This window comes from Pantoea sp. App145 (genome assembly GCF_047947045.1).
In the GTDB taxonomy this organism is placed as follows: domain Bacteria; phylum Pseudomonadota; class Gammaproteobacteria; order Enterobacterales; family Enterobacteriaceae; genus Pantoea.
On record NZ_CP133293.1, the window covers coordinates 112,839 to 170,509 of the forward strand.

Annotated in this window: 48 protein-coding genes and 1 pseudogene (1 of these 49 only partly in view); 34 read left to right on the forward strand and 15 right to left on the reverse strand. The window is 52.6% G+C overall.

The window, feature by feature from the left end; translation table 11 throughout:
• From traB to RCF31_RS25570, 27 genes are all read left to right on the forward strand, one after another.
• Positions 1-804, forward strand: partial view of an F-type conjugal transfer pilus assembly protein TraB gene (traB, locus tag RCF31_RS25440; RefSeq protein WP_416414454.1) — the 3' portion only. Its footprint begins 549 nt before the window's first position; the window shows 804 of its 1,353 coding nt (coding positions 550-1,353); the start codon falls outside the window, past its left edge; the stop codon is at positions 802-804.
• A 12-nt stretch (positions 805-816) separates the two neighbouring features.
• The gene (gene rfaH / locus RCF31_RS25445) at positions 817-1,329 is read left to right on the forward strand and encodes a transcription/translation regulatory transformer protein RfaH (RefSeq protein WP_299455864.1); all 513 of its coding nucleotides are present in this window, start codon (positions 817-819) and stop codon (positions 1,327-1,329) included.
• Entirely contained in the window at positions 1,326-1,721 is a 396-nt protein-coding gene (locus RCF31_RS25450; protein ID WP_416414455.1) for a hypothetical protein, read from the forward strand. Before rfaH ends, RCF31_RS25450 begins: the two co-directional genes overlap by 4 nt.
• Positions 1,718-2,119: a hypothetical protein gene (locus RCF31_RS25455; RefSeq protein ID WP_416414456.1), complete on the forward strand. Its 402-nt coding sequence runs from the start codon at positions 1,718-1,720 to the stop codon at positions 2,117-2,119. Before RCF31_RS25450 ends, RCF31_RS25455 begins: the two co-directional genes overlap by 4 nt.
• Positions 2,120-2,215: 96 nt before the next feature.
• A complete protein-coding gene (locus tag RCF31_RS25460; protein ID WP_416414457.1) occupies positions 2,216-2,689 on the forward strand; it encodes a hypothetical protein in 474 nt (157 codons plus the stop codon).
• Positions 2,690-3,207: 518 nt separating this feature from the next.
• On the forward strand, positions 3,208-3,756 hold the full coding sequence (gene traV / locus RCF31_RS25465) for a type IV conjugative transfer system lipoprotein TraV (protein WP_416414458.1): 549 nt from the start codon (positions 3,208-3,210) through the stop codon (positions 3,754-3,756).
• A gap of 255 nt (positions 3,757-4,011) precedes the next feature.
• Positions 4,012-6,657 (forward strand): type IV secretion system protein TraC, encoded by a 2,646-nt coding sequence (traC, locus tag RCF31_RS25470; protein WP_416414459.1) that lies wholly within the window; start codon positions 4,012-4,014, stop codon positions 6,655-6,657.
• A gap of 15 nt (positions 6,658-6,672) precedes the next feature.
• Positions 6,673-7,119, forward strand: a complete 447-nt coding sequence (gene trbI / locus RCF31_RS25475; protein ID WP_416414460.1) for a type-F conjugative transfer system protein TrbI — start codon at positions 6,673-6,675, stop codon at positions 7,117-7,119.
• Positions 7,116-7,736 carry a type-F conjugative transfer system protein TraW gene (gene traW / locus RCF31_RS25480; RefSeq protein ID WP_416414461.1) on the forward strand — a complete coding sequence of 207 codons (621 nt, stop codon included), beginning with the start codon at positions 7,116-7,118 and terminating at the stop codon, positions 7,734-7,736. The genes trbI and traW overlap by 4 nt, the downstream gene beginning before the upstream one ends.
• Positions 7,733-8,023, forward strand: coding sequence for a hypothetical protein (locus RCF31_RS25485; protein WP_299455847.1), 291 nt, complete (start codon positions 7,733-7,735; stop codon positions 8,021-8,023). Before traW ends, RCF31_RS25485 begins: the two co-directional genes overlap by 4 nt.
• A complete protein-coding gene (locus tag RCF31_RS25490; RefSeq protein ID WP_416414462.1) occupies positions 8,013-8,675 on the forward strand; it encodes a hypothetical protein in 663 nt (220 codons plus the stop codon). The genes RCF31_RS25485 and RCF31_RS25490 overlap by 11 nt, the downstream gene beginning before the upstream one ends.
• Positions 8,676-8,812: 137 nt before the next feature.
• The gene (locus RCF31_RS25495; RefSeq protein ID WP_416414463.1) at positions 8,813-9,154 is read left to right on the forward strand and encodes a hypothetical protein; all 342 of its coding nucleotides are present in this window, start codon (positions 8,813-8,815) and stop codon (positions 9,152-9,154) included.
• Positions 9,151-10,143: a conjugal transfer pilus assembly protein TraU gene (gene traU / locus RCF31_RS25500; RefSeq protein WP_416414464.1), complete on the forward strand. Its 993-nt coding sequence runs from the start codon at positions 9,151-9,153 to the stop codon at positions 10,141-10,143. Before RCF31_RS25495 ends, traU begins: the two co-directional genes overlap by 4 nt.
• 13 nt (positions 10,144-10,156) lie before the next feature.
• On the forward strand, positions 10,157-10,786 hold the full coding sequence (gene trbC / locus RCF31_RS25505) for a type-F conjugative transfer system pilin assembly protein TrbC (RefSeq protein WP_416414465.1): 630 nt from the start codon (positions 10,157-10,159) through the stop codon (positions 10,784-10,786).
• Positions 10,783-12,636: a type-F conjugative transfer system mating-pair stabilization protein TraN gene (traN, locus tag RCF31_RS25510; RefSeq protein WP_416414466.1), complete on the forward strand. Its 1,854-nt coding sequence runs from the start codon at positions 10,783-10,785 to the stop codon at positions 12,634-12,636. Before trbC ends, traN begins: the two co-directional genes overlap by 4 nt.
• Positions 12,636-13,430, forward strand: coding sequence for a type-F conjugative transfer system pilin assembly protein TraF (traF, locus tag RCF31_RS25515; protein WP_416414541.1), 795 nt, complete (start codon positions 12,636-12,638; stop codon positions 13,428-13,430). The genes traN and traF overlap by 1 nt, the downstream gene beginning before the upstream one ends.
• A 10-nt stretch (positions 13,431-13,440) precedes the next feature.
• The gene (locus RCF31_RS25520) at positions 13,441-13,911 is read left to right on the forward strand and encodes a hypothetical protein (protein ID WP_416414467.1); all 471 of its coding nucleotides are present in this window, start codon (positions 13,441-13,443) and stop codon (positions 13,909-13,911) included.
• Positions 13,908-14,114, forward strand: coding sequence for a hypothetical protein (locus RCF31_RS25525; protein ID WP_299455836.1), 207 nt, complete (start codon positions 13,908-13,910; stop codon positions 14,112-14,114). Before RCF31_RS25520 ends, RCF31_RS25525 begins: the two co-directional genes overlap by 4 nt.
• Positions 14,111-14,737 (forward strand): F-type conjugal transfer protein TrbB, encoded by a 627-nt coding sequence (gene trbB, locus RCF31_RS25530; protein WP_416414468.1) that lies wholly within the window; start codon positions 14,111-14,113, stop codon positions 14,735-14,737. The genes RCF31_RS25525 and trbB overlap by 4 nt, the downstream gene beginning before the upstream one ends.
• 36 nt (positions 14,738-14,773) lie before the next feature.
• Positions 14,774-15,088, forward strand: a complete 315-nt coding sequence (locus tag RCF31_RS25535; RefSeq protein ID WP_299455834.1) for a hypothetical protein — start codon at positions 14,774-14,776, stop codon at positions 15,086-15,088.
• A complete protein-coding gene (gene traH, locus RCF31_RS25540; protein ID WP_416414469.1) occupies positions 15,085-16,452 on the forward strand; it encodes a conjugal transfer pilus assembly protein TraH in 1,368 nt (455 codons plus the stop codon). The genes RCF31_RS25535 and traH overlap by 4 nt, the downstream gene beginning before the upstream one ends.
• On the forward strand, positions 16,445-19,576 hold the full coding sequence (traG, locus tag RCF31_RS25545) for a conjugal transfer mating-pair stabilization protein TraG (RefSeq protein WP_416414470.1): 3,132 nt from the start codon (positions 16,445-16,447) through the stop codon (positions 19,574-19,576). The genes traH and traG overlap by 8 nt, the downstream gene beginning before the upstream one ends.
• An 18-nt stretch (positions 19,577-19,594) precedes the next feature.
• On the forward strand, positions 19,595-20,170 hold the full coding sequence (locus tag RCF31_RS25550; protein ID WP_416414471.1) for a hypothetical protein: 576 nt from the start codon (positions 19,595-19,597) through the stop codon (positions 20,168-20,170).
• Positions 20,171-20,455: 285 nt separating this feature from the next.
• Complete coding sequence (gene traT, locus RCF31_RS25555; RefSeq protein WP_416414472.1) at positions 20,456-21,187, forward strand: complement resistance protein TraT; 732 nt, start codon at positions 20,456-20,458, stop codon at positions 21,185-21,187.
• 295 nt (positions 21,188-21,482) lie between these two features.
• The gene (gene traD / locus RCF31_RS25560) at positions 21,483-24,098 is read left to right on the forward strand and encodes a type IV conjugative transfer system coupling protein TraD (RefSeq protein WP_416414473.1); all 2,616 of its coding nucleotides are present in this window, start codon (positions 21,483-21,485) and stop codon (positions 24,096-24,098) included.
• Positions 24,095-29,869 carry a MobF family relaxase gene (gene mobF / locus RCF31_RS25565; protein ID WP_416414474.1) on the forward strand — a complete coding sequence of 1,925 codons (5,775 nt, stop codon included), beginning with the start codon at positions 24,095-24,097 and terminating at the stop codon, positions 29,867-29,869. The genes traD and mobF overlap by 4 nt, the downstream gene beginning before the upstream one ends.
• A 72-nt stretch (positions 29,870-29,941) precedes the next feature.
• On the forward strand, positions 29,942-30,739 hold the full coding sequence (locus RCF31_RS25570) for a DsbA family protein (protein ID WP_416414475.1): 798 nt from the start codon (positions 29,942-29,944) through the stop codon (positions 30,737-30,739).
• Between the two features lie 145 nt (positions 30,740-30,884).
• Here the strand turns inward: RCF31_RS25570 and RCF31_RS25575 are convergent.
• The 3 genes and pseudogenes from RCF31_RS25575 to RCF31_RS25585 all read right to left on the reverse strand — a co-directional run.
• Positions 30,885-31,101 (reverse strand): annotated as a pseudogene (locus tag RCF31_RS25575) (S24 family peptidase); the annotation flags it as partial.
• Positions 31,102-31,510: 409 nt separating this feature from the next.
• Complete coding sequence (locus tag RCF31_RS25580; RefSeq protein ID WP_416414542.1) at positions 31,511-32,449, reverse strand: Rpn family recombination-promoting nuclease/putative transposase; 939 nt, start codon at positions 32,447-32,449, stop codon at positions 31,511-31,513.
• Positions 32,450-32,535: 86 nt separating this feature from the next.
• On the reverse strand, positions 32,536-33,564 hold the full coding sequence (locus RCF31_RS25585; protein WP_416414476.1) for a tyrosine-type recombinase/integrase: 1,029 nt from the start codon (positions 33,562-33,564) through the stop codon (positions 32,536-32,538).
• Positions 33,565-34,340: 776 nt separating this feature from the next.
• Between RCF31_RS25585 and RCF31_RS25590 the strand changes: the two genes are divergently transcribed.
• The 3 genes from RCF31_RS25590 to RCF31_RS25600 are packed head-to-tail and all read left to right on the forward strand — an operon-like array spanning position 34,341 to position 38,153.
• Complete coding sequence (locus RCF31_RS25590) at positions 34,341-35,543, forward strand: N-6 DNA methylase (RefSeq protein ID WP_416414477.1); 1,203 nt, start codon at positions 34,341-34,343, stop codon at positions 35,541-35,543.
• A 12-nt stretch (positions 35,544-35,555) separates the two neighbouring features.
• Positions 35,556-37,286, forward strand: a complete 1,731-nt coding sequence (locus RCF31_RS25595; protein WP_416414478.1) for a zinc ribbon domain-containing protein — start codon at positions 35,556-35,558, stop codon at positions 37,284-37,286.
• A gap of 15 nt (positions 37,287-37,301) precedes the next feature.
• Positions 37,302-38,153, forward strand: coding sequence for a hypothetical protein (locus tag RCF31_RS25600; RefSeq protein ID WP_416414479.1), 852 nt, complete (start codon positions 37,302-37,304; stop codon positions 38,151-38,153).
• Positions 38,154-38,599: 446 nt separating this feature from the next.
• On the opposite strand, the gene RCF31_RS25605 is transcribed toward RCF31_RS25600, so the two are convergent.
• From RCF31_RS25605 to RCF31_RS25615, 3 genes are read right to left on the reverse strand one after another with little or no spacing between them, the layout of a single operon-like run.
• Positions 38,600-40,186 carry an ABC transporter substrate-binding protein gene (locus tag RCF31_RS25605; RefSeq protein WP_416414480.1) on the reverse strand — a complete coding sequence of 529 codons (1,587 nt, stop codon included), beginning with the start codon at positions 40,184-40,186 and terminating at the stop codon, positions 38,600-38,602.
• A 3-nt stretch (positions 40,187-40,189) separates the two neighbouring features.
• Complete coding sequence (locus tag RCF31_RS25610; protein ID WP_416414481.1) at positions 40,190-41,875, reverse strand: hydantoinase B/oxoprolinase family protein; 1,686 nt, start codon at positions 41,873-41,875, stop codon at positions 40,190-40,192.
• Complete coding sequence (locus RCF31_RS25615) at positions 41,872-43,983, reverse strand: hydantoinase/oxoprolinase family protein (protein WP_416414482.1); 2,112 nt, start codon at positions 43,981-43,983, stop codon at positions 41,872-41,874. The genes RCF31_RS25610 and RCF31_RS25615 overlap by 4 nt, the downstream gene beginning before the upstream one ends.
• Positions 43,984-44,210: 227 nt before the next feature.
• Between RCF31_RS25615 and RCF31_RS25620 the strand changes: the two genes are divergently transcribed.
• The 3 genes from RCF31_RS25620 to RCF31_RS25630 are packed head-to-tail and all read left to right on the forward strand — an operon-like array spanning position 44,211 to position 47,785.
• The gene (locus tag RCF31_RS25620; RefSeq protein ID WP_416414483.1) at positions 44,211-45,200 is read left to right on the forward strand and encodes an ABC transporter permease; all 990 of its coding nucleotides are present in this window, start codon (positions 44,211-44,213) and stop codon (positions 45,198-45,200) included.
• Positions 45,201-46,073 (forward strand): ABC transporter permease, encoded by an 873-nt coding sequence (locus tag RCF31_RS25625; RefSeq protein ID WP_416414484.1) that lies wholly within the window; start codon positions 45,201-45,203, stop codon positions 46,071-46,073.
• Entirely contained in the window at positions 46,070-47,785 is a 1,716-nt protein-coding gene (locus RCF31_RS25630; RefSeq protein WP_416414485.1) for an ABC transporter ATP-binding protein, read from the forward strand. The genes RCF31_RS25625 and RCF31_RS25630 overlap by 4 nt, the downstream gene beginning before the upstream one ends.
• Here the strand turns inward: RCF31_RS25630 and ggt are convergent.
• Genes ggt through RCF31_RS25675 form a run of 9 tightly spaced genes read right to left on the reverse strand, consistent with a single transcriptional unit; the run spans position 47,782 to position 56,373 of the window.
• Complete coding sequence (gene ggt, locus RCF31_RS25635) at positions 47,782-49,404, reverse strand: gamma-glutamyltransferase (protein WP_416414486.1); 1,623 nt, start codon at positions 49,402-49,404, stop codon at positions 47,782-47,784. The genes RCF31_RS25630 and ggt overlap by 4 nt on opposite strands.
• Positions 49,401-50,906, reverse strand: coding sequence for a class I adenylate-forming enzyme family protein (locus RCF31_RS25640; protein WP_416414487.1), 1,506 nt, complete (start codon positions 50,904-50,906; stop codon positions 49,401-49,403). The genes ggt and RCF31_RS25640 overlap by 4 nt, the downstream gene beginning before the upstream one ends.
• Positions 50,903-51,691 carry a VOC family protein gene (locus RCF31_RS25645; protein WP_416414488.1) on the reverse strand — a complete coding sequence of 263 codons (789 nt, stop codon included), beginning with the start codon at positions 51,689-51,691 and terminating at the stop codon, positions 50,903-50,905. Before RCF31_RS25645 ends, RCF31_RS25640 begins: the two co-directional genes overlap by 4 nt.
• A gap of 10 nt (positions 51,692-51,701) precedes the next feature.
• Positions 51,702-52,118, reverse strand: coding sequence for a PaaI family thioesterase (locus RCF31_RS25650; protein ID WP_416414489.1), 417 nt, complete (start codon positions 52,116-52,118; stop codon positions 51,702-51,704).
• A gap of 10 nt (positions 52,119-52,128) precedes the next feature.
• Complete coding sequence (locus tag RCF31_RS25655) at positions 52,129-53,145, reverse strand: zinc-binding dehydrogenase (protein WP_416414490.1); 1,017 nt, start codon at positions 53,143-53,145, stop codon at positions 52,129-52,131.
• 12 nt (positions 53,146-53,157) lie between these two features.
• The gene (locus RCF31_RS25660) at positions 53,158-54,138 is read right to left on the reverse strand and encodes an ABC transporter substrate-binding protein (protein WP_416414491.1); all 981 of its coding nucleotides are present in this window, start codon (positions 54,136-54,138) and stop codon (positions 53,158-53,160) included.
• 2 nt (positions 54,139-54,140) lie between these two features.
• Positions 54,141-54,917 carry an ABC transporter permease gene (locus tag RCF31_RS25665; RefSeq protein WP_416414492.1) on the reverse strand — a complete coding sequence of 259 codons (777 nt, stop codon included), beginning with the start codon at positions 54,915-54,917 and terminating at the stop codon, positions 54,141-54,143.
• The gene (locus tag RCF31_RS25670) at positions 54,914-55,681 is read right to left on the reverse strand and encodes an ABC transporter ATP-binding protein (RefSeq protein WP_416414493.1); all 768 of its coding nucleotides are present in this window, start codon (positions 55,679-55,681) and stop codon (positions 54,914-54,916) included. Before RCF31_RS25670 ends, RCF31_RS25665 begins: the two co-directional genes overlap by 4 nt.
• Positions 55,678-56,373, reverse strand: coding sequence for a GntR family transcriptional regulator (locus RCF31_RS25675; RefSeq protein WP_416414494.1), 696 nt, complete (start codon positions 56,371-56,373; stop codon positions 55,678-55,680). Before RCF31_RS25675 ends, RCF31_RS25670 begins: the two co-directional genes overlap by 4 nt.
• 512 nt (positions 56,374-56,885) lie before the next feature.
• Here RCF31_RS25675 and RCF31_RS25680 point away from each other — a divergent pair.
• Positions 56,886-57,641, forward strand: coding sequence for a hypothetical protein (locus RCF31_RS25680; RefSeq protein ID WP_416414495.1), 756 nt, complete (start codon positions 56,886-56,888; stop codon positions 57,639-57,641).
• Positions 57,642-57,671: the final 30 nt, after the last annotated feature.

The following is a 57,671-nucleotide window of genomic DNA, read 5'->3' on the forward strand; positions in this document are numbered from 1 at the left end:
GCCTCGCTGGCCGCGAAAAAAACGACGCTGCCCTGGATACCGTCAGGCTCATTCTCTGAAGCCGTCATGATTGAGGGCGCGGATGCCAACGCCAGCGTGACCGGTCAGCAGAATACCTCCCCGGTGGTCATCACCCTGATGGGTGACGTCTCGATGCCCAACGGCAGAACCTACAATCTCGACCAGTGCCGCGTGACCGGGGAAATCTACGGGGATATTTCCAGCGAGCGCGGTGATGTCCGCACGAAGAATATCAGCTGCATCCTGAAGAACGGCAAGCATATCGACATGCCATTTGAGGGCCATGTGTCCTATCAGGGTAAGCAGGGTATTCGCGGCAAGCCGGTGATGCGCAACGGCGACATCATTTTCAACGCCGGTGCAGCGGGTCTGCTGTCCGGATTTGGTGAGGGCATAAAGTCGGCCGCAACGCCGTCCGTGGGCCTGGGTGCCACGGCCTCTGTCAGTGGTGCAGACATCTTCAAGCAGGGCATTGGTGGCGGGGCCAGTAAAGCCGCTGACACGCTGAGTCAGTACTGGATTAAGCGCGCTGAACAGTATCACCCGGTGATTGATATCGGGGCCGGTAACGCCGTGACGGTGGTGTTCCAGCAGGGCTTCCAGCTGAAAACCATCGAAGACGATGCCGCAGAGAAAGCCCTGAAAGAAGCCCCGCAGGTTGCCGTGCAGAAAGTAGCTGCCGTCACCCGTTCAGACAGCAGCGGTTCAGGCGCTCCCGTCCTGAATCCGGACGAAGTTCTGCGTCAGGCAAGCCAGCTTCGCCTCGGCGATACCATCAACTGACAGGAGACCTGAATGGAAAACTGGTATGTGGCACAGACGAAGTACGCGCAGGAAAAACGGGCGCAGCAGCAGCTGCAGAGTCAGGGAGTGGCCTGTCTGCTCCCTGTCTTCTCTGAGGTCAGGTTGCAGAATGGTCGCGTCCGCCGCATCGCTGAGCAGCCACTGTTCCCGAACTACATTTTTGTCCGTTTCGACCCGGAGGTGGTACACACCACGGCCATCAAAGCCACGCGCGGTATCTCATCGCTCATTAGTTTCGGTGGTCTGCCCTCCGTGGTACCGGACAGTGTGATAACCCGTTTGAATAAGGGCTGGGAGAGTGCGCCGCTGGAAACGGCTGCGCCGCAGCACGGTGACCGGGTGGTTATCCGGGATGGTGTTTTCGAAGGACTCGAAGCCATCTGGTATGAGCCGGACGGGATGAAGCGGGCGATGCTGCTACTGACCCTGATGAACCGACAGGTTCGCGTCCCGGTGAACAGTCACATGCGCTTTCATATCACCGCGCGGGAGGCTGCCGCATGAACCGGGTGTGGCTCAGCAACTTCATCGGGAAAGACAATTTTTTTGTTCTGGTCACGGCACTGCTGATGGTGACTAACGAAGCCATACTGGGACTGCTGGTACACACCGGAAATATGCCGTGGGGGTTGGGTGATTGGCCACTCTGGCGGATGTCTCTGCTGGCAGCAGTGGGAGTCGTAGTAGCCAGCTGGGCGACGACTGAATGGTGCTCCTGGGTGGTTCCGGCCTTGCTGATTTTCGCCTGGCTGGTACTTCTGGTCTGGTACGGGTGTTTTGCATTCTGGTACTGGCAGATCCCCGTCCTGGACATGAGAGACCTGAGCCTGCCGCCTTTATTAGGGATGGCCATGACGGGATTTGCCGTTGTTATGTACGGGGTGAATAAGGTATGAGAGGGAGAACAGAAGAAAGTCTCGCGGTGAAATTGTTACCGGTGATAGTGATGGCGTTACTTTCAGCCCTGAATGCAGCGACTGTAGCCTGCCTTAAGCTCAGAGGATTTAATCCTGAGGGCATCAGCTGGCCGGTATGGCGTTTTTCGCTGCCTGTTTCGGCGGTACTGATTTTTTATGCCTGGGCACAGTCGAGTGACCGAAAAAATGCGCTTTATACCGATCAGCACTGGATTATGCCCGCGTTGCTTGTGCTGGGATGGCTGCTGACTCCACTGGTTTATATCGGCCAGGCGTTGTGGTTCTGGGAGTTGCCGGAACTGGCGTCCGGGTATCTGTTCACAGGTCCGCTGGCTGGCTTCGGGATGGCGCTCCTCTGGGCAGCCTTTAACCGGTAATGAAACACACAGAGCTGTACACCGGCCCGATGGGGATATAACCGGGCCGGTACTGAATATTTCCGGCTTAATACGATGAATGAAGGGGCTGAAGCCATGAACAGAAATCAGAATCCGGCTGCCCGTCAGCGGTGGGCGCAGAACAGCCGGCTGCAACGCATGGCGGCTGAATGGTCAGCAGGCTATCCGCCGTATTGGGGGAGTCTGACGGTATGGTTCGTAACGGCATGTTTAGCGGCGGGCGCGGCGACCGGGCTCTTTACCGGCAGACCGGTGCTTTACGTTGCGACAACCGGTTTTGTCCTGCTGTCACTCATCCTGCTGATACGGCGGGTGGGCAGACCGCATTCCTGGCCGGATATTACCGCTCAGGAACTGACAACGTACTGCCCCGCTGACGCAGTGGCATTCCGGGAATTGCAGTGCTGTGTGGCGGAAACCGGGCATATCACAGCCCGTGTGCTGTCATTCTGGCTGGAAAAAGAGTGGAGTGCGCTCACCCGGCGTGAATACGCGTTTACATCACGTCAGGTCAGAAATGATGAGAGGGAGGATATCCCGAATGAATAACCACACCCGTCGTGAGCAGCTTATCCGGTTATGTGCCCTGCGCGTCCGTTACCGGCAAGCCTGGCAGTCGAAAGCAGGTGCCTGTTAGCTGGCGGCACTGCTGACGGAGACGGAGCATCAGCAGAAGAGGCTCGCGGAAGCAGGCAAAGCACAGGAGAAACCCGGTGAATGTAAATCCGTCTGATCTCCGGGGCGTTATTCACGTTATTCCGTGGGTAATGATCTGTATTGCCGCGTGATTTTTCCTGTGAAGATAAAGCGGCCACGCCTAAAAGGATGCAGGCCGATGCCATTCAGGATCCTGAGCAACTGCTTTATGTCTTGATGCTCTGGAACGTCATGACCGATCTTAGCTTTCTTTATTAACTGCCCCGAACTCACCTTCAGTTGCTGACGTTGTAGCGCACAGATGCGCTCCCCCGGCTCTGTGTTGCCCTTCAGCCGGAGCCCGCAATTCTCACTGTTTTTCAACCATCAATACACCCATGTGCGGTACGACCGCCAATGAGGACACCACTATGCAGAAACTTTTTGCGTGTGCACTGTTGTGCGCAGCGCTTACCGGCTGCGCCGGTATGAACTCCGACTTCGACTGTAATAAAACCGCCACCGACCAGTGCCTGTCGATGTCTGATGCCAGCCACCTTGCGTCAAAACATCAGAGTCTGGATGACCTGAACGCAAAAAAGGAATCAGGCCCAAAGCCTGCGGCTGAGGCACTGGCAACGCCCGGCAACGTGAAGCCTGCCGTTAACCCGTACCGGCCCGTCAGTGTGGCCACGCTGGCACCCCGTCCGGTGTCCGGTCAGCCGGTCAGCCCCGGTAGTGTGAACTCTGCCATCGTTTCTGTACGCACCGCGGCAGTATCCGCTGGCAGTATTACCCCGGCGAATTACAGCGGACCCGGGCAGGTTGATGCACGACGTATTCCTGACGCCACACAGCGTTTATGGATTGCGCCCTGGGTGGACGAACAGGACAGCTTCCATCAGCCTGCGGTCGTGGAGTTCGTGAAACAAAAATCCCGCTGGGACGAAGACTTTCGGGTCATAAGCGAGGGCGAATAATGGTGCCGATCATCCTTAACGGATACCAGGCGACACGATTACGCCTGTCACAGCCGGGTACCGGACGACTGGCACTGATGATGCAGCGTATGCCGCCGTCATGTGCTTCAGCCGCAGCGCTGCATTTTCACAGGAGCAGGTCTCCTTCTGGCGTTACCGGACATGCATACATTTATGGCGATAATCCCGGAGCCGGGAAATCGCGGTTGATGATCGATGTGATGGGGACGTTCATGGACAAACGGGGAGAGAAATATGATTGGTAACGTCATCGATCATCTGGCCGGTATCCTCAGCAGCAGCCGTGATGAAGGGGGCGCAAAAACGGCCTCAAAGATGCTGCGGGAAAGTTTCAGTCAGCCCTCAATTACCAGCCTGCTCCCCTACCGCGAGTACGATGAAAAGTCGGATCTGTTTATCAACGGCCGGTCGGTCGGTTTCATTATGGAGGTGGCACCGCTCGCTGGGGCGAATCAGCAGGTGGTGCAGGCGCTGGACGACCTGCTGCGCAAGAAGCTTCCGCGCAAAACACCGGTCACCGTACTGATGGTAGCCAGCAAGTGCGTGGGCGATATGCTGGAGAACGGGCTGAGCCGCGACATGTGGAAAGGCGAAATGGCACCGCGCCTGAACGCCATCACCAAAGCCTACTGGGAGCGTTCGGCGCTGAAGGGGCTCGTCAATAACCGCGAGTATCCGCTCTATCTGCGTAATTACCGGGTGTTTCTGGTGTATGCCCATCCGGGAACCGGTGGCCTGCGCGTCATGGATGAAGTGGTGCAGGTGCGTGAAACCCTGCGCGTCTCCATGATGGCTGCGCACATGGATACCCGCCGCGTGGGGGCTGCTGAGTTCCTGACGGTGATCCGCGAGCAGCTCAACTACCGTCCCGGCCAGGTCAGTGCCGGTTCTGAGCACTGGAATCCTGAGCAGGAGCTGCATCGACAGTGCGTGGATCACAGTACGGAGATGGAGGTGCACCCGGGGTTCCTTCGTCTGACCACGGCACGCCAGACAGGTGACCGGCTGACGGGTGATGAAAGCGATAACGCCGTTGCGAGCACGCGCGTGGTGAATATGCAGCTGACAAAGGTGCCGAAACAGTTTGCCCTCTGGCAGGCGGCGGATAACCTCCAGAACATGCGCTTTCCGGACCTCGGCATTCCCTGTCCGTTCCTGCTGAGCTGGACCATCTGCGTGGAGGATCAGGTCAGCAGCCAGAACGAGGCGTTCCGTAAGGAACAGGATATGGGCAAAAAGGCCAATTCCTCCTACGGCAAACTCTTCCCCAACACGCAGCGCACCTACGAGGAGTGGCGTGACCTGCGCATGGGGTTGTCCAGTAACGAAATCGCCATGTGCAGCTTCAGCATGAACCTGACCCTGTTCTGCCCGGATGATGACAGCCAACAGCAGGCCTGCGAACTCGCCGCCATCAACGTGTTCCGCAAAAATGACCTGGAGATGTCCGCGCCGCGTTATCAGCAGCTGCGTAACTGGCTCACCACGTTCCCGTTCCTGATGCAGGAGGGGCTGTGGGACGACATGAAGCACATGAATGCGACCCTGCGCTGTAAGAGCTTCAATGCCGTGAACCTGATGCCGGTGGTTGCCGAACGCCAGATGGCACCTTCAGGCAGTCCGCTGCCGACTTACCGCAACGCGCTGGCCTTTTTTGACATGTTCAGCGAGAGCAACGGGGCAACCAACTTCAACATTGCGGTGACCGGCACGACGGGGGCCGGAAAGAGCTTCTTTATCCAGGAAATCCTGCGTCAGGTGCTGAATTCCGGCGGCTTCGGCTGGGTTATCGACATGGGGGGCAGTTACCGCAACTTCTGTAAGCAGGCGGGCGGGGCCTACCTTGACGGTGCCACACTGCGCTTTAACCCCTTTGCGAACGTGCGTGACATAAAGGAATCCGCCGAGGGCATTCAGGGGCTGCTGACCGTGCTGGCGAGTCCCAACGAACCGCTGGATAAGGTCAGTGAAACCATACTGCTCAAGGGCGTTGTCGCCGCGTGGGAGGCGAAACAGAACCGGGCGCGTATCGACGATGTCGTTCTGTACATGAAGTCGGGTGAGGTCCGACAGGAATATGGCAACCAGCCGACCATCATGAACCGTATCAACGAGCTGGTGCTGCTGCTGGACCGCTGGTGCACCTGGGGGGCGAACGGCGATTACTTCAACTCGGACAAACCCACACTGGACGGCGACACCCGCTTTGCCGTGCTGGAGTTGCTGAGTCTGGAAAACCAGCCGCATCTGCTGTCCGCCATCCTTTATTCGCTCATTCTGGCAATACAGGAAAAGATGTACCACTCGCCGCGCAGCCTGAAGAAGGTGGCCATCATTGACGAAGCCTGGCGGCTTTTCAGCGGCTCAAACCCGCATGCGGCGCGCTTTATCGAAACCGGCTACCGCACGGTGCGCCGCCATCGCGGGGCGTTCATCACCATCACTCAGGGCATCAAGGACTTCACCGGTACCAAAGACCAGGCAGCACCGCCTGCGGCTGCGGCTGCATGGGACTGTTCCGGGACCAAAGTCACGCTGCTGCAGGATGCGAAGGCCTTTAAAACGTATCTCAATGCCAACCCGGATCAGTTCAGCGAAATGGAAACGCAGGTTATCCGCGGTTTCCAGCCCGCACGCGATACGGGGTTCAGTTCGGTGATGATTTCCAGCGGGGAATACAGCTCGTTTCACCGTGTGTTCGTGGACCCGGTCACGCGCGCGATGTTCAGCACCCGCGGGGAGGACTATCAGTACATGAGTGATGCGCAGGAGGCCGGGGCGACCAGCGAGGAGGCCGCTTATCTGCTGGCCTGCGAACCGTATATGTATCAGGCCGAAATGCGCGAACTTGAACAGTGGGCCGGACTCGCGAGCGCCTAATCAGAGGAAACAGCGATGCAGGAAGAATACAGTCAGCCCGCTGAGGCGGGCAGTGCAACACAGGATCCAGCTGATATCAGCGTTCCCGGAGGAATACACACGAAGCCGTCTTTTCTGCACAGCCGGTGGTTATGCGCCGGTGTGGCGGGGCTGCTGATGGCGGTAATCAGCGTCGGAGTCAGTGTGCTGGTTGTGCAGTCATTTCAGCGGGACACCGTGGTCTTTGACATGAAGGGGACCATTGACGCGTTTAAGCAACAGACCGCACAGACGGCCCTGTCCAGGGAGGCGGCGGACACCCTGACGCAGCGGTTCAGCAGGGCGCTGAACAGCAGCCTCAGCGGGTGGCAGGAGAAACATGACAGCGTCATTCTGGTGAAGGGGGCCGTGGTCTCCGGGGGAACGGACATCACGCCGTTGATCCAGGCGGACATTGCCCGCCAGATGCAGGGGGCACCGTGAAGATCCGGCTGGCAGCGTTGCTGCTTATGGTCGTGATCAGCCTGCCTGCTGGCGCAAAAGAACTTGGCACCATCGGCCACGTTTTCCCCATTGCGGAACCTGACCTGCTGACTTTTATTGGTCAGCGTCTGCAGGGCATGAAAGAGAGCGGGGAAATGGACCGGATACAGCGTGAAGCCGAAGCCCGGGTGAAAGCGCATGCTGTGCGTCCGGTACCGGTGGCAGGACTGACGCCGGCAGTGAAGGACAGAACATTCCGCTATGACCCGACGTTTACCGTGCAGGAAACCATCCGGAACATGCAGGGGAACGTGATTGCCCGCGCGGGCGACAGGGTGAACCCGCTGGGTAAGGTGCCGTACAGCGAGACGCTGTACTTCATCGACGGAGATAACCCTGTACAGATGCGCTGGGTTAAGCAGCAGCTGGCCGGGCAGCAGAACTTTAAGGTCATTCTGGTGAAAGGCAACATCCGTGACAGCAGTCTGGCACTGGATGAGCCGGTGTACTTCGACCAGTACGGCACGTTAACAACAAAATTCGGCTTTGAGCACACGCCGGTACGCATCACGCGCGATGACCGCTGGCTTAAGGTGGAGGAGGTGGCACTGAAATGAGTCACAACACACGGGAACAGAGCGCACCCGAAAAAGTAAAACGCCATGCTGCGACCGTGCGTATGGATGACAGTGACAAAAGTGGTCTGCGTACCATGACGGAAGAGCATCCGCTGTACACCGAGTCGGTCATCATTCGTGCGGCGCTGCAGGCCTTTCTGGTCTATGACGGTGCGGTCAGAACGGCCATCGTACTGGCATCACTGAATGATAAAGATGTGGGTGATGTCATGCGGCGTCATGGCATGGGGGGATTGATGAAGCCGGGAGGAACGTATGCAGACTGACCTTGTGCCCCGTCTCATACAGGACTGGCAGACATCTGATGAACTGCCTGTGCAACAAAAGGATGTACCGGTGCAGACCTCGCCGGTTGTGTGCCGTGCGGAAATCGGTCTGTCACCCGACAGCATCAGGGCATTGGGTAACCTGGCGGATCATCTGCCTGCCGCCGGGATGTTTCTGCTGTTGCTGACGATGTCCATTGTTCTCATCCGTGTGGGGCGCATCTGTGTGGCCATGCTTGCAAATAAACCGGGTGCGATGAGCGTAAGGTATGGCACTCCGGTTTCCGCGCCAGCCACTTTCGGCAGCCGGGAAATGGCTGAACGGGTGGCGGAGCACGAAACCACCGCATACTGGCAGCATCTGCTGAACGTGTTCAGTACAGCGCTGGAAGATGAAGGCTACACATTGCACACAGATGAACGTGCAGAGGTGTCACTGCCCCTGTCTGTACGAGTGCGCGTGGGCCGGGAACTGGCAGGAGCACGTCAGTACTATCTTGCCCCTCTGACGGAGCAGTATGAACTGATGGACGAAAGGTTGCGCGAGGATGCTGATAAGCATTTTCTTCTCAGGGCGGATACCTGCCAGCGCGGTGTGAGGGCCGCTGGCTGGTATGTCGTCAGGAGGGATGATCTCTCTGTTCCACACTGAACTGCATTCTGTCCGCGTTGCGCAGGCTGTTCGTTCCTCGCGCAGCTGCGGTACGCCTCAGCCTGCACCCCGCAGGCAGATCTGATTACTCCTTTCTGATACGGCAGCACAGCTGCCACCATGACGGAATTCCTTTCATGACACATCAAGCTGACATAACGGCTCAGCCGGTCGTGCGCGATCGCTGGGGTGGCTGGACACATCCTGATTTTTTTATCCCTGCAGACGATCGCGAATACCCGTTACCGGGTGAGTTTGAGACTTGGCTGAAGGCACATAACCTCAAGGCCGCAACCACGTGGATGGATAACGAGGTACCGGAAGAACAGATGGCGCGGTTCTGGGAAACCGGTAACTGCAGCGACTGGCTCCCTTCCGGGCCCGCAGGCGAGGCCTGGTTTACAGGCAGTATTCACGATACGGACGACGGCCCGGTATGCATCTGGTTGTGCCCGCTCAGGGTGGGGGCAGCGACATGAAACGTTATGTCCTGATGCTCTGTCTGCTTCTGGGTGTGCTGATGGTAAAACCGGAGAGTGCTTTCGCGGATAACGCTGGCGACGGCCGCTGGGTGAATCCCATTACTGACGTCTGCTGGAAGTGCCTGTTTCCTATGACGCTGGGGAGTATTCAGCTGGCATCCGGTAAAAATCCGGACACGTCAAACCCGTCTTCACCGCTTCAGTTATGCCCTGTCGGCATACTGTACCGGCTGGGCCTGGCTATCGGATTCTGGGAACCGATGGCGATGACGGACGTCACCCGAGAACCCGGCGTCATGGTGAATATGGGAGGCTTCAAAATCGACCTCGGGCGGACCGGAACCGGACGGGGTGGACAGAGTGACTCCCCTTCGCCCGGCAGTTTCTATCATGTGCACTGGTACAAGTACCCGCTGATCTTCTGGCTGAACATCATCACCAGTGTGGGCTGTATGCAGACCGGGGATATGGATATCGCTTACCTGTCTGAGGTTGATCCACTGTGGAATGACAGCACGCTGTCCATGATTATCAACCCGGAGGTATCCCTGTTCAGCAGCCCGCTGGCACAGGGATCGTGTGCAGCAGATTCGCTGGCAGCAGCAGCGGGCATGCCGCTGGACCCACTGTTCTGGTGTGCTGGTGCGCAGGGCTCGATGTATCCCTTTACGGGCTATACCAGCAACGAGTTTTCACCCCTTGAAGCGTCGGTCCTGGTCAGTGAGCGCATGGCGTTCAAGCTGCATCGTGAGGGACTGGTCATGGAGTCAGTCGGTGCCGATAACGCCGTCTGTTTTGAATACCCGTCACCGATTATTCCCAAATCCAGATGGCGCTACCAGATGGTGAACATGTATCCGGAGCCGGGTGACTGTCATCCCTTCGGTTCCACGACACAGCTCTGGGGCTCCACTCATAACTCGCCCACAACCAAAAAGAATTTCGGCTACCTCATGTGGCGAAAACGTAACTGCGTTTTCCTGTAAAGAAGGACTCACCATGAATACCCCACTGATCACGGCGCTGACGTTCAGCGCCGCACTGCTGTGCACGCTCAGTGTCCGTGCCGCTGAGCAGCCCACTGTGTCCGGCGATGACATGGCGTACATGAAACAGCAGCAACGCGATCTCGAACTGTTTAAAAGCCAGCTTAAGGGCATGAATATTACGCTGCCGGATGCCCAGCAGGGCCGGGTGGCGCGGATGCAGAATGAAATTGCTGCGTCACAGGCCCAGGATAACAGTGCCTCCCGGTCCACGCCGAAGGCCGTCTACTTTGTGAGCCTGAGTATTCCGGAGGAAGGCTTGCTGCCGATGCTCCAGGATGCCCGGCATTTTGGTATTCCTGCCACGCTGCGTGGGCTGCTGGATAACGATTTCCGGAAAACGGCGTCGGCCATTTTTGAACTGTCGAAAAAGGACCGGCAGGCAGGCGTGCAGATAGACCCGACGCTTTATGAACAGTACGGCATTAAGGCGGTTCCGGCACTGGTTGTGACCTGCGGGAGTCGGTTCGATGTTCTCTACGGCAGCCTGCCGGTGAAACAGGCTCTGGAAGAAGTGAAGCAGCGCGGTGACTGCGCGGCGACGGCTGTGCAGCTTCTGCAGGATGCGGAGGGAACCCGATGAAACGGTATTTCCCTCTAATTCTGATGTTGATGGCCGGGTGGGGGCAGTCTGCTTTTGCAGATGCCGTCAGCGACGCGTTTAATGCAGGGTCAGGTTATGCCAGCAGTAATAAAAACCAGGGAACATCAGCCGCGACCGGAACAGACCCTTCCGCACTGATCCCCGGGTACACCTCAAGCCCTTCTCAAAGTGGGTATTACGGGGGCGTGCAGGGCAGTGATGGGGGGCTGGCGAGTCAGGGCCAGACCGCACTGAGCCAGAGCGAAGCCGGGCAGGCTATTAATGATTCCAGTACAAAAAACCCGGCCGTCACCATCGATCCCACGGCGGATTTTATTCAGAACGGCAAAAACGCCGAGGCAAACAGCGGCAGTATAACAAGCGGTACGAATACCCAGTGCAGTTCAACAACGGTCTCAAAATCGGTGTTTGAGAACTACAGCTGTGACAGGGATGTGAATCAGGTACAGACCTGTGCCCGGACCGCAACGCCGACGCTGAGCTACTCAACAGAGACGCATGACTCAACCATTACCTTTACACTGAATAACGGGACCAGTAACGGTACGGTGGTGACCTATCAGGTTGTGGCCACCTCATCAGGGGTGATTTCGGCCGGTACGGTGAGCTATACCCAGCCAGCAAGCCCCACCAACCATTCCGGCTGGGCGGCTATTATTTCCGGATTCGGGCAGACGGCAACGCTTTACCGTAACAACTCGGCCCCCTTTAACGTCACGCCGCAGACAATAAATAAAGGTGACACGCTGACCTTCACCGTCGGTTCAAATGCCACCGGCCACGTCGGGGACTTTGTCGCGGGGATCGCAACGGCAACCCAGGCAGGAACAGAGGTGATCACGCTGACGTTTCCCATCCAGGAGACGGTGACAACGGCAACGCCCGGAATCAGCTGGAGCACATCCTGCGGGTTCGATCAGAGTACGGCTATTGCCTCAGACGGCAGTGTCTGCACGGAGGAAGGCGGTACCCGGACCGTGACGGGAACTGACGGCCAGTCTTATCAGGTCAGCAGCGACTGCTGGCAGTATTCGGATGCCTACATCGTCCCGGTCAGTTCCACAGGCAACTGCAGCACCCTGATGGCCGACAGAAACTGTACCCTCTCCGCACGAAGCTGCTCAGAAGCCGAGGGCAGTACCTGCCTGCACGAAGCAGATACATATCAGTGCCAGACATCCTACAGTTCCGAAGGCCTGTTATGCGGCGGCCAGTATTTCTGTCAGGGGGGAGACTGCAGCGAAACAGACGGTGCGGGAGACAGCGGCTTTGATACCGCCGTAGCGAAACTCGCCGGCCTCGCGTCAGCGGGCGAAGACGTCAAAAACGATCAGATTAACGTCAAAGCCTTTACCGGCCAGGCCATCTACTGCCGCAAAGCGATGGCGGGTTTCAATAACTGCTGTGTGGACAGTGGCTGGGGTAACAGCGTGGGGCTTGCTAACTGCAGCAGCGATGAGAAAGCACTCGGTGTTGCCCGTGAGAAGAAAGTGACCGTCTACGTCGGTGAAGCCTGCAATATTTCGGTGATGGGTGTCTGCGTGCAGAAAAAGCAGGCCTATTGCGTCTTTCAGGGCAAGCTCGCGCGCATCATTCAGGAGCAGGGACGCCGTGACCAGCTGCACGTGAGTTTCGGCAGCGGCGACACGCCTGACTGTCGGGGCATCACGGTGCCGGAACTTCAGGCGATCAACTTTGACCTGATTAACTTTCAGGATTTTTACAGCGACCTGATAGACAACCAGAAAATTCCGGATTCATCCACGATGGTCCAGCAGGTGAAAGACCGGATTGCCGCTCAGGTTGCTGCCCAGACGGGAGGTAAATGATGAAAAGACTGCTTACCGCCTGCGTGCTCATGACCTGTATTAGCCCGGCATTTGCCGATGAGACCCCGGCTGCTGATGCCGTGATCACACCAGCTGACCCCTTTACCGGCTGGCACTGGTACAACGAGCCGAAGAAAAAGCCGGAACCGCCGGCACCTAAGCCCGCCGCGCCGGTGGTACCGGACTTCAGTCAGCTTTCCCCTGAGAAGCAGGCAGAGGTGCTGAAAGGCTATACAAAGCAGGCGCTGGATCGGGCGATTTTGTATCCCTCTGCGGAAAATACGGCAACCTTCCTGCGCTGGCAGAAGTTCTGGACTGACCGCGCCTCGATGTTCAGCCAGTCATTTGCCGTGGCACAACTCGACCATCCGGATCTCGATTACAACCTGGAGCATCCGCATTACAACAGCACGGCACCGCTGCAGCAGGCGCGCGATCAGGATAAGGAAACACAGGCTATCAGCGAGCTGGCCAGCCAGTACGGTCTTTTCTACTTCTATCGTGGCAGCGACCCGATTGATGCACAAATGGCCGGTGTGGTCGCTGATTTTTCGCGGCTGAAGCACATCTCACTGATACCGGTCAGCGTGGACGGCACGGTTTCCCCGCAGGTACCGGACAGCCGCCGTGATGAGGGGCAGAGTGCACGAATGGGGATCAGCCACTTCCCGGCGCTTTTCCTGGTCGATCCCGCATCGCGAAATTACCGTCCTCTGGCCTATGGCTTCATGACCCAGGATGACTTGGCAAAGCGTTTCCTTAACGTGGCTACCGGCTTTAAACCTAACTTCTGAGGTAATACAGATGTATTCAATTTCTCCTGCCTGGCGGGTGAGGTTACGCACCGCTTTTCAGGTGCGGGATCTCCTGTTGCAGACCTTTGTTATCCATCCTGCGTTGTTATTCTTTGTGCTGTTTCTGCTGCTGTCGCATCACGCTGGCAGCTGTGGAGAGATGCTGCTCAGACAGGCAGAGAACCTGGTACGTAATGCGCCGGACGGTCAGGTGTGGGACTGCCGGACACCCACAGCAGAGGGCGGTACCACCCGTCAGGAGCTGTCCCTGCCGCCGCATGCGATGACACCCGATAACATCCGGGCGACATCTGCACCTGCGGTTGCACCCTGTGTGAACGTCGTCGTAAGGCGTGAGGACTGGGTCTCGGGCATGAACAGCGTGCTGTTGTCACTTTACCTATGCGGCGTGATCTTTTCAGTGATAGCGAGCCTGGCGATACGGGGTATCCGCCGCCGGGCTCAAAGAGGTAATTCATGACCAGACTTCCCTTTATCGCCATACTGTTTATGGCGGGCATTCTGCTTAACTGTCTGCGACAGCTGATAAATTACTCGCCGGTGCTGACCCATGAGGTGCTGGTAACCAGCGCGGTGGCCTGTTTTGCGGGAGCCGCGCTGACGCTGGTTGCGGACATTATTTCTTACCGGCGCGCGCGCCGCCGTGGGGAGGTGAAGTCGTGAAGATAAATCATCTTCTTTCGCTTCTGATGCTCCTCACCCCTCGGGTTGCGCAGGCAACGGTGGCTGATGAGATTGCCGCTATCGAGCAGGTTAAGGCAGCAAAAGGGGTCCAGCTGCCCCAGCTCGGTTTGCCGGGTACGACACCGGCCCGCCTCTCACCGCCGAAAGTGCCGCGTTTCATGACACTGACGGACGGGCGCACGGTAAACCTGAATGATTATGCCATTGTGGTATTTATGCAGCGCAGCTGTCCCCACAGCGCGAAATTCGATCCGCTGCTCAGGGAATGGACCGATAAGGAAGGAATCAAAGTGTATCCCTATACCCTCGACGGTTATGGCGATGTCTCTTTCCCGGTGGCACTCATCCCCCGTAAGTCTGGCCCGAAGGAACCCATCGCCGGCGAAATTCTGACGTTCTTCGGAAACGGCCTGCCCATTGCCACGCCGACCACTTTCCTGGTGAACGTGAACAGCAACATGGCTTATCCGCTCTATCAGGGTGAAACAGATATTAACACGCTGAGCCAGCGGGTAGGCCAGATGATTGAGGCCGATATTGATCACCTCGCCCCGGATACGCTGGGGCCAGTCCCGACCAGCGGCGAGGCAACGCCGCAGTAACCCACCGGCGACGGCTGTCGCCTTTCGGAAAAAAACATGTACGAGACCCCTTTAACCTTCTCCCGGTTCGAGTCGGCGCTGCTGCTCGTCTGTGTGTCACTCCTGGCTGCAGCAGGGCTTTACGCCTGGCTGGTCTGTGACCTGCTTAACCGCACGATAGAACTGGCGATGGGTGGCCCGGATGGGCAGCTGATGAACGGCATGCGGGCCTTTCCGTTGCTGTTTCTTCTCTCTCTGGCCGGAGGTTTTGCCTGCGGCGCTCTGGTCAGCATCACGCTGCGCCGGCATGGATTTATGGAAACCCCTGAACCGATGAAACGACATAAAACATTCCCGGAGGCGATGAAATGAGATGCCGGCAGCTATTACTTTCAGCCATTACAGCCCTGGTTATCAGCAGCCCGGCGCTGGCTGATGTCCAGGGAGACCTGAACGGATTTTTTGGCAGCCTCGGCTTTGACGGTAACGTCTCAAAGGCACAGGCCTGGCAGGGGCAGGCAGCCGGTTACTTTACCGGCGGTTCGGTCTACCTGCGCACACCGGTCAAGCAGGTGCAGCTGATCTCGATGCAGGTGCCCTCGCTTAATGCCGGTTGTGGGGGGATCGATGCGTATCTGGGGGCGTTTTCGTTCATCAACGGTGATGAACTTCAGCGCTTTGTGAAGCAGATCATGAGCAACGCAGCGGGTTACGCTTTTGACCTTGCCCTGCAGACGATGGTGCCGGAACTCAAGCAGGCAAAAGACTTCCTGCAAAAGCTGGCGTCTGACGTTAACTCCGCCAACATGAGTTCGTGCCAGGCGGCGCAGGGGATCATCGGCGGCCTGTGGCCAGTCTCTCAGGTATCGAACCAGAAAATCTGTCAGGACATTGCCGGTGAAGACAATATCTTTTCGGACTGGGCGGCTTCACGACAGGGCTGTACGGTGGGCGGACAGGGTGACAGCGTGACCGGCCGGGCCTCTGATAATGAAAAAGATCAGGTGCTGAAAAACAAAAACCTTATCTGGGATGCGCTGGGACGTAATCACCTTTTCGACGGTAACCGGCAACTGAAGGAGCTGGTCATGAGTGTGGTCGGCTCCATCATTTTTAACAAAGAAGGACAGGTCACCATCCTTTCACCGCTTGTTGATAACCGCGACATCATCACCGTACTGATGCGCGGTGGCAGCGCCAAAATCTATGGCTGCGACGAACCGGATCTCTGTCTCGGCCCGACCGTCGAGGACGTCACCGTCAGCAGCGACGTGGCACTGGTCACGCAGGTACGCAACCTGATGATCTCGATTGATAACAAACTCAGTTCAGATACCGGCCTGTCAGACCAGGAGAAGGGCTTTATTAATACCACGTCGGTGCCGGTCATGAAGTACCTGACCAACTCGCGCAGCATGGGGATGAGCCCTACTTATCTTATCCAGGTGGCAGACTTTATCGCGCAGGACATGATGATGCAGTACCTGCAGGAGCTGGTTAAACAGGCCAGTCAGTCGCTGGCGGGCAAGAACTTCCCGGAACAGGCAGCCGGTGAGCTGCGCAATAACGTCGCCAGTGCACAGTCGCTGCTGGCGCAGATGAAACTGCAATCCACCGCAGACCAGAATGCACTGGACGGGATTGACCGCAACATGCAGTACCTGCAGCAGCAGGTATCCACCATTATCTCAACGTCCTATCAGGGCAATTATCAGTGGGGAACAGGCAATGACTGAAGTCTGGACCATTTATGGCGGAGACATGTGGCGGCAGACGTTTAACGGCGTGGTCACCATTATTGGCTCGGATACGTTCAGCACGCTGAGGCGGATTGTAGGGCTGTTTGGCGTGCTCGGCGTGATGGCTAGTTTCATCAAATCGCGCAATCCGATGGTGTTTGTGCACTGGTTAGCGCTCTTTTTTGTCATCACATCGGTGCTGCTGGTTCCGAAACGCAGCGTGCAGATTATTGATATCACGGACCCGGCAGGGATTTACGAGGTCGATAACGTCCCGGCGGGGCTGGCAGCGATTGCCGGGCTGACGACAGGCGGCGGTTTCGGGGTGGCACAGCTATATGACTATGCGCTGGCGCGCCCGGATTCGCTGACCTACACGAAATCGGGGATGCTTTTTGGTTCACAGGTTGTCGCGCAGTCATCGGATTTCCGGACACAGAACCCGCAGCTGGCGCAGATGATGACCGACTACGTGGAAAACTGCGTGGTGGGCGATATCCTGCTGAATAACAAGTATACCGTGTCGCAGCTGCTGAACAGCACAGACCCGCTGTCGCTTATTACCAGTAATCCGAGTCCGCTGCGCGGTCTGTATCAGGATGCCGGTGGCGGTCGTCAGTTCATCACCTGCCAGCAGGCGGCGGCGGTCATCCAGAATCTTATCGGTGCTGATATCAGTATCGGTGGTACCACCTGGCACGCGCTGGCGACGCGCCTGTTTGGCAGCCGTATTGATGCTGATTCCCTGCTCAGCAGTGCAATGGACGACAGCTACAACTTTTTTTACACCGGAGGCTTAAACGCCTCGCAGATTATGCGTAATAACGTCACGAATGCGGCTATCCGGGATGGCTGGAAAGGCTTTGCCGCCCGATCGTCGGACACGGCCAACCTGCTCAATCTGGCGACGGAGTCCAGCCTGACCAAACAGCGTATCAGCTGGAGTGCCGGCGGAGTGATTGCGGCACGCACGCTGCCGATGTTCCAGTCGCTGATGATGCTGGTTCTCATCGGGCTGTTCCCACTGGTGATTGCACTTGCGCTGGTTAACCACAGCATTTTCGGACTGAACACCCTGAAGCTCTATGCCGGAGGTTTTCTCTACTTTCAGATGTGGCCGGTGATGTTCGCTATTCTCAACTCGCTGGCTAACTTCTACCTGCAATCGAAAACCGGCGGCACGGCGCTGGTGCTGGCAAATCAGGACCAGGTGGCGCTGCAGCATTCGGATGCGGCAAATATTGCCGGCTATCTCAGTATGTCGATACCGGTGCTGGCGTTTTTCCTGACCAAAGGTGCTGCCTCAATAGCCTCTCAGGCGGTGGGTGGCATGATGAGTTCGGCGGCGTTTGCAACCGGCGGACAGGCATCCACGGCGGCTGATGGCAACTGGTCGTTTAACAACATGTCGATGGATAACGTTAATGCGAACAAGTTCGACACCAACATGATGCACAGGTCAGGACAGCAGGCGTTCCAGACCGGTAACGGCTCGATGCACACCCAGACGGCGGACGGACACAGCGTGTATGACACAAGCGGGGCGATATCGAATCTGCCGGTGAATATGCGACTCAGTGCGCTTGCCAGCAGCGGTTTCTCTGAGCAGGCGCGACAGGCACAGCAGCAGGCACAGAGCTCGCTTGATGGCTATAACCACAGCGTGACCAGCGGCTTCCAGCAGATGAACCAGCTGACGCACCAGAGCGGCAACAGTGACAGCCTGACGCAGGGCAGCGACAGCAGCGTGGCCACGAACATCAGCCGCGGGGCGAGCAAAATGCAGTCGGCCGTGGAAAGCTACGCGAAGTCGCATAACATCTCTGAGCAGCAGGCCTATAACCAGCTTATGGATATCAGCAATCAGGGCAGCGCCGGTGCAGGCGCGAGGGCTTATGTGAAATTTGACTCGGGTGACCAGCTGGCCGGTAAGCTCGGCAAGTGGGCTACCGGACTCAGCGCTGGCGGAGAAGGTAATATCAATACCGACTGGCGGCATACGTCAGGCAGCTCGCACGGTACGCAGGACAGCCACGCCGAGGGCCATGATAACCGTCATGACGAGAGCAGTCAGGAAGCCCGCGACTTCCGCGAGGGAATGGATATGGTCACTTCAACCCGCCTGAGCGAATCCGGAAGCCATACGGACAATCAGTCAAATTCGCAGGCACAACAGTTTGCGGCAACCCTGAACGATGCGAAAAGCCAGTACCATCAGTACACGGAAAGCAGCACGCGCAGCCAGGAGTTCAGCCGCATGGCCACGCTGTCACAGACGCAGAGTGCCAGCCTGGATGCGAACTACAATCAGGAGTTTGTGGACTGGAGTACCGCAAAGTTTGGCAGCGATGCACAGAACGTCCTGACCAACGTCAGAAGCGCGCAGGCTGCGGCCACGGAATTTATGCACGAGCGGCTTGAGCCGGAAATCATGCAGAACTACGGCGCCCGCACGGATCAGGTAAACGGTGAGCCGCTGCAGGCGTCACGTTCGCTGGATGTGCCGGGGCAGCCTGCGCAATATGGCGACGGCGGAACGGTAAGTGCGTCCGGTGACACTGATGGCCCGGCGCACAGGTCAGCTCAGAGCTCGCATGCACATTCCGCAGGGGAAATCCCGTCAGCAAAAGAGGGCGTTATGCATGAATCCGCAGCGGTTACTCATCGTGCCGTTTCTGCAGAAGCGCAGAGTTCACGCCCAGGTATCAGCCAAACCGGAGAGGTCAGGACGGGTACACGGGAGCGTAATCTGAACGGCCCGGCAGGCGCACCGTCAGAACTGATGACCCGTGATTTCCGGCAGAGTTCGGAGCTGGTCAGCGAACAGGCGTCCGGGACGGGCATTCGTCACAGTGTGGCTGATAGCGTGGCAGAACAAAGATCTGCCGACATGGAAACTGTCAGGCAGAATGACGGCAAAATCGCTGAAAATAAAACCACTGTTCAGACGTCCAGTGATATACTCAGGAATGAGCATCAGGGTGCGGTGAAGAGTCAGCAAATAGGCCGTACTGAAGAAGATTTGAAACAAACGTTACCTGTTTGGGATAGCTCAGAAAAAAGAGACAGCTTTAAAGAAAAAATCGATGCACTTAGGGCGCAGCAGAGAAAAGCCTCATAATCGAATTGGAGAGGGAAAATGAACAATTTCACAAAAGCAGAGATTGATGCAGATATAACCATGCTGACCGATAAAATTTCGGCAGGAGGCAGAATTATTCCATCCAATTCAGATTTGCTTAAAAAGTGTTTTTTTATACCGGCCGTATCGATTTTTTTGAGTTTAATTAGTACGTGGGTGTTGTATTTTATCGATTCACTTAAGTATTCATATATATCCTCTGAAGGCTACGCCAATTATTTAGTGTCTGAGGGATGGGTCGTGCTTGTACCTACTGCTATTATAGGGTTGCTTTTTTCTTTCATGGCCTATAACAATCTTATTATGTATCTAACGCTCTCAGAGGAATTGCGTAAAAAGTCTCTTATTTTAAATCAACTGAGAAAGGTTGTTCAAAAAACAGTAGTGTTTTTCTTAGTAATAATGATTCTTTCAGCGATATTATCTGGTTTCGTTTCATGGCTTGCTTTTGGTGTGCCAGCTGCAGAGTTGGCTTTGTTTTTTATTGTTAACTTGGTTGTTGGAATGGAAATGAATCGTCTCGGAGCTGGTCTGGCTCTTGAAAAAATCAGCAATCTTATTAAAAATATTTAACCCCATTTGTTTGTTTTTTTCCTTCGTCAACTTCACCGAAGGGGAAGCTCTGAGAAACCTCAGCATGAATATCTGAAAGCCGGGATAGTAACCCGGTTTTCTTATGCCTAAAAACGACACAACTTTTATCCCTGTCCTAGATTGAGGCTTCGGCGTCATTCCATCTTTTTGTTCAGGAACAACACTTCCGGCACCTGGCCGAAAGCTCTTCTTCCCACAGTTTCAACTTATTCAAAACCACGGGATGTGACCATCCCTCTTTTATCGTTAGACAAGGATACGTATATGAACAACCGCAAAGTATTTGTGGCGGCCATTGCTGCTACAACCCTGTTACTGTCCGGCTGTGGTGCAATGAGCACCGCTATCAAAAAACGCAACCTCGAAGTTAAAACCCAGATGAGCCAGACTATCTGGCTGGAGCCATCAAGCCAGAAAACGGTCTATCTCCAGGTACGCAACACGTCTGACAAAGATATGAGTGATCTTCAGACGCTGCTGGCGCAGGACCTGCAGGCCAAAGGCTATACGGTGACGTCATCGCCTGATTCAGCCTATTACTGGATTCAGGCCAACGTACTGAAGGCCGATAAGATGGACCTGCGTGATGCGCAGGGGCTGCTCTCCAGCGGCTATGAAGGTGCGGCAATGGGCGCGGCGCTGGGCAGCGGTATTACCGCGTATAACAGTAATTCCGGTGGAGCTATCCTCGGTGTAGGACTTGCTGCCGGTCTGGCTGGTATGGCGGCAGATGCAATGGTTGAGGATACGAACTACACGATGGTGACCGATCTGCAGATTTCTGAACGCAGCAAGGCAACAGTGACCACGGATAACGTGGCGGCCCTGCGTCAGGGAACTTCCGGTATTAAGCTGCAGACCAGCAGCGAGGAAGGGAACCGCATGAAATACCAGACCCGTATCGTATCGAACGCCAACAAGGTTAACCTCAAGTTTGAAGAAGCGAAGCCGGTCCTTGAAGCACAGCTGGCAAAGTCAGTCGCCGGAATTATGTAAAACCTTTTTTGTGATGATTCCTTTTCGCGGAGTCTCTGTCATATTGCAGGTCACTGAAAAAAGGAATATTGATTGGCCTGCCGGTTGCTCTAACCCGGTGTGGGCATCTTCCAGGAGAGCACAACTGCTTCTCTCCGAACAACAGGATGCCCGCTTTTCCCGCGCGGTATAACACGCGCTTTTTTCTGTTACATCTCTGACGAGTCCGTCTGCGGACCGTCTCTCTCATTTCTCCCGTAATGTCTGCCTGCCCCTGTCCGGGGCGGGTTGTTCCTGCGCGTCATCCGGAGTCTTTATGAGTTTCACCCCGAAATACCTCACGCAGGGCGGTCAGATGACGGCCTACCGTCTGCGCATGTTTGGTCAGGTCAGCAACTGGATATTTCACTGGATACTGATGCTGTTCATTGTCTCCGTGGCGGTGCTGTTCTGGCTGACTACGCCCGATGATGTGCTGCATAACGGTTTCTGGTACTGGGCCGCGTGGCCGACCCATTCTCTGCTGGGGCTGGCTCCCGGCACCACCAGTGCCACCTGGAGTATTGTCTGGCACTGCGGAGATGGTTCGCAGTTGTGCACAACGAAAATGACGCCGTCACAGTTGCTGGCTGACCCCTGGATGCAGGAGATGGGCCATGCTTTTGTGGCCAACCTCAAGTTTCTGTCAGCAGCATGTGGCCTGACAGTTTTTGCTTTGTGGACCCTTATTGTCTGGTACGTCGGCCGTATTGGTAAAAAGGAGAGCGAGGACGAGTTCATCTCCGGTATGACGCTGACGGAGAACCTTAAAGAAGTGAACCGGCTTCTGAAGAAAGCCGGAGAGCGGTCTGACCTGCAGATTGGCGGGCTGCACATGGTAAAGAATGCTGAGGTGATGAATTACCTCATCCACGGCACCATCGGCGTGGGGAAATCCACGCTCATCCGCTGGCTGCTGGATTACATCCGTCGTCGTGGTGACCGCGCCATTATCTACGACTCCGGCTGCACCTTTATCGAGACGCACTACAATCCGCATCGCGATAAAATCCTCAACCCGCACGATAAACGTTGTGAAAACTGGGTGATGTGGCGTGAGTGCCGTGACGTGGTCGATTACGAAAACATGACCGCAGCACTGATGCCGGTTGAAGGAGACTCTGACCCGTTCTGGGTTTCCTCCTCACGTACCATCTTCAGCGACGGTGCGATGCAGTTTGCACCCGACCCGGACCGCAGTATTGAGAAGTTCCTGAAGACTCTGCTTTCCATCGATCTGAAAAGCCTGCGTGAATTTCTGAAGAACACACCATCGGCCAACCTGGTCGAAGAAAAAATCGAGAAGACAGCTATCTCTATCCGTTCGGTGCTGACTAATTATGCCAAGTCACTCCGTTACCTGCAGGGACTGGATAAAGAGGGGAAGCCGGAGTTTAGCATCCGCGAGTGGATGACCAGCCCGGAGTTCGACAGCAGCTGGCTGTTTATTTCTACCACGGCCCGTCACCGCAAGGCGGTGCGTCCGCTGATCTCCATGTGGCTGTCGCTGGCTACTCTGCTGCTACAGAGCATGGGGGAAAACAGTGAGCGACGTGTGTGGTTCGTCGGCGATGAGATCGCTGGTCTGCAGAAAATCCCCGAACTGAACGAAACGCTGGCCGAGGGGCGCAAGTTTGGCGGCTGCTTCGTACTGGGTATCCAGAATATCCCGCAGCTGGTGCACATCTACGGCCGGGAAATGGCCAAAGCCATTTTTGACCTGCTGAACACCCGCGCATATGGCCGCTCACCGAGCGCAGAAGTGGCGAAAATGGTTGAGGAGGAGCTCGGTCATCAGCGGCGACGCGAGCCGCGTGAGCAGAACAGTTATGGTCTTGACCAGGTCCGTGACGGTATTTCTATCGGCAAAGACAAGGTTAACGAACCCATCGTCGATTATGACGTGATCATGAAGATGCCGAACCTGCGCTTCTACGTGCGCCTGCCGGGTGAGTACCCCGTGGTGAAGCTCAGCCTGAAATACCGGAAACAGAAGAAAAATCATCCGGCGCTCATCGATCGTGAGTTCCGCGATCGCCTCAGCCCGGAACTTGAATCCATTATTGCCGGTAACGAGCGCGCGGCAGCGGCAGCACAGATCCGCTTCCCGACCGGTGAGGAGATGCTGGAAGGCAGCACTCGCGAGACCTTTTCCATGCCTGAATCAGCACCTGCACACTCAGTTATCCCCGGGTCCGCAAAACATTCTCAGCGGCCTGAGAGTCAGGTATCCGGCATTCCGGCGGCACCGGAACTGCAGCGGGTAAAAGTGCATATCGTGCCCGCAGAGCGTCCCCCAATGGTAGCGGAAGCACCCTCTTTGTCAGATATCCCTGGCGCCCAAACCGGACGACAGACTTCCGCACCGGTCGATGGTTCCGGTACCCCACAGTCAAATATCCGCCGGTTTCCGCAGCGAGCCGTCACCGCCACACCGTCAGCAGAGGAACAGGTACCCGCCCCTTCGGTGGTGAAGAACATTCCCTCCACGTCTGCACCTGAACGTTCCGTGCGTCCGGTCGTCCCGTCACTGGCAGCGAAACCCGTTGTGCCGGGTGTCAGTGCGCTGGACATGCTGGCGAAAAGGGCTAACAGGTCTGCCGCCGCTGAAAACGAAACGGAAACTGACACTGACTCGACCGGCGACGCGCAGGGAGAAGCCCCTGAGCTGAATATGCAGGCGGAAAAAGATGACGCCGGGAGGCTGACAGTGCGAAGCCGCGGACATAGCAAAGGTGAGCCGGAAAGCCGTGAGGAAGCCTATGCCGAACAATACGTCGGGGCGAACGCCCGCATGGCCGACGAAGAGAAGAATATCCTGCGCCACCGTGATGACTATGCGGCGTATCAGGAGATGAGCGACAGCCTGGACCCGGGAGGGTATGAGCGATGATGACCGTTGCCCCGGTGGCTTCTGCTGCCGACGCTGCCAGCTACTACAGCAGCAAGGATAACTACTACTTTCTGGACGACATGCCGACGCAGTGGCTGGGCGAGGGAGCCCGTGAGCTCGGGCTGGAAGGTCCGGTGGATCTGGATACGTTTACCGGCATACTGCACGGCTCTCTTCCTAACGGCGTGGTACTGGGTAAAGACGTGCAAGGTAGTCACGTCCACCGGCCGGGCCATGACTTTACCTTTTCCGCCCCCAAAAGCGTCTCGATGCTTATCCTTGCCGGTGGCGATAAGCGCCTGCTGGAAGCACACCATGAGGCAGTAAAAGAAACGCTGTCCATCATGGAGCAGATGGTGAGCGCGCGCGACACCAGAGATGGCGTGACCCGAATTGTGGCTACCGGAAAAATGGTGGCCGCACTATTCACGCACGACACCTCGCGTAACCTCGACCCGCAGATACATACGCACGCGGTACTCGCCAACGTGACGGAACTCGACGGGAAATGGAAGGCGCTGGCGACGGACTACATTCACGGTGCCGGCTTTATCGAAACGGCTTACCGTAACCAGATAACCTACGGAAAAATCTATCGCAGCGTGCTTAAAGGGAAGGCTGAAGCCATCGGCTATGAGACCCAGCCCACAGGCGGCCGGCACGACCTGTGGGAAATCAAGGGATTTACCGAAGAAGTGCTGGACGAGTTTTCATCGCGGCACCGTGAAATACTTGATCGGTCCGGTGAAGATGCCTCGCTGAAAAGCCGGGATGTGGCAGCGCTGGATACGCGTCAGCGTAAGCAGGACATCAGTCGCTACGGTGAAGGCAGACGACCATACCCGGAAAAGGATAACGTCAGCCCGTCCTCTGGCGAAAAAAGTCCGGAAGGAACAGCTCCTGCACTGGCGACACCTGCACAGTCAGAACGGAACCAGGAAGCCGGAGAGGAACAGGATGCACCGGTGTTCGGGAAGGATCAGGGGGATACGCTCGCCAGAGGTGAACCGGTTGAAGGCGAACGTGAACCGGATGTGGCTGTTCCTGCCGGCGTAAGTCGGGCACCGGCAGAGCATGATCCGGCCCTTCAGGAGGAGCAGGAAGTACCAATCGTGAAACCTGAGACGGAGGATGGCCGTGAACGCCTGCGCCAGCGCTGGCAGCGCCAGATGGAGGACATCGGTTTCGATATCGGAAGTGTGATAAGCGAGGCGAAAGCCCGTGAGGCAACATTTGAAGTGCCAGGGGAAGCCTTACCTGACATCCCGGAGGCGATGGCGGCAGTCCGCAACGCCATCTCCGTGCTGAGCGACAACCGTACACGTTTTACCTATGGTGATCTGCTGCTGACGGCACATGAGTCAGGTGAGATACAGCAACCCCTTCCTGCTCTGCGTCGGGCAATCGACCAGGCCATCGGTGAGGACCTGCTGACACCGCTTGATGGTGAGAAAGGGGTGTTCACCTCGCATATACACCTGCTCGATGAATTGTCCGTACAGTCTCTGACGGCAGAGATTCTCCGGGAAAATACGGTCGTCAGCTTCAGAGTCCCGAAAAAGGAACCACCTGAGCATCTGCTGCAGGTCTCTCGTGCGCCGGTGGCCATTCTGAGTGCACCTGCGTCAGTGCAGAGTCTGCGGGAAACGGCAGAGGCGCTGGTGACGCTGTCACGTGAAGAGGGGCGTGAAGTGAAGGTGCTGGTCAGTTCCGCGGAGCGCGCCCTGAGCCTGGGTAAATCCGCCCTGCTGAAGAGCGATATCCTTTCCCGAAGCCGTGTACTGGACAGTACATTCAGCCTGGGGGTGCAGAGCACGCTTATCGTGGAAGGGGCAGAAAAGCTGGGTCTGAAAGAGATGCTGGTCCTGACCGGTGAGGCGCGGGAGAAAAACGCGCAGCTGCTGTTTCTGGACAGCGCCGGACGTCAGTCAAACGCCAGTGCACTGTCCGTACTGGCTTCCGCAGGAGCTGAACGTTTTGCCCTGACCGGGCCGGGTCCAGAGATGGAAGCCCGGGTTATCAGCATTCAGGATAAGCGGGAGCGCTATCAGGTGATGGCTGATCGGTTTGCCGACCTGAGCGGCCAGGATAATCCGGTCACGGCGGTGGTGGTGGGGGCGCGTGAGCAGCAGCATCTGACAGGTGCTATCCGCGAGGCGCTCATGAACGCCGGAAAACTGGAGCGGGAGACCGTCACCGTGCAGGCTCGCACACCGGTTTTTGTGACCACAAAGGCACGTAAACTGCCGGGAACCTACCGGGCCGGTATGGTGCTCGAAGACCGCACGGAAAAAGAGGAAACCCGTCATTACGTCATTGATCGGGTGCACGAGGACACCCGCATGCTGTCGCTGGTTGACAGTGACGGGGTACTGAGCCGTGTGAAGCTGAGCGCGCTGACCGGGGACTGGAGACTGTTTACGCAGAGCGAGCTGAGTGTGGCGCAGGGAGAGCAGCTTTTCGTGCTCGCTGCCGATAAAGCGGCTGGTCTGAAAGCGCGCGATCGCCTCACGGTAACGTCAGCCGGACCGGGTGAGCTGACTGTCGTGCGTGAGGGGCAGAAAAGACCGTTACGTCTTGCAACGGACAGCCCGCTCTATGTCACGCACGGTTATGTCAGCGCGCCAGGCAGCCGGGACAGTGAGCACGGGACCGTACTGGCATCACTGGGTGCGCGCGACCTGTCGGCTAACATGATGAACATGCTCGCTCAGTCCGGCAGCCTGGCGGAAATTTTCACCGGTGAGGCTCAGTCACGCGCGGAAGAAAAGCTTGGGCGCCTGCGTGATAACCGCTCGCCGCTTGCGCTGGTACGCCAGCTTAGCGGGCGGGAGGAGGCGGGTGAGGCCATTGATGCACTGAAGGCGGGCCTGCTGACCGATACCCAGAAGGCCTTGTCGCGCGCGGTGTCCAATATGCGCGAGGTGGCGTTTTCGTCAGCGATGCTGACTGAGAAGGCAGCCGGATTCCTCGGCAGTACGCAGGGGCTGAGTGATGAGATTGCGCGGCAGGTTAAAGAGGGGGGACTCATCCGGGTGCCATACGGCGGAGAGGTGCGCTACGTCGCCCGCGCCACCTGGGAAATGGAGAAAGCGATTATCCGGGAGGTTGAGGCGGGTAAAAACACTCAGGCGGCGCTGATGGCCAGTCCGGGGGGCGTGTTGCCGGCCACCCTGACCACCGGTCAGCGGCAGGCCTCGGCCCTGATCCTGCAGAGCACTGACCGTTTCACAGCAGTACAGGGCTACGCAGGCGTGGGAAAAACCACGCAGTTCAGCGCGGTGAAAAATGCCATCGATACGCTGCCAGAGGCTGTGAGACCGGTCGTTATCGGGCTGGGTCCGACGCACCGCGCGGTAAAGGAAATGCGCGGCATCGGTATCGATGGCCAGACCATGAAATCCTTCCTGGTAGACTGGCAGCAGCGTACCGCTGCCGGGGAGCAGGTGAGCTATGCCGGCAGGCTGTTCCTGATTGATGAGGCGTCCATGCTCGGTAACCAGGATACCGCCGAAGCCCTCCGTGCCATTGCGGCCGGAAACGGCCGGGCAGTGATGGTCGGTGACGTGGCGCAGCTGGAATCACCGGAAAGCGGTGCGCCGTTCCGGTTGCTTCAGGAGCGCAGCCCGATAGATGTCGCCGTGATGAAGGAAATCAAACGCCAGCTCAGCGATGATCTGCGTGGGGCGGTCTACAGCGTTATTGAGAACAAAGCGGCGGCGGCGCTGGAGAAAATTGACCAGGTCCTGCCCTCTGCGGTACCCCGCCAGGCAGGCAGCGCTGCACCAGCCCGGTCCGTAACGGAAGTACCTCCGCCGGAAAAGGACGAAAATGGCATGGAACTGCCCGCGCCCGGCGTGACGGACGCTGTGGTCGCGGACTACATGAGCCGCACGCCTGCCGCACGAGCAGAGACACTTATTGTGGTGTCGCTCAACGAGGACCGGCGTTCGATAAACGCCGGTATACATCAGGCGATGGTGGATGCCGGTGAGCTTGGCACGAAAGCTGTCACGGTGCCGGTGCTGGAACGCATCAGCAGCGGACGCCATGATTTTAACCGTATTGAGTCGTGGCAGTCCGGTCAGGTGGTGCTGGTCAGCGATCGGTATCTCAGCGTGACGGGTGTGGACCGGGGCACGCAGAATGTGCTGCTTCGGGATGAGGAAGGGCGGATGCGTTATTACTCTCCGGCAGAACTGAACGCGACCGAAATCGAGGTGTTCAGGCAGGAGACGCTGGAGCTGCGCGCGGGGGACAGCGTCAGGATGAGCAAGACCCAGCGGCAGGCGGGGCACGCAGCACACGATCAGTACAGGGTGTCGCAGGTGCGGGACAACGGCGAAATTGTGCTGAGTGGATCGACCGGCGACAAGGTCATCTCTCCGGGGGACACACAGGCAGACCGGCACATTGACTATGCCTGGGCGGTCACAGGGTACGGGGCACAGGGAGCCAGCAGCCGGTTTGTCATTGCGCTTGAAAGCGGGCTGGGGCGACGCGGTGTGATGAGCGGTATGCGGGCTTTTTACATCAGCCTCTCAAGGGCGAAGGAGCATGTCCAGGTCTATACCGACAGCCTGAAAAGCTGGAAAGAGGCGCTGCTCCGCGAGGAGAAGGGGTTTAAAACGGCGCATGATGCTCTGTCGCCGGAAACTGAGCGTAAACAGGCGCGGGGCATATGGGGAATGGGACAGGCGGTTTCCAGAACGGCCATCGGTCGTGCGTTTCTTAAGGGGAACGGACTCAGTAACGCGCCCGTTCTGGCCCGGATCATCCCGCCCACACGGAAGTACCCGCAACCCCACCTTGCTCTGCCGGCGTATGACGCTAACGGCAAGACTGCAGGATTGACGCTTGTTCCACTGAACCATGATAAGGGGGTTATCGCAGCGGGCAATCCGCGGCAGCTCGCCACTGACGGGGCACAGGCCGCGATTCTCCAGAAAAGCCGGAACGGTGAAACCGTGATTGTCAGCGACCTTGCTCAGGGACTGGCTGCAGCGCGTGACAGACCGGAGGTCGGCATACTGCTGCTGACCGGCAGGCAGTCTCCTTCTTCTCAGTTGCTGAAGGTGGCGGGCGGGCATCCCGGACAGGCCTCGCGTCCGGATGAGACGCTTCTGCGGCTGGTGCAGTCAGAATTGCAGGACATACTTCGTGCCCTTCCGGAGGATGCTTCTGTCCCTGATGAAAAAGCGGTGCTTCGTTCAGCGCTTGAGGCCGTGGAAAAATCACAGAGATTGCCGGACTTTCAGATGTCGGATGAAAGAACCCCACAGAAGGAAGCAGCCGATATCAGGAGCATCGTGGAGGTGCGTGATTCGCTGACTACTCGCATTGCAGACGTGATAAAGCAGCAGCTGCAGTCACTCCCGGGCGAAAAAGAACCCGATTATGCGGCGCTGGTCCGCCAGGCTTCCACTGCGCTTGCAGGCGAAAACAATCTGCCGGACAGCGCTGCTGTGCAGGCGGTCCTGAGTGCGCTTTCAGGTGCTCAGATCCCAACAGATTTTCGCCGGTCTTCTGACATCACCCCGGGTGAAACGATTCCATCAGGCGTGCTGAAGCAGGTACAGGAAGAACAGGACCGGAACCGGGCACCGTTAAAGAATATGCAGAATGACCTGTCAGAAAAAATGCTGGCGAGTGCAGCACGTGAAATGGAAAGACAGCGTCAGCCTGAGATCCCGCCGGAAACAAGAGGACGGCAGCCTGAACGGGAAGAACTCTCCCATGGCAGGGTCCGAAATATCCAGAAAGAACGTTAATCACTACTGCCGGTCCCATTCCGGCAGTCAACATGCCCCCTCCGGCTGATTGCCGGATTACGAGATATTTCCATGAAAAAAATGTTTAAAGTGGCCGCGCTTGCGCTGGTCCTGAGTACGTCTTTTGCCACCGTTAATGCATTTGCGGCAGAGGAGGCAGATTTCACGCCGGCACAGCAGGCGAGAATCGGTGAGATTGCGACAGAATACCTGGTGACCCACCCCGAAGTGCTGATTGAAGTGAGCCGGAAATTACAGGCTCGCCAGACCGAACTCCAGAGGCAGGCCCTGGTATCCGCCGTGTTACACAGCCATCGCCTGCTGATGCAGCTCGATGGAGTACCGGTGAAAGGTCCTTCTGGATCTGCCGTGATTGTGACGCAGTTTTTTGACTATGAATGCAGCGTATGCAGCGCTATGGCACCGATTATGGAGAAAGTAATGGCCACTAACCCCAATGTACGCTTTGCCTTCCGTGACTGGACTATCTTTGCCGGACGTTATCAGGAATCCACAATGGCTTCCCACCGGGGTCTGGATGTCTGGCGGCAGAAGGGGGCTGATGCTTATATGGCCTATCACAACGGGATTTACCGCACAGGGCATAATGAGGGCCATCTGACGGCTCAGGACATTGAAAGCGTGGCCATTGCCGCCGGTGCGGGAGCGGAAAATGTCAGCGGGCGCAGTCAGTCTGATGCCCTGATTAAAGGCAATGATGAGCTGGCTGACATGCTGGGTCTTACCGGGACGCCGGGGATTATCGTGATGCCGGCAGAGAATGCTACAGCTGCGAATATCACCGTGTTTCCGGGAATGGCTGGTGAACAGGCGATGCAGCAGGCAATAGCCCGGGCAACGAAAGGCTAAAAAAAGCCCTGACTACCTATCCGGGCTAACCAGTAATACCTGTGATATACGGATGACTCTAAATTTAAGCGCCTGATAAATTTCGGTAAAAGCGTCAGAATCTTTAACACTTCTGACGAGTATTATGATCAGACAGTGATGCTGACAGCATGTCACCATCACTGATCCCGCCGTCAATCATCGAATCACCACTGACCCTTAATGAAATAAGTCGCGCTGGGCCGCTGAACGAGTAAATCGTTGAGGTCGAGCTGCTGCTCAACATAGTCCTGCGCCGGTGACGGAAAGCCACAGGGAACGCGCTCAATGAAAAAGGGGAGGGCCAAAACAGCGCAGATTTCTGCAGGTCGGTACATCTTCATGGTGGCAATCTCATTACATGCTGTATATATAAACAGCAATATTGAATAAGGGGATCGATCAAGTCTGGTTAAGCTACTTTTCAGGAAGAGATTGTCAGGAAAGAGAATTTAGTTTCCAGCAGTGGCCGGAAATGGCTGTTTTTAACGTAGGAAAAGGCTGTCCACATCCTAAATTATGATTATTAGTTCATTTTATGAGCATAACCATTGATGTGACGCTTTAATGGCGTAACGATCCGCTTCACCGCATGAGTCTGATAAACGAGATTCGGAAGAGGGGAGAGATATTAAGATTTAAAATGCAGACGAGCATGTTCAGTGAGGCCTGAGATTGCATAACTGATGCTCAGTAATGGCAGCAAGTTTGCTCTCACGCTGTGTTCTACACACCAGCTAAGCCGTCACAACATCAGTGACGGATCTGAGCCAGGTCTTCATCTGACAGTCCGGTAATTTCCTTTACTGACTGCACAGACATACCGGTTTTGATTAACTTGCTGGCCACTTCCAATTTACCTTCTAATTTGCCTTCCAGCCTCCCTTTTTCTTCACCCACTTGCATACCTTCCTGGCGGCCTTTCTCAATACCCTTCTGTTCAAGCTGCTGTGCAATTGTCATCAGTTCATCCTCATGCTGTGGCACTCTCTGCGCCAGATTACGTATGAAGGTTTCGGCGTCATCAGTCTCCCCCACCTGTACCAGGTAGTTTATCAGCGAAATCAGCTGCTGTCCCGTCAGATGGCCTGTCAGTAAAGTGACCGCCAGCCTGTCCAGCAGGTCGGCCAGATCACGCCGATGAATGTGCTTCTGCAACAGGGTAAGCGCTGCCATGCTCCGGTGGTTCATGATGTCATCGTCAGGGATTACAGTGACATCTACCAGGGGGAACGAACTCCCGTAGAGCCGTCCTGCGAGCTCCGGGTCGTCAAACTCCTGCAGCCAGTCGGTAGAAAACGGATACGGGCTGCGCTTACCGGTATAGAACAGCACCGGAATAACAAGCGGCAGCTTTTTATGGCCAGCATCAAGATGACGCTGCATAGCAGCCACCGCATATCGCATCAGACGGAATGCCATGTGCTTATCAGGTGTGGACTGGTGTTCAATGAGTACCTGTATGTAGCCATCGCCTGCGGTTGTTTTCAGACTGTAGAGTACGTCGCTATAGTAAGCGCGGAGGTTTTCCTCAACAAAACTGCCAGACTCAAGTTTAAGCGTGCTAAGATCGCAAATTGCGCGCAGCTCAGCAGGCAGATGCAAATCAATAAAGTCTCTGGCGGTGTCAGGTTGCGTCAGGAACGCCTTAAAGGCCGCGTCATGCGGTACAGGTGTCGGCTTTTTCATAATCAGATCCATCCAGACTGGAAACTCTATGGTATCACAGTGATGTCTGGATCACCTGCATCCGGGCAGGAGCAACTTATTCCCCGTATTCACGTAACTGAATATGAATCCATGAAATCCACCATCGCTCCGGAATGCGCATCGACGTGCCGGATATAGCGCATCACCGTTTCCGGCTTTTTCCACGTACCTTCCTGCATAATCTGCGCCGTACTGTACTTTTTCGCCGCCATATCTACGGCGGCACCGACACGGGTACTGTGCCCTGACCAGCCACGGTAGCGATTTTTATTCGGCCGCGCGTCCTGCCCGGGTCCGGCCTCCTGCCAGGCGCGGACAAAGATATTCTCCAGTGCGCGTGTCGAAAGCGGCTCGACTGTAATGACGCTGGCCTGATTCGAGCGGTGAACCGGGCCGAATATGAACGCATCCGGCTCTGCTATCAGTCCTGACAGAGTCAGCCATTCGGTCAGGCGCTGAGAGGATAACTCACCCAGCGCTTTGATAAGTCCACCGGTCATCACAATGGTTTTGGTCCAGGCAACATCCAGAATGATCCGACCGTCGGCTGAACGCGTCACGTCACGGACACGCAGACGGCTCAGCTCGCTGATCCGCAACAGCGTTGCATAGGCTGTATGCAGAAATGCCAGATCACGAGTCTGCATCAGCAATGGCGAACCGGACCAGCGGGAGTCCAGTTTCAGCAGATCCCCGATGCGAAAAGGAACGGCCTGCCCGGCGCGCTCCCCGGAGATGACGGCTGTGCGGTTTATCTTCTTAACGGCACGGAAAATCACCGGTGAAGTGGTCGGCGGTATCAGCCCGGCGTTACGGTGTAACATTGAGATCAGCGCAGCATGCGTGCCGATGGTGGAAGAGGCACGGCCAATCGCCTGCAGGTGCATCAGATAGTCACGCAGGTCCTCCGGTGACATTGGCAGAAAGTTGCGGCCATTTTCAGTTGCCCACCGGCTGCAGATCCGCATCACGCTCAGCAGCTGGTTCCATGTATTTAAAGAAAAAGCCTCCCGGTCGCGGACAAACTCCCGCAGGCGGTCGGCAATATCGCCGTTTCCATGTGCGAGCAGGGCGGTTGCAGGTGAAATTTCCGTCATGTTGTCCTTTTTCCAGGCAATTCCTGTTCAGACGTCGCTGTGTGAATTCTGAAAAACTTTGCCGGGTAATCTCCTGCAGATTTCACGCAGCGATGCCTGTTTTGTGAGCGTTCAGGCCAGCCATCAGCTGTTCAGTATCGGATCCCGGCGGGCCAGTGCATATGATACCCGGATCCTTCTGTGGATCCCAGATTCATATAAGTACCATTATATGAAGTTAGGAACATGGCAAAAGGGCCATAATTGGCAGGGAAGAGTGAGTTAGCTTACATAAGACCTATTATAGAAAGTTAAGTGCGAAAAGGAACTAGTCGTAGCCGGGTGGTTACGAGGGGGAGCTGATAAATGCCTAATTATATAAGATTAGGCCTTACTACACTTCCCCTTATTGCTGGATTTACCTGAGTAGGTAAAAGTTTCGTGATTTTTTAGTGGTGACCCGCTCTGTCACCTTGGCCAATAGTGGTAAACTTTTGGTTTAGTATAGTCTAATGGGTAAAGGATGAGTCTTTACATACATTTAAAACAGAAGAACTAGGACTTGAAAGTCGCATGCTGAATGAGAAAAGTTATAATTTTGTATTAAAATCAGATGGTTACACACACCCGACTTTGGTGTTTAAACTTTGACCAAATACCAGAGGCGCTTGTCAAAAATCAACTTATCAACAATAGTCTTTTAAATCAATAAGATAAGAATTTCCCTAAAAAAAAGAGTGAAGCATTAATCTGATAAATATGATAAATTTTCTATTAAACAAATACAGCGCCAGAAAATGCAGATTACAAATTTAAGTAAAACAGATATCTTAGGCCGATATTTTACGAATGAGAAAATCGGAAAAATTCTCGTGGACTCAATGTGCCATGCGTCCCCATCATTAGTCGTAGATTTAGGGGCTGGGGATGGTGCATTGACTGAAATTGCAGCATCAACTTGGTCCAACGCTCACTTTTTGACTGTTGATATAGACCAAGATGCACCGGTAAGATCACCCTTTCTTAATAGATCAGACCGTGTAACCCATATAACGGTTGACGCACTCTGCCATGATCTGCATGAAAAACTTAATATCAAACTTGAGAGTGCCGATGCTGCAGTATGCAACCCGCCTTACATTAAGCCAAAATGGAGAAATGACTTCAAAATCATATTAAAAGAGGCAGGGTTAGATAGTGTTTTTTATACTAAAAAAGACATATCTGCAGAATTACTTTTTATAGCTCAGAATTTGAGAATATTAAAGCGAGGTGGCATTCTAGGTTTAATATTGCCTGATGGCATAGTATCAGGTGAAAGATATTACCAATTAAGACATAGCTTATTAAAAAATCATGCAGTGACATCGGTTATTGAGTTACCTCGCCGAATTTTTGACAAAACTGATGCTAAAACTCATATTATAGTTCTTGAAAAAAATGGTGACTCTAGAGATCGCTTAACATTGCAGTGCATTGATGATGAACTAAACTATCTTTCTCCAGTTGATATTACTATTTCAGAAGGTTTTGAACGGCTTGACTATTCATATCACAAATTTAAAGAAATAAAATCAGGTCGCTCAAAATTAGGTGATATAGCAACTTTCATTGCGAGAGGTAAAACCTCATCATCTAAAATCAAAGATAGGCCCTATCCAGTTTTTCATATTACAGACATGATTAACGGAAAATGTAAAATTGAAAAAAAATTTAAATTGCAAAAAGACCACCTACCTAGTGATGAAACAATTGCTGAAAAAGGTGATATCCTTATTTCTAGAGTTGGTAGGAACCTATCTGAAAAGGTTTGTCAAATTACTTCTGGCAGAGTCGTGATTAGCGATTGTATTATTCTGATTAGAGTTCCAAATGAATATCAACCCTCACTTTTAAGCTACTTAACAAGCTCAACTGGAAAAGAAAATCTGGAAGCCTTATCTAAAGGTGTAGGCGCGAAGTTTCTGTCACAAAAATCCATCATGGAGTTGTTTTTTTGAGGGGAATTGAAATTGATTAGAAATGACGAAGACCTACTAAATTACACTTTACAACAACGTGCAGATTATATCCCATTTGATGATTTATTAGATGAAACCTCTGAAGAGGGGGAGATATTTTCACGTGTTTATTCTGAGCTGACTAACAAAGGTCTAAGAACTATTGTTGGCCCTCGGGGATGTGGTAAAACTCATATGATGCGCTTTGCATGGCTTAAATGCAAAGAGATAGAAAGCAAGCCATATGCAATATATGTATCTTTTAATCGATATTTTAGATTAGAGCCTCTTTTATCAAGCCGTGCAGGAGCATTAGCACAATTCCATTCATGGGTATTAGCCAGAATTCTATTAGCCATTGTGGATAAAAGAAATGGTTGGGTTGAAAATAAAACTCAGCCTGAACTAACATTAGAGCGACATGGTTTTAACATTGATGAATTGAGTGAGTTTGTATCTCGTGTAGAGCGAGCGCAACCACTTGAGAAAAAAGAATCTAATGTTGTAGAAAAGCTATCCATTGAAAAGACGTTATCCATAATTGATGATATTAGGCTGCAAGCACAAAGAAATTACACTGTAATCTTAATGGATGATGCAGCATTAACATTAACACCAGATTATTTAATTGAATTTCTAGATATTGTCAGATCATTAAAAACGACAACTATAGCTCCTAAAGCCTCCGTATATCCAGGAACCACAGAAAAAAGCCCGAAATTCCATGAAGGTCAAGATTCGATATCAATACCTGTTTGGATCTCAATTGATAATTCTGAGTATAATCAGGTTATGAATTCAATCGCAATTAAGAAAGTACCAAATCTCAATGACGTTCCTGATGATGTGAAGAATGTTTTTAAGATAGCTGCTTTTGGTATACCTCGTGCATACATTACAATGCTTGATGAATATCAAAGAGGATCATTTAAGAATAGCCAGCAGGCTATAAATGCGATTGTTGGTGAACATATAAAATCAAGAATTAATGAATATCGGTCATTATCTCTAAAAGCACCTAGATTTAGAGATCTAATATCTATCGGCGAAATTATATTAGATAAGTTCGCAAACTTACTTAAAGAAGCAAATATAAAATTAATTGATAAAGGTGAAAAGCAACTTTATATTGGTATTGAGAGGGATGAATTAACACCAATCATTGAACGCATGTTCAACCTTTTAGTAGAAGCGGGGTTAATATACTCGTCAGGTGAAGTTAAACATGGAACTCCTCAAAGAATATATCATAGGTATATTCCTCATGCGGCCGCCCTTATATCTCTTAGGGTATTTTCCATTAATGAAAAAGGTGGTGCTATAAAACAAATACTAGAGGGGTTTTCTAGAAAAAACACTAAACATCCTTTACGCAGGAGCCTCTCTAGAATCATAGCTAAAGAAAGACTTCAATCATTGAGTTTCTCCCTACCTGTTTGCGCTTCTTGTAAAACAGCGCGTTTAAGTGACAATCAAAAATTTTGCCACAACTGTGGTAATCAATTGGTTGATGCTTCAACATTTAATCTTTGTTTAGAAACAAAAATTGAGTCCGTTCCAGGATTAACCAAATGGCAAAATAAGAAAATAAATGAATCACTTCCAAATTTAAAAAACATTAGAGATTACCTAGCTAAACAAGACCCTGCTGCGGATCTGTTGGCGATTAAAGGTATAGGCGATAAAAGAGCTACTCGTATCGTTGATGTGTTAGAAAGTTTTGTTGATGATTATTTATCTTAAACCTGGATCATTATTATGACTTTGGCTACTGAAGATTACTCAGCAATTGTAACAGTACGACTTCCAAGTACTAATTTTGATACTTCTTCTTTTTTTTCAACTGAAGCTGGAGAAAAACATTCCCCTATAGATGAGTTTTTGAAAAACGCTGTTAGCTTAAATTTACTTTGGGCAACTGAAAGCGGAGAAATTAATACTCAACTAGCTAACTTACTGCTGTTAGGTTATGTGTCTGCAGTTGAAGGTTATATGCGCTCACTAATTAGAACTCTAATCTTAAGTGATAGTTTAGTTCAAAAAAAGTGCGAATCTTTGCAGGTTAGCTACACTGCAGCTTTGCATCACACTAAAAACCTATTGCCCGAGGCTTTGCTAGAGGAAACTGTGTTTTCTGGGAAAAATAATATTACTCAGAACCTAACTAAATACCTTGAAATTAACAATTTCAACGCTAGCTTAGGTGATTTGTTGAATAGATATGATTCAATATGTCAAATGCGTCATTGTTGTGTTCATCGCTTTGGAAAACTTGGCGTAAAGAATGCTATAGCTTTAGGGCTTGATGAGCATCGAAATTTTCTTGAAAAGCCTGTCATTTTATCTCGGGACGATTTGGGCTTGATCGCTGAAACTTTATTTAGTTTAGTTAAGTCTATAAATAATGAAGTTTTCTCACATTTAATTAACCGTTTAATTCCACCAAATAGAAGTAATTTCACATGGTCTTGGGATTATAATGAAGATAAGCATATGTTTACAAAATACTATAAAATATTCAGGACGATTGAGGATGCAGTAAAATCGCCTGCAGCTAAAGAATTGTACAATAGATTTAAAAGTTCAAAAGCTCCGCGGGCACTGCGATGAGAAAGATATATTAATTTAAATTGAAAAATACTCATCAACTATACTTTTGCTTGATTTTTTTCTAATATTAATAGCTTTTGCAATTACATAGCATAGCCAATTTCGTAAAAGCTAAAACAGCAGGAAGAAAGTTATCGTATCTTGGAATGCAGTGCCTTCTTCTAAATAAAATTTAACATAATTACCATATGAAGTAATTCATACCCTAGACTTGAGCATTAATTATGTTCAGCTCTCTTGGATAAAAGTAAAATGGCTTCGGCATGCTACGAATTAACTTTTTAAACATGGGATTGCGTGTGGGACATGAGAACTCCCGATGATGAACAATAAGGGAATATTTTCTCAAGCGATCGACACTAACCCTATCTTAATTACGGTTATGCATGGTTGACAGGAATTTTAAGTTCAGGAAGTCGACATGAGTGGCTTCCTGACCTTGATAGCTATTTATCCAGCCAAACCTGCGACAGATTTCCTTCGATACCATCGGCAGTCACCGAGTGAGCATGAACCTTGCGGTTATAGATAGTGATGAACTGGGGGGAAATCAGGTTTATGTCAGGCAGTTCCTGCTCGACGATTTTCTGAAACGCTTGAAACTCCTCAACCCGTTTCTGTGGATCATTTTCAGTCTGTGCGCTTTCGAGCAATTGATCGACTTCCGGGTTGTGATAATCGGATGCATTAGAGAAAGGAACACCCTTACGGAAGTTTTTCGACCAGTAGATACGCTGCACACCAACTGTAGGATCATAAAGATTGCTGTGTCCATTAATCGTGAAGGCGAAGTCCCTGTCAGTGTAGATACGGCGTACAAATGTAGAAAGGTCCTGCGAACGCAGAGTGACTTTTATACCAATTTTAGCCAGCGCGGAACGTGTATATTCTGCCGTTTTACGTAGATCCTCTGAGATAGGATTGTAATCGAGCGTAACGCTAAATCGTATACCATCACTACCTTTGGGGTACCCGGCTTGATCGAGCAGCTCATTGGCTTTCTTAAGATCAAATTCATAAGGCGAAGGAGAGGGATCATTATACTCTTTGATCCCTGGAGCAATAGGTGACGCCGTAACCTGTCCCAGACCAAAATAGGCGACCTGAAGGATTACGTTGCGGTTGATAGCATGTGCTACCGCCTGACGCACACGCAAATCTTTGAAATGTGGATCATCCAGATTAAATTGTAGCGAGCTGACATTATACGAATAGCTGTTGCCTTTCGTTTCAAACCCAAGCTGAGGCAATGTTTTCAGGCGTGATACATCGTTGAGGGCTACCGGAGTCCGATACCCCAAATCTGCCTCATCAGTTTCAAACGCGACCGATCGTGCCGCAGCATCCGGGATAAATTTCACTACCAGTTGATCGAGATAAGGGCGATTCTTATCCCAGTAGTTCGGGTTACGTTTATAGAGGATATAGCTTCCTCGCACCCACTTTTCAAAAATATATGGGCCTGTCCCGATAGGGGCATTGTTGTTCGGGTTAGTCAGCGCGTCGGTGCCATCATAAATATGTTTAGGCACAATTGGTGATTCCGCTGCTGCAAATGCCTTAATGAGATAGGGGGCCGGTTTCGAAAGCACCAATACTGCAGTCAGTGCATCAGGGGTTTCAACATTGATGACATTGGCAAAGGTGCTGGAGGCCCGCGGATGCACTTTTTTTAGCAGCGTGATGGAGTAGGCCACATCAGCCGAAGTGAAGTCCTGTCCATCATGCCACTTTACGCCTGGCCGCAAATGGAAGGTATAGCGCTTCCCATCCGGGCTGATTTCCCAGCTGGTTGCCAGCTGTGGCTTAGGATTCAGATCAAAATCATAACTGAGAAGTCCTTCTGTGACCTTTGCACTAACACTTAGCGCAGGTGTAGCGACTGTTGTTAATGCGATGAGCGCGGGCGGTTCGTAGTTGAGAACCAGATTAAGGGTCCCTCCTGAATGCGGCTCAGCTGCCTGAGCAGCGCCACCCAGTAATGATGCACCCAGAGCCAACGCCAGCAACGAGCGGCGAAATGAGACAAGCATATTTTACTCCGTTTGATTGGTGAACGGGACGTCATACCCGTAGAATTCAGCAGCCGCTTCTGCGCTAATAAGCTGATTGTTGAGATCACGCTTGATACTGTCTGGGTCGCGATGGTAGCCATTCCCCAGCCCGCCACCACCGGGTGTCTCCACAATGAGATGACTGCCCGGAGGAATAACCTGTCTTCCTTTTCCTGACAGAGTCTCCCCGGTGGAAAGCGTCACGCGGCCGGCGGCACCCGGCAGACCACCTTCAGCCCCATTAGCTGGAAAATGGATGCGGTCCCAGGCTGCGCCCAACTCCATGGGGAGCTTTTGGCCATGTGACAGCTCAATAATCTGCCCCAGGCCACCACGTTGTGCGCCGACTCCGCCGGAGTCCTGGCGATATTCCTTACGCCAGAACACTACCGGGCTGATCGACTCCAGTATTTCCAGTGAGACGTTACGCACCCCACTGGGAAAAGACGTAGTTGAGAGTCCATCAAGCTTTGGCCGCGCGCCAGTACCGCCAGTTGAAAAACTGGTGATTGAAAAGCGCGGTTGTATGAGCGTATTTCTTGCGTCATATTCAGGAATAAGGTGACCACCGGAGAGTTGAATATTCCATAGACAGGAAGCCCCTTCAGCCGGTACCTCGCCAGGACGTGCCTGACGCAAGCAGTTAAAAACCATATCCGGTAGCATCTGTCCGATAATATGACGCGAGGTGACAGCTGCCGGGAAGGGTGCATTGAGAATAGAACCTTCAGGTGCATCAATTTTAATGACACCTAGCGAACCGGCATTGTTGGGGATATCCGCGCCGATCAGGCAGCGAATGCCGAAGGAGGTGTAAGCGTCAGTATAGGCTTTGACTACGTTGATGCCTTTCGCCACAAAGCCTGCGCTACCTGAAAAATCAACGTGAATACCGTCGTGGTCCAGTGTCAACCTGGCTTGAAGACGCAACGGCTGATCGTAGCCATCTATCCACAGCTCACTCTCCCAGCTTCCTGTGGGCCAGCTACGTATCGCATCAAGCATTGCCTGTTTTGAACGGTCAAGAATATATTCACCAACTTCATGCAAATCAGCGAGAGAAAACTCTTCCAGGAGCGTGAGCAAGCGACGCCCACCGACATCATTACAAGCAACCAGTGCGAAAAAATCCCCTTCAACCTGAGCGGGTTCACGCACATTAGCTTTAACAATGTTAATGACTGTCTCATCAAGTCTGCCTGCATGAATGAATTTGATGATGGGTAAAAATAAACCTTCATGCCAGATCTGCTGGCCATCAGGCCCCGGTCCAAGACCCCCAATATCAATGACGTGGAGTGTTGAAGCAAACAACGCGACTACCCGGTTATGCCGAAAAACGGGAGTGACCATGGTGATGTCATACAGATGACCGGTGCCTTTCCAGGGGTCGTTAGTGACCAGCACATCTCCCGGTTGCAGAGTTTCAACCGGAAATACGCGAAGGAAGTGTTTTACTGACTCCGCCATCGAATTTACATGTCCTGGTGTACCGGTAACCGCCTGCGCAACCATGCGCCCATCAGGAAGAAATACACCGGCAGAGAGATCACCTGCCTCGCGGGTTGCGGTGCCAAAAGCGGTGCGGATCAGTGCCTGTGCCTGCTCTTCCACCACTGAGATGAGCCGGTTCCAGATAACCTGGTATTGAATGACGTTCTGGCTCATTGAACACCTCCGATCAATGTCTTTCGTTGCAAAACCAGATGCCCCTCTTGGGTACGGTGAGCCGTGAAGAGTTCATCCACCAATGTGGTAGTTTCAGGATCGACCACCAGTAACGGTCCCTGGAGAACGTTGTCGGGGGCAATATCTGATCTCTCGTACACAGGAACCTGAATACGCTTTTGTCTCTGAAAAGAGAAAACTTCCCGGGTCGCAGTGAAAGCAGGTGCAGCCAGTTCGGCAAAAGGAGCCGACGGAACAATCATCGGTGCAGGTGTGGAAGCAGTCACCGTCCAACTGATGGCTTCTACCGCGACATGGTCCAAACTGCGCCCGTAAAGCTGGCGATAGGTGAGGGTAAAGCTCTCATATAAAGTTGCGAGTCCTTGAATATCCAGGATATTGCTTTCAATTCGAATCGGCACTTCGTGCCCCTGGCCTGCGTACCGAAGATAGACGCTTCGCTCAAGCGTCACTGACGCACTGGCATCAGCCTGTTGAACAATATGCCGCGCCTGCTCGCTTAACGCGGCCAGTACCTCATTGATTGCCGCCAGATTGGGGCTGTCCAGACGCTGATAAAAACTACGAACAGCCTGGTAAGAAACCGGAGCTAGCAGGAAACCGAGAGCCGAGCCAACACCCGCTGCATGGGGAATCACGACATTATTAATCCCCAGCTTACTGGCGAGACGAGCAGCATGCAGCGGTGCAGCGCCACCAAATGCAACAAGCGTGTAGCTGTCGACCTGTTTACCCAATTCGCTGGCATGTACCCGCGCCGCATTTGCCATATTTTCTGCAATGATTTCGGTGACCGCCTGGGCCGCATCATCGGTCGATAGCCCCAGAGGCTCACCAATCTGTTGCCTGATGGCTTTTGCTGCCTTACTGACGTTCAACTCAACCTTGCCTTCGGCAAAGCTGGCGGGGTCCAGCAAACCCAAATGAGCATTTGCATCAGTGATAGTTACCAGCTCGCCACCGAGGTTATAGCTGACCGGTCCTGGTGCCGAACCGGCACTGTCGGGACCAACCTGCAGGCGTTGCAGATTGTCTATGCGCGCAATCGAACCACCACCAGCACCAATTTCAACCAAATCAATGACTGGAATGCGGATGGGTAAACCCGAACCTTTCTGATGGCGATGCACCCGACCAAACTCGAATCTGCGGGAAATCTGCGGCTGAAAATGATCAATAAAGCAGATTTTGGCAGTTGTTCCCCCCATGTCGAATGAAAGTACTTTGCTCAAATTCAGCTGACGTGCAATGTTACTTGCCAAAATGGCCCCCCCTGCGGGCCCGGACTCGACCAGACGAACTGGCTCACTGATACCGGTCTCCAGTGTGGTGATTCCGCCACCAGAGGTCATGAGGTAGGGCGCTACACGAAGTCCGCTTTCACTAAGCTGTTGTTGAAGACGATGAAGATAGCCAGCTACCAGGGGCTGAACGTAAGCATTTGCTGAAACAGTAGAAAGTCGCTCATACTCTCGGATTTCCGGGCAGACATCACTCGAAAGTGACAATGTTACGTCTGGTAACTGGTCACGCAGAATTTCAGCCGTACGTTGTTCGTGACTGGAGTTGATGAAGCTTTGTAGATAACCGATGGCAATGCTTTCTATTCCCTGAGCACGTATTTCATCAGCGAGTGCAAATACCTGTGCTTCGTTAAGTGGAATCAGGATGTTGCCTTGCGCATCAATGCGTTCTTCGATGGTAAAGCGCCACTGACGTTCTACCAAAGGGCGTGGCTTTTGTAGAAAAACATCATACTGAGCAAAGCGATCTTCTTGCCCGATTTCAACTAAATCACGAAAACCAGAGGTTGTGATCAGCGCTGTGCGTGCACCCTTACGTTCAATAAGCGCATTGGTCGCAAGCGTTGTACCTAGTATCAGTAGGTCAATATCACTGAAAGTTAATGCCGCTTGATTAAGTACATCGGTGATACCGGCGATTACAGCACGTTCAGGCGCATCGGCGCTGGTGAGGATTTTAGCTGAATATTGCGTCGGGCCTTGCAACAACACAATATCCGTGAATGTACCACCGACATCTACAGCAACCCGAACTCCCGGAATCTTTACAAGTCTGTCTGACATGCACTCGCCTTTACAAATAATAATAAGTTCAGGGCGTTATTTACCGGCATCAAAGAAGAGCTGGCTACTGAGTATTTTGGATTAGCTCATGCACCATTTGCAAAAGATGAGGAATCTCTTGAATATCTATATTTCAGGATAATATATCTGCAAATATTATTAAGAATGAAAAACATGGCCTGTTAATTTTCCTGCTTCTGACATGTTTTGACTCAAGGACGGTGGCTATGCAGCGCGAAAGACATTGGCTGCTCATATTTATATTTAGAATAGTATGTTATGTGCTGCCAACGTTTATTGGTATTTTACTGGTCATGTTCTTTATCTTGAAAGCCATTCCTGGTGATGCAGTTGATGTACTGGCGGGAGAATCAGGAGGGGCAAGCGCGGCTACTATGGCATTGATGCGAGAGCAATACGGACTCAATCTGCCGGGCTGGCAGCAGTTTGTTAACTGGGTTGGCCATATTCTCCAGGGAAATCTGGGATTTTCCCCCCGTTTTAATACCCCTGTCACTATGCTGATAATATCAAGACTGCCAGCCACACTCGTTTTAATGGTTGCGGCACAACTTGTTGCCTTAATTATTGGGGTATTGTGTGGCGTGATAATGTCGCTATTTGCAGGTCGGTGGCCTGATCGACTGTTATCCCTGATAAGTCTTTTGCTTTATTCACTCCCCGGATTCTGGATCGGCCTTATGCTGCTGGTGCTTTTTTCTGTACATCTGGGATGGCTTCCCAGCAGTGGAAATATGACGATTGGTGCAAATCTCAGTGGCTGGGAATGGTTCAAAGACCTGTTTACTCATGCAGTGTTACCTGTTTTATCGCTGGCAAGTTTTTTCCTGGCGATTTATGCACGCCTGACACGAGCAGCCATGCTGGAGATCATGCATCAGGATTTTGTTCGCACTGCACATGCAAAAGGCCTGTCACCTTTATGCGTAACGATTGTCCATGTGCTGCGTTGCGCTCTGATTCCCGTCCTTACCGTCAGTGGTATGCATATTGCCACACTGCTGAGTGGTGCAGCAGTGGTTGAGACGGTGTTCTCCTGGCCTGGTCTGGGCAGGTTGGCTTTGGATGCGGTGATGGCGCGCGACGTAAATATTTTGTTGGGTATATTGCTCTTTTCTTCTTTGATGGTTTTGCTCGCTAACTTCGTGGTGGATCTTATCCACGCCTGGCTTGATCCCCGTATCGTGAGACGCTAAATGACGATCTTATCGGCGCTTTCCTTATCCTCCCACGTCAGACATCGTGCGCTACGCCAGCTGTTGCGTAATCCGGCAGGCATTACAGGCGGATTTATCCTATTACTCGTCATAGCAATGGCCATTGTTGCCCCGTGGCTTTATCCAGGTGACCCGCTTGATATGGTGGCATCACCTTTACTACCGCCAGGAGCCGAACTATCCTGGCCGCTCGGGACTGATGCTATGGGACGTGATCTCACGGCAGGCATCTTTCATGGGGCGCGAGTCTCATTGATGATAGGCATCGGTGCAACGGTAATTGGCTTACTGACCGGGACATTGATTGGCAGCATGAGCGGATTTTATGGCGGCATCGTTGATAATGGACTGATGCGCGTGACAACGCTCTTTCAAACGATGCCCGCTTTTTTACTCGTCATCATTATTCTGGCTATCTCAACACCCTCAGTCGGGCTGATCACCTTGAGTATCGGCCTTACTACCTGGCCAACTATTGCTCGTCTTGTACGTGCCGAATTTCGTAGCTTGCGGGAGACGGATTTTGTACTAGCTGCACGTTGCCAGGGATTTTCTACCGGGCACATTATCATGCGTGAGATGCTACCAAATGCACTACCGGCAATTATTGTGACCTCTTCCGTGATGGTGGCTTCCGCCATTCTGATGGAAGCAGCACTCTCTTTTCTTGGCCTCGGTGACCCGAATGTAGTCAGCTGGGGTTTTCTTATTGGCAGCGGGAGAGAAATGTTGCGCACGTCATGGTACCTGACCGCCGAACCCGGCATTGCATTGGTGATCACGTTGCTAGGTCTGAATCTGCTTGGCGACGCGCTGAACGACGCCTTTAATCCGAGGTTAAACGAACAATGACGCGGCCTATCCTTTCCGTAGAAAACTTAAAGATTCGATTTGGCCAAACCAATGTAGTTAACGAGGTGAGTTTCATCCTGGAAAAAGGGGAGATGCTGGCCCTAGTGGGGGAATCGGGCAGCGGCAAATCCGCGACTGCCTTATCAATAATGGGTCTGCTGCCTGAACAGGCAAAAACCAGTGGGCAGATACTTTTCGAAGGACGCGATCTGCTTACTCTCCCGCCCCGCCAACGGCGAGGGTTGCGCGGCAATAACCTCTCTATGATTTTTCAGGAACCGATGACGTCTCTGAATCCCGTTTATAGCGTGGGTGCTCAGATTGCTGAAAGCCTGAGGGCACATCAGAACCTATCATCAAGACAAGCTCGCGTGAGAACGATTGAACTGCTGGAGTTGGTTAATATTCCTGATCCTCATCGCCGCATTGATGACTTCCCACATCAGTTATCAGGAGGGCAACGACAGCGTGTAATGATCGCTATGGCTATCGCATGTGAGCCAAAGTTACTGATTGCAGACGAACCGACTACCGCTCTGGATGCTACGGTTCAGGCCAGCATCATGGCGCTACTCAATCAACTTCGCAGGGAACTTTCACTGAGCGTGTTGATGATAACGCATGATCTGGGCCTGGTATCTCAATGGGCGGATAAAGTTGCGGTAATGCACAATGGTAATATCGTGGAACAGGGGAGCGCCGATCGGCTTTTCCACCATCCTGTTCATGATTACACACGTGGCTTAATGGCCGCTTCTTTGATGGATTCGCATAATCTTCATTATCGTCAGTGCCGGCTTACGGAGATCCGTCATGATGAAAGTGGCAAGTTTCAGTTATATCAGCCCGAAACGCTGGTTTTTTCACATAAGTCTGAAGCCCAGGCTAATTCACCTTTATTGTCAGTGGATGGCCTGAATGTCAGCTATATTCAGGGAAGATCATCTATTTCGGCACTTAAAAACATCACATTCGATTTGCATTTTGGCGAAACCCTTGGACTGGTTGGGGAATCCGGTTGTGGGAAATCGACATTGTCGCGATCAATATTGCAGCTGCTTCGCCCGGATAATGGAAAGATTTTACTGGAAGGCGTAAATGTTGCTGATAAAAAGGGGCCTGCTTTAAAAAAATTTCGCCAAAGTGTGCAAATGATATTTCAGGACCCCTATGCTTCGCTGAATCCACGTCATACCATTTTCACCATTCTGGACTCAGTGCTACAGCTGCATGACCCTGCACCTGCACCAAAAAGATTGCAACGCATTCACACTATGCTTGATTGGGTAGGATTACCCAGAGATTCTCTGCACCGCTACGCGCATGAATTTTCTGGTGGCCAGCGTCAGCGTATTGGTATTGCTCGTGCTTTGATTATAAAACCGCGACTGGTTATCTGTGATGAGGCGGTATCCGCTCTGGACGTCTCTGTCCAGGCGCAGATACTTAACCTGCTGCTTGAAATGAAGCAGGAGTTTGGTCTCAGCTACCTGTTCATCTCACATAATCTTTCTGTGGTGCGCTATATGTCTGACAGGGTGTTAGTAATGAATAATGGCGAAATCGTAGAAACAGGGAGTGTGGAACACATCTGGCAACGTCCTCAGCACCCCTACACCCAGGAATTGTTATCTGCGGTGAAAGGGGCGTCAGGAGAGGACAGCCGCTCAATGTCGCTCACGCCCCCTTATACGGAAAAATATCTGGTTTAAAAACCGACAGCCTGCCCATCACGCCGGCTGTCGCTAGCCGCGACATAACCATGATCGTTATCATCAGACAGTCGCCAGATAAACTGACCTGAGCCAAAGTCCATATAACTGTCATTTACTGATTTAAGCTCATGTCCCAGCTGGCGCAATCCGTCAGTAACCTGTGAGTCAAAACCCTGCTCAAGGTCCACACTGTAGTCCTTATTCACCTTCCAGCGTGGTGCATCACAGGCAGCCTGAGGCTGCTGTTGATAGTCGATCATCCGCACCAGTGTTTGTACATGTCCCTGAGGTTGCATATCACCTCCCATCACACCAAAACTCATTTGCGGTTTGCCATCTTTCATCAGGAAGCCCGGAATAATGGTGTGAAAAGGGCGTTTTCCTGGCGCAACAACATTGGCAGACTCAGGAGCGCTGGAGAATCCTGCGCCCCGGTTTTGCAGGCTAATACCATAGCCGGGCACCACAACCCCAGAACCGAAGCCCATATAGTTCGACTGAATAAACGAGACCATCATTCCGCTTTCATCGGCCGTTGTGAGATAGACAGTCCCGCCGCTAGCAGGCATACCGGGCAGAACCGGTGTTGAACGGTTCAAATCAATTTGCCGCGCGCGCTGCGTCAGATAATCGTCATCCAGCATCTGCTGCGGTGTAATGTGCATTGATGACGGGTCAGCAACGTAGGCGTAAACGTCTGCAAACGCCAGCTTCATCGCTTCAATCTGCAAATGCTGCGACGCAATGCTATCGACAGGGAAACTACTAAGATCGAATTTTTCCAGTATACCCAGCGCAATCAGCGCAGCAATGCCCTGACCATTGGGGGGCAGTTCAAAAACGTCATATCCCCGATACTTTTTACTGATGGGGGTGACCCATTCTGGCTGATAACCTGCCAGATCATCCCGCGTCAGATACCCGCCGCTCTGTTTTGCCCAGTTTACGATAGCCTCGGCTACCTCGCCTTCATAAAAGCTACGGGGGCCATGCTCGGAAAGGATCCGCAGCGTATGTGCCGCGCCAGGCATGATAAACCGTTCACCGGTTTCTGGTGCCCGTCCATCTGGCATAAAAGCCTCGGCGAAACCAGGCTGACCACGCAGTAATGGCACTGCCGCCCGCCATTTGCGCGCCACCATTGGTGCAATAGTCACACCACGCTCGGCAATATCAATTGCGGTTTCCAGTAACTGCGCAAAGGGGAGTCGACCAAATCTCTGATGCAGTGTCCCCCAAGCTGCAATCGCCCCCGGCACAGTGACACTATCCCAGCCACGCTCTGGACGATGAGCATGTCCCTGCGCATTACGCCCATAACGCTCAGCAAACCAGTCAGTCGTCCAATGAGAGGGGGCGGTGCCAGAACTATTGAGGCCATGCAACTGTTTACCATCCCAGACCATAGCGAAAGCATCGCTACCTAAACCGTTTGATACCGGTTCGACTACCGTCAATGTCGCTGCCGTAGCAATAGCAGCGTCTACCGCATTGCCTCCTGCCAGCAAAACACGCGTTCCTGCCTGTGCTGCCAGAGGATGTGATGTCGCGACCAGATTGCGCGCGAACAGTGGCGTCCGTGTTGTACGATAAGGATTATCCCATTTGAAAGTCATACCTGCTCCTCCCGCTTCTCCGCTGAGACACTTCGCTCAGCTAAAACACGCAACGCCTGTTTATCAACTTTATTGGTACCTGCCAGCGGAAACTGCGTTGTAAGCCAGATATGTCGCGGATGCAGGTAGGCAGGGCCGTGATTAAGCACCCAGGATTTTAGCTCTAAGGGTGTTGGCTGACTGCCAGGCCGGGGGATGACCCATGCCACAGGTTTGCTACCCTTTATGTTGTCCACGATAGCGATGACACAGGCCTGTTGTACATCTGGATGCAGCTCAAGCAGTTTTTCAACTTCACTGGGATAGATGTTTTCACCACCACTGACAAACATGTCGTCGTGGCGCCCCACAAAGGTGTAGAACCCGTCAGCGTCCCGCTCAAACACATCCCCGGTATGGTAAAAACCATCGACAGTGATGGGATTTAATTCAGGTCGCTGATGGTATCCCTGCATCAGTGCAGGGCTGCGTATTTCCAGCACACCTCGATCACTAAGCTGACCGGCATCGTCACGCAAGCGTAGTTCAACTCCAGGATGAGGATATCCAGTCGCATGCACAGGAGCCGGCATCCCTTCAGGATGTGCAGTAAATACCACCGGCCCGGCTTCTGTGGTGCCATAGGCATTGATGATCCGCGCATGTGGCCATAACTGGCGAATTTGCTGATTGAGACCCTCATTCACCGGTGCCGAACCCATGCGTACTACACGCACGGAAGAGAGATCATTTTCCGCCAGTGTGTCCTGTTGCTGCATCATCATCGCGATCATTGGTGGTACTGCCGTCAACCAGCTGCAGCGATAACGCGCTACCGCTCGGATATAGGCTTTCGCTTCAAATTGCGGCAGAAGCACAGTCGTCACACCACTGTTCAGGGTTAGTAACGCCAGTGCTAAGGCGTTCATATGGTAAAACGGCGCGGCAATCAGAACCCTTTCACCCTCAAGTTCACCTGCTGCCCGACGGATCTCCACGACCCAGCGATGGCTGGCGTGTGTCAGGCGCACCCCCTTTGGCATCCCGGTAGAGCCCGAAGTGTAAAGCAGCAGCGCCAGATCATCAGGTTGAGGAATGAAACCTGTAAATTCGCCCGATTGATATAACGATGGCAACAGACTGAACGTCAATGGGTTAAAACGGTTGTCCAGGCGTTTGACTTGATCGCTATCACCGATTACCAATCTGGCATCGCTATCTTCAAGAATCTTTTCCAGCGTGGTATCGGGAAGTTTGATGTTAACCGGTACAGCAACCAATCCGGCACGCAGAATACCCAACAGGCTGATAATAAATGAGATTGAATTTCGTCCCAGTAGGGCGATACGTTGCCCCGGCAGATATCCCTGATTCAATAGTCCTTTAGCGAGCGCATTAGCCTCAGTGTCGAGCTGCGCATAACTGATTTGCTGCTCTTGTTGATCCTCGCCAGGCGTAATAAAAGCGGCCTGCTGTGCATTTGCAGGCGTGAGGTGCAGTGTACCCAGATTCGTCAGGATCATAGTTTGAACTCAAGTAAGGCATTGACATCAGGAAGAGCGATAAGCAACCGATTCCCGACCTGTTGCCAGGGCAGAGAGAGCTGCCGGGCGCCCGCAATCAGCACCTCAGCCCGGCCACCATCGAAAGAAAGGGCGAGGAACTGACTTCGCCGTCCGGGATTCGGAGAAATTAATCCGGCGGACCAGCTTTCAAATGTGTCAGGATCAAGTACGGAAATATGGAAGGATGCTGGCAGGATGCCCAGTTTCAGCCAGTCCTGTTGTTCTGCCTGTGGCTGCTGGCTGACGACAATTAAGCCATCGATCCCTTTAACTCCATTTGCATGATCTAACCAAGGTTCACGCCACACTAATTCCGGAGTGTGATGCTGGCAAAAGTAAACGCGTCCGGCCGCAAAGCTACCTTGTTTCAGGCGGGTGGTACTGAAGCGTGCTTCTCCCCATTTACCATCAAACTCAACCTGGCGGGAGAAATGCTGAACCGGCTGCACGGTATAGCCAAGTTCAACCAGCTGGCACTCTGTGGCTTCAGCATCCTGAGTGCGGAATACCAGACCGTCTATCCCCCGGGTACTGTCCAGCAACTCCTGACGTATCGGTCGCCCATCACCCGGCACACCGATAAGCTCCAGATAATGATCCTCAAACATTACCAGTTGATTGATCGAACCCAGCGTGTGGAAGCTTTCCGGGGTCAATGTGAATCCGAGAGCAGCAAAAGTCTTCCCGATAGCAGCAAGATCGTTATGATTGTTGATCACGATATGATCTGGTTGCAGTTGCATCATGAAATCCTCAGTTTGCCGGCATTGCATAGAGACCACGGCCACTTGCGACCAGCCGATCTTCGCTGTCGTAGACCCATGCTTCAGCACTCGAAACCTGTTTACCGACCTTTATGACTTTGCCCTTAATACGCAGATCACCACGCGCCGGGCGATGGTAATCCACCCTTATATCGAGAGTTGGGACACCTTTCCCCGTCCAGGCCACCAGCGCCCAGTCGGCGGTGAGATCAACCAGCGCCGCCAGAATCCCACCATGAATGTAGCCTCCCGCAGTGTTGACCACCCATTCATCGCGAAAAGTAGCTTTCAGAGTCAGTTCACCCTTTGCAACTTCAATAACCCTGAGCCCAAGCCACTGGTGATAGGGGCCTTTCAGCAGTTTTGCTTCTACTTCTGCCACGTCGGGCACAATAATTTCACTCATGACCGGCTCCTTATGGGGTAACGATGACTTTGCCCAGAACTTCACGGTCTCGTATCAGACGCAGACCTTCTGCAGCGCGGTCCAGTGGCAACTCACGATCAATAAGTGGCGTGATTGCACCGTCAGCTACCAGTTGCAGCAACGCTTCCAGGTCATCTTTATAAAAACTGTTTGAACCTTTGATATTGAGTTCAAAACTCCAGACATAACGCAGGTCTTCAGTTGGGTCGTATCCGGCTGTTGCTCCACATACCAGTAGCGTTCCGCCACGTTTCAGACACTTCAACGACGGACGCCAGGTCTCGCCCCCGGTAAAATTAATCACCACATCAACGCCACCTTCGTAAGTTCGACGCTGCGGTTTGCCGTATTTTTCGATAGTCCAGCGGGAAAAGTCCTCTTCGCGATAATTAACCACCTCATCCGCACCAAGTGCCTTCATTGCCGCGCCCTTTACTGCGCTGCCAACACAAGCGATGACCTCTGCTCCCAGCTTTTTTGCCAGCACCACGCAGGCGGTGCCAACACCACCACTGGCCCCCAGAATCAATACCTTATCGCCTGCTTTTACCGTGTTATGTGTGACCAGCATGCGGTGTGCCGTGCCGTAAGCAACTGGTAGTGACGCCGCTTGGGTGAAACTAACCGTCTCAGGCAGGCTAATCAGCTGGGATGCATCCACCAGTGCATATTCCGCCATACCGCCGTCGGTCATTTCCCCCATCAAGCCGACACCAGGTTTAAGCGGATTGACCAGTACACGATCCCCTGGTTGCCACCCCGTTACATCCTCTGCCACTGCATCGACGGTTCCGGCCAGATCTAATCCTGGCACCACCGGCAACGGAACTTTGATGCCCGGCATACCTTCTACGGTGAAAACATCGTGGTAATTGAAGGAAGAAGCCCGCACACAAACAACAACATGGCCCGGGCGCAGTTCAGGCTTTGCTTTATCGTTAACAACGGAAAGATTTTCGAGGGTTCCATGCTGATGCAGTACCAGCGCTTTCATGGTTTGACTCACAGGTAACTCCTGTTAATGAGAGGTATTAGCCAGCTTGTAAGCGGCATCGTCGTATAACGAATCAGGTACATTTCCCTGCACAGTGCCACTCGCAACAAACACGTCATGCTGACGTTTAAGGGTGGCAATATCGGTAGGTTCAAAAGTGAGCTGGTTCATACTGTTCCAGCGACTGGCATAAATGTTGGCATCACGCGCAGGCAGGTTGGCTTTCTGTTGCAGTAGTTTCGAAACATCCTGAGGATGGCTGGCTCCCCAGGCCAGGGTATCGCGTAAAGCGCCGATAACTTTGGCTACTACTTCAGGGTGCTGATCGATCAACTCGCTGCGCACTGCACCAACACCGATATAAGGCACCGCATCGCTATGGGTAAGTCTTTTCCACTCATCGGCAAAACTGCCTAACGAGATAACCTTCAGTTCATCCAGCTGTTCAATAGTCAGCGACCTCAGAGCTGCTGCATCAACTTGTTTCTGCACCAGGAACTGTGCCAGGCGGGATTCATTTCCACCAATCAGCTGAAAATCAGCAGGCTTAATATGATGATTTTCCTGTAATAGTGTGGTGGCTATTACCGCTACTGAGGAGCCAGCCGGTGAGGTACCGACTTTTTTATCTTTCAGTTGGTCCAGTGAGGTAATGGGTGAACCCTGCGGTACGACAAACTGAACATCAGCAGGTTGGGTCGCAGCAAAAATCTTAATCGGTACGCCTTCTGCAGCACTGCTGAATACCCCAGCCAATGGTGCTCCGAATGCCAAATCAATAGATCCAGATGCGAGCGCCTTAATCGGTGCGTTAACGTCAGGGAAGTGAATAAACTCCGCCTGAATTCCATGTTTCGCCAGAAAATCCTTTTCTTCCAGTACGGTGCCATATCCCAGGCTAACCCCACTACTCCAGTAGCCAATGCGTACTTTTTCAGCTGCTGCTGAATTCAGGGCAAAGAAAGCCCCGGCAGCCAGGGTGGCCGCCATTAATATCTTCTTCATAGTTAATCCTGTGTGTGTGATTTCCAGCGAAATAGATGGCGCTCAAGGGGTTTAAGCAGCCCACCTTCAAGTAATAACATCAGCACGACCAGCAGCAGCGTCCAGGCAAACACCTGATCGGTTTGCACCAGATCGCCCGCCTGACGCAAGCGATAACCGATACCATTGGACGCACCCAACGTTTCCGCAACCAAGGAAACTCGCCAGCCAAAACCAAATGCCAGGCGTGCTCCGGAAAAGAAGTAGGGCAGAATGGTCGGCAGATAGATTTTTCGCAATGTTTGCAGACGGCTCATGCGGAAACTCTGAGCCAGCTGTATATGCTGCTTATCCACAGTCTGTGCGCCTTGCCAGACATTAGTCAGGATCAGCGGCATCGCGGTCATAAATACGACAAAGACCGTTGTCGCATCCGAAATACCAAACCAGATAATGGCAAAGATCGCCCAGATGGCAGAGGATACGGTATTAAAGACTGCCAGAAGCGGTTCAAAAAAAAGGGCCAATCCGCGGCTGGCTCCCAGCGCCAACCCAACAGTCGTCCCGACCAGTGTCGCCAGAACAAATCCGCTTAATACACGTTTGAAAGTTGCTTCAATATCCTGAAATAACGTGGCATTACGCCACAAGGCCATCAGCGCATTGAGCGTCCGTTCAGGACCCGGCAACACGAATGCAGGCATGTTATGTGAGGCAAAAAGCCACAAAGCAAAGAATGCCAGCAGTAACGCCATCCGTTGCAGGAATAAAGAGAGGGTCTGTTGTAACTTTTGCATCATAACGCCATCCTTAACTGTCGTACCTGCTCTGTAACATCCCTGCCAGTGGGTAATCGTGGATGGGGTAGAACCACAGGTGTGACCTGTTTAATCTGTCCTGGGTTAGGTTGCAAAATGATGATGCGATCAGCAAGGACAACGGCCTCTTCAACATCATGCGTCACCATCACTACGGACATTTTTTTCAATGCGCGGATACGTAATAACTCGTCATGCATCACGCTGCGGGTATTCGGGTCTAATTTGGAAAAAGGTTCATCCATCAAAAGAATTTGTGGTTCCGCCACCAGACTGCGTGCCAGGGCGACCCGACTGCGCATCCCCCCGGAGAGCTGATGGGGCCATTTGTCTTCTGAACCCGACATGCCAGTTAATGCCAGCGCGGCCCGGGCGCGATCTCGACGCTCATTACGGGAGAGTGATATGTTTTCAATGCCAAAAATCACATTCTGCAAAACAGTACGCCATGGTAATAGTCGGTCTTCCTGAAACAAATATCCCAGTTGCTGCCAGTGCCGAAACTGCTTAACGGATTCTCCCTGAAGTTGAATATCGCCATGATCAGCGGTCAACAAACCAGATATCAGATTAAGCAAGGTGCTTTTACCACAACCAGACGTACCCAGCAGGGCCACTATCTCACCGGGCCAGACATCAAGAGTAATATCCAACAATACAACCTGCTGGCCAAAATTTTTGCCTACCTGTTCCAGATGAATAACCGGCTGCCAGGTTTGCAAATCGTCACTGAGAATAGCGCTCACGAAGGCTGTCTCCTGGCTGACAATGGGATTAGTGCACCATCGCGGCTTAACGTGGCGTAAATTTTTTCCAGCGTCATCGACTGAAAGGTTTCAATATGACGGCGGGCGATAAACTCAACCCTTTTGCTGTCGCGCTCAGTAAATGCCTGAATTAACGCATTATGATCATGGCGAATTTCCGGCTTGGTGCCCTGGACGTTAAATCCCAGCGCGACAAGTCGCGACATCTCATCCATTAACCCAGAGAGGGTACGGATCAGATGCTGGTTTCCGGTAGCTTCGGCTATCGCCAGATGAAAACGTTTATTAGCATTCATAAAAATATCAATGCGGGTGGAAAGGGGCGCTGCAATCTCTACGCGACAATCCGCCTCAAGTTTCTTCAGCAATTCAATATCTACCCGGTCAATTGCCAGCTTCGCCGCCAGCGGCTCCAGCTGCGCGCGCAGGGTAAATATTTCAAGCACATCCTGAACTGTGACTGGAGCAATACGATAGCCCTTACGCGGTCGCGACTCGATGAGGTAGTCGTGTGCTAACCTCGCAAGTGCCAGGCGGCAGGTACTTTTGCCAATCTGATAACGTTCCATGATTTCTGCTTCAGTGATCAGTGATCCCGGCAACAGCTGACAGGTAAGAATATCTCTGCGTAACGTTTGGTAAGCCTTATCGCTTAAAGGCAACTCGGACATAATTTATGCTCTCAACATGTCAGTGAAATCCTGTGGGATGCTCACAAAAATACTCTGGGGTGCTTTATGTCGTGCATATTAGGACGCTGAATATCGACCGTGCTACTAACTAATTCAGATAAGCAAACAACAAAAAGAGATGCTCTGGACTGCTTAAGGACTTTTCTTTTTTAGCATGAAAATTTATGACCAGAAGGTAATAAAAGGCATGGCTTCTACTTTCATCATTAGAAATGTCCGCATTAGTGACTTATTTACCAGTAGGTATCAGGCGCGCTATTTTTTAACAAGCGAGGTATACCGTAAAGATTTCTTCATGCAATCATGGAGTTTAAAATCGATTTGCGTCATTAAAATAGAATAAAATAATTATTTACCCTGTGTACTTGCAGACAATCAAATAATATTGAAATACTTATTCAATCAAAAATTATGATGTCATCCAGATACGTCAAAAAATAAAAATACACTTCATTTGATTGAGGTGGAAAACAGATTCTTTTGGAGTTAATATGAAGAACATCTTCATCTCCACATCCTTAATTATAATTGTAGGCTGCACTAGTCCATGGCCCTTACCAATAGCAAAACCGACTGTCTCAGACTATTACAATCAGGCTGGAATATCGGCACCAAAGAATAGTGATGATGATAAATCCAGAGAAGATACCTTTAAAAAAATCAATAAATCAGATCCTCCTATACCCAAGAGCTACAACGAAAGTCTCTTTCTCGCATCCGCATATAGACAAGTATGGCATCAAAAAGAGATGGACTTAGCTAAACAAACATATGCACTATCTGACATTGGTATATTGGGTTTAATCACAGGATTAATTGCCGGTGTAAATGGAGCAATAACGACAGTCTGGATAGGTGGAGGCGTTGCCGCTGGTTCACGTCTTATCCCTGAACATTATCAATATAATGTCCAGCGAAAAAATTATCGACAGGCGGCGGAGGCAGCTGATTGTGTTGTTGTAACATTAAACAATGTTGATTCGGGCACCAGAACTGTCCTCGATGACATTAACTTTAGAGAAATACAGGGGATGTTTGTTGCTAATACATTAAGAGAGATATCTTATCTCCTTGAGACCAAACAGTCCCAGGTAGAGTTTATTACTCCAGATATTGAGAAATTAAAAACGGCAATTAACCAAGAATCCACGCGAAAATTAAACCAGGATGAAAAGTCATTATATGATGAAAAATCATTATATGATGCATTCAAAGAAAAAATTGAAATCTGTACTGCATTGAAATGAATTATTCACAAAAATGATTTAATTAAATCA

Bases quoted from the DNA above. Each gene is read 5' to 3' on its own strand.
- RCF31_RS25535 (WP_299455834.1), top strand. From the start codon at position 14,774: ATGTACGAGACCCCTTTAACCTTCTCCCGGTTCGAGTCGGCGCTGCTG.
- traT (WP_416414472.1), top strand. From the start codon at position 20,456: ATGAACAACCGCAAAGTATTTGTGGCGGCCATTGCTGCTACAACCCTG.
- RCF31_RS25485 (WP_299455847.1), top strand. From the start codon at position 7,733: ATGAGTCACAACACACGGGAACAGAGCGCACCCGAAAAAGTAAAACGC.
- traH (WP_416414469.1), top strand. From the start codon at position 15,085: ATGAGATGCCGGCAGCTATTACTTTCAGCCATTACAGCCCTGGTTATC.
- RCF31_RS25665 (WP_416414492.1), bottom strand. From the start codon at position 54,917: ATGATGCAAAAGTTACAACAGACCCTCTCTTTATTCCTGCAACGGATG.
- RCF31_RS25640 (WP_416414487.1), bottom strand. From the start codon at position 50,906: ATGATCCTGACGAATCTGGGTACACTGCACCTCACGCCTGCAAATGCA.
- RCF31_RS25570 (WP_416414475.1), top strand. From the start codon at position 29,942: ATGAAAAAAATGTTTAAAGTGGCCGCGCTTGCGCTGGTCCTGAGTACG.
- RCF31_RS25490 (WP_416414462.1), top strand. From the start codon at position 8,013: ATGCAGACTGACCTTGTGCCCCGTCTCATACAGGACTGGCAGACATCT.
- RCF31_RS25675 (WP_416414494.1), bottom strand. From the start codon at position 56,373: ATGTCCGAGTTGCCTTTAAGCGATAAGGCTTACCAAACGTTACGCAGA.
- RCF31_RS25585 (WP_416414476.1), bottom strand. From the start codon at position 33,564: ATGACGGAAATTTCACCTGCAACCGCCCTGCTCGCACATGGAAACGGC.
- traU (WP_416414464.1), top strand. From the start codon at position 9,151: ATGAAACGTTATGTCCTGATGCTCTGTCTGCTTCTGGGTGTGCTGATG.
- RCF31_RS25450 (WP_416414455.1), top strand. From the start codon at position 1,326: ATGAACCGGGTGTGGCTCAGCAACTTCATCGGGAAAGACAATTTTTTT.
- traG (WP_416414470.1), top strand. From the start codon at position 16,445: ATGACTGAAGTCTGGACCATTTATGGCGGAGACATGTGGCGGCAGACG.
- trbC (WP_416414465.1), top strand. From the start codon at position 10,157: ATGAATACCCCACTGATCACGGCGCTGACGTTCAGCGCCGCACTGCTG.
- trbI (WP_416414460.1), top strand. From the start codon at position 6,673: ATGCAGGAAGAATACAGTCAGCCCGCTGAGGCGGGCAGTGCAACACAG.
- rfaH (WP_299455864.1), top strand. From the start codon at position 817: ATGGAAAACTGGTATGTGGCACAGACGAAGTACGCGCAGGAAAAACGG.
- traF (WP_416414541.1), top strand. From the start codon at position 12,636: ATGAAAAGACTGCTTACCGCCTGCGTGCTCATGACCTGTATTAGCCCG.
- mobF (WP_416414474.1), top strand. From the start codon at position 24,095: ATGATGACCGTTGCCCCGGTGGCTTCTGCTGCCGACGCTGCCAGCTAC.
- RCF31_RS25650 (WP_416414489.1), bottom strand. From the start codon at position 52,118: ATGAGTGAAATTATTGTGCCCGACGTGGCAGAAGTAGAAGCAAAACTG.
- RCF31_RS25520 (WP_416414467.1), top strand. From the start codon at position 13,441: ATGTATTCAATTTCTCCTGCCTGGCGGGTGAGGTTACGCACCGCTTTT.
- RCF31_RS25625 (WP_416414484.1), top strand. From the start codon at position 45,201: ATGACGATCTTATCGGCGCTTTCCTTATCCTCCCACGTCAGACATCGT.
- RCF31_RS25455 (WP_416414456.1), top strand. From the start codon at position 1,718: ATGAGAGGGAGAACAGAAGAAAGTCTCGCGGTGAAATTGTTACCGGTG.
- traC (WP_416414459.1), top strand. From the start codon at position 4,012: ATGATTGGTAACGTCATCGATCATCTGGCCGGTATCCTCAGCAGCAGC.
- RCF31_RS25610 (WP_416414481.1), bottom strand. From the start codon at position 41,875: ATGAGCCAGAACGTCATTCAATACCAGGTTATCTGGAACCGGCTCATC.
- traN (WP_416414466.1), top strand. From the start codon at position 10,783: ATGAAACGGTATTTCCCTCTAATTCTGATGTTGATGGCCGGGTGGGGG.
- RCF31_RS25600 (WP_416414479.1), top strand. From the start codon at position 37,302: ATGACTTTGGCTACTGAAGATTACTCAGCAATTGTAACAGTACGACTT.
- traD (WP_416414473.1), top strand. From the start codon at position 21,483: ATGAGTTTCACCCCGAAATACCTCACGCAGGGCGGTCAGATGACGGCC.
- traV (WP_416414458.1), top strand. From the start codon at position 3,208: ATGCAGAAACTTTTTGCGTGTGCACTGTTGTGCGCAGCGCTTACCGGC.
- RCF31_RS25495 (WP_416414463.1), top strand. From the start codon at position 8,813: ATGACACATCAAGCTGACATAACGGCTCAGCCGGTCGTGCGCGATCGC.
- RCF31_RS25645 (WP_416414488.1), bottom strand. From the start codon at position 51,691: ATGCAACTGCAACCAGATCATATCGTGATCAACAATCATAACGATCTT.
- RCF31_RS25590 (WP_416414477.1), top strand. From the start codon at position 34,341: ATGCAGATTACAAATTTAAGTAAAACAGATATCTTAGGCCGATATTTT.
- RCF31_RS25460 (WP_416414457.1), top strand. From the start codon at position 2,216: ATGAACAGAAATCAGAATCCGGCTGCCCGTCAGCGGTGGGCGCAGAAC.
- RCF31_RS25525 (WP_299455836.1), top strand. From the start codon at position 13,908: ATGACCAGACTTCCCTTTATCGCCATACTGTTTATGGCGGGCATTCTG.
- RCF31_RS25615 (WP_416414482.1), bottom strand. From the start codon at position 43,983: ATGTCAGACAGACTTGTAAAGATTCCGGGAGTTCGGGTTGCTGTAGAT.
- RCF31_RS25620 (WP_416414483.1), top strand. From the start codon at position 44,211: ATGCAGCGCGAAAGACATTGGCTGCTCATATTTATATTTAGAATAGTA.
- RCF31_RS25605 (WP_416414480.1), bottom strand. From the start codon at position 40,186: ATGCTTGTCTCATTTCGCCGCTCGTTGCTGGCGTTGGCTCTGGGTGCA.
- ggt (WP_416414486.1), bottom strand. From the start codon at position 49,404: ATGACTTTCAAATGGGATAATCCTTATCGTACAACACGGACGCCACTG.
- RCF31_RS25660 (WP_416414491.1), bottom strand. From the start codon at position 54,138: ATGAAGAAGATATTAATGGCGGCCACCCTGGCTGCCGGGGCTTTCTTT.
- RCF31_RS25550 (WP_416414471.1), top strand. From the start codon at position 19,595: ATGAACAATTTCACAAAAGCAGAGATTGATGCAGATATAACCATGCTG.
- RCF31_RS25680 (WP_416414495.1), top strand. From the start codon at position 56,886: ATGAAGAACATCTTCATCTCCACATCCTTAATTATAATTGTAGGCTGC.
- RCF31_RS25630 (WP_416414485.1), top strand. From the start codon at position 46,070: ATGACGCGGCCTATCCTTTCCGTAGAAAACTTAAAGATTCGATTTGGC.